General features: G+C 67.0%; 31 protein-coding genes, 2 pseudogenes and 1 riboswitch (2 of these 34 running past the window's edge). Of the genes and pseudogenes, 11 read left to right on the top strand and 22 right to left on the bottom strand.

Annotation, left to right across the window (positions count from 1 at the left end; translation table 11 throughout):
• Positions 1-221: the 5' portion of a hypothetical protein gene (locus tag K8O92_24795; GenBank protein UAK31047.1), read on the bottom strand. It extends 22 nt beyond the left edge of the window; the window shows 221 of its 243 coding nt (coding positions 1-221); the start codon lies at positions 219-221; the stop codon falls past the left edge of the window.
• Positions 222-1255: 1034 nt separating this feature from the next.
• Here K8O92_24795 and K8O92_24800 point away from each other — a divergent pair.
• Positions 1256-1687, top strand: coding sequence for a DoxX family protein (locus K8O92_24800; protein UAK31048.1), 432 nt, complete (start codon positions 1256-1258; stop codon positions 1685-1687).
• Between the two features lie 243 nt (positions 1688-1930).
• Here K8O92_24800 and K8O92_24805 read toward each other — a convergent pair whose 3' ends face one another.
• From K8O92_24805 to K8O92_24815, 3 genes are all read right to left on the bottom strand, one after another.
• On the bottom strand, positions 1931-2731 hold the full coding sequence (locus K8O92_24805; protein UAK31049.1) for an SDR family NAD(P)-dependent oxidoreductase: 801 nt from the start codon (positions 2729-2731) through the stop codon (positions 1931-1933).
• Positions 2732-2785: 54 nt separating this feature from the next.
• Positions 2786-3418 carry a TetR/AcrR family transcriptional regulator gene (locus K8O92_24810; GenBank protein ID UAK31050.1) on the bottom strand — a complete coding sequence of 211 codons (633 nt, stop codon included), beginning with the start codon at positions 3416-3418 and terminating at the stop codon, positions 2786-2788.
• A gap of 293 nt (positions 3419-3711) precedes the next feature.
• Entirely contained in the window at positions 3712-4371 is a 660-nt protein-coding gene (locus K8O92_24815) for a DUF2306 domain-containing protein (GenBank protein ID UAK31051.1), read from the bottom strand.
• 156 nt (positions 4372-4527) lie between these two features.
• Between K8O92_24815 and K8O92_24820 the strand changes: the two genes are divergently transcribed.
• A complete protein-coding gene (locus K8O92_24820; GenBank protein ID UAK31052.1) occupies positions 4528-5262 on the top strand; it encodes a TetR/AcrR family transcriptional regulator in 735 nt (244 codons plus the stop codon).
• A gap of 211 nt (positions 5263-5473) precedes the next feature.
• On the opposite strand, the gene K8O92_24825 is transcribed toward K8O92_24820, so the two are convergent.
• The 12 genes from K8O92_24825 to K8O92_24880 all read right to left on the bottom strand — a co-directional run bounded on the left by K8O92_24825 (position 5474) and on the right by K8O92_24880 (position 20383).
• The gene (locus K8O92_24825; GenBank protein ID UAK31053.1) at positions 5474-6388 is read right to left on the bottom strand and encodes a D-alanyl-D-alanine carboxypeptidase; all 915 of its coding nucleotides are present in this window, start codon (positions 6386-6388) and stop codon (positions 5474-5476) included.
• A gap of 227 nt (positions 6389-6615) precedes the next feature.
• Positions 6616-6756, bottom strand: a complete 141-nt coding sequence (locus K8O92_24830; protein ID UAK31054.1) for a hypothetical protein — start codon at positions 6754-6756, stop codon at positions 6616-6618.
• Between the two features lie 144 nt (positions 6757-6900).
• Positions 6901-7911 carry an ABC transporter substrate-binding protein gene (locus tag K8O92_24835; GenBank protein UAK31055.1) on the bottom strand — a complete coding sequence of 337 codons (1011 nt, stop codon included), beginning with the start codon at positions 7909-7911 and terminating at the stop codon, positions 6901-6903.
• A complete protein-coding gene (locus K8O92_24840; GenBank protein UAK31056.1) occupies positions 7912-8682 on the bottom strand; it encodes an ABC transporter ATP-binding protein in 771 nt (256 codons plus the stop codon).
• Positions 8682-9734 (bottom strand): iron ABC transporter permease, encoded by a 1053-nt coding sequence (locus K8O92_24845; protein ID UAK31057.1) that lies wholly within the window; start codon positions 9732-9734, stop codon positions 8682-8684. Before K8O92_24845 ends, K8O92_24840 begins: the two co-directional genes overlap by 1 nt.
• Positions 9735-9843: 109 nt before the next feature.
• Positions 9844-10063, bottom strand: a riboswitch (cobalamin riboswitch).
• A gap of 232 nt (positions 10064-10295) precedes the next feature.
• Positions 10296-10856 (bottom strand): choice-of-anchor K domain-containing protein, encoded by a 561-nt coding sequence (locus tag K8O92_24850; GenBank protein ID UAK31058.1) that lies wholly within the window; start codon positions 10854-10856, stop codon positions 10296-10298.
• 893 nt (positions 10857-11749) lie between these two features.
• Positions 11750-14887, bottom strand: a complete 3138-nt coding sequence (locus K8O92_24855) for a TIR domain-containing protein (protein UAK31059.1) — start codon at positions 14885-14887, stop codon at positions 11750-11752.
• Positions 14881-16026: a hypothetical protein gene (locus K8O92_24860; protein UAK31060.1), complete on the bottom strand. Its 1146-nt coding sequence runs from the start codon at positions 16024-16026 to the stop codon at positions 14881-14883. The genes K8O92_24855 and K8O92_24860 overlap by 7 nt, the downstream gene beginning before the upstream one ends.
• 316 nt (positions 16027-16342) lie before the next feature.
• Entirely contained in the window at positions 16343-16600 is a 258-nt protein-coding gene (locus K8O92_24865) for an HPr family phosphocarrier protein (protein ID UAK31061.1), read from the bottom strand.
• A gap of 26 nt (positions 16601-16626) precedes the next feature.
• Positions 16627-18660: a fructose-specific PTS transporter subunit EIIC gene (locus K8O92_24870; GenBank protein UAK31062.1), complete on the bottom strand. Its 2034-nt coding sequence runs from the start codon at positions 18658-18660 to the stop codon at positions 16627-16629.
• An 8-nt stretch (positions 18661-18668) separates the two neighbouring features.
• Positions 18669-19619, bottom strand: a complete 951-nt coding sequence (gene pfkB / locus K8O92_24875; protein UAK31063.1) for a 1-phosphofructokinase — start codon at positions 19617-19619, stop codon at positions 18669-18671.
• On the bottom strand, positions 19616-20383 hold the full coding sequence (locus K8O92_24880) for a DeoR/GlpR family DNA-binding transcription regulator (protein UAK31064.1): 768 nt from the start codon (positions 20381-20383) through the stop codon (positions 19616-19618). Before K8O92_24880 ends, pfkB begins: the two co-directional genes overlap by 4 nt.
• A gap of 145 nt (positions 20384-20528) precedes the next feature.
• On the opposite strand from K8O92_24880, the gene K8O92_24885 reads away from it, so the two are divergent.
• Positions 20529-22229: a phosphoenolpyruvate--protein phosphotransferase gene (locus K8O92_24885; protein UAK35930.1), complete on the top strand. Its 1701-nt coding sequence runs from the start codon at positions 20529-20531 to the stop codon at positions 22227-22229.
• Between the two features lie 20 nt (positions 22230-22249).
• Here K8O92_24885 and rfbD read toward each other — a convergent pair whose 3' ends face one another.
• The 3 genes from rfbD to K8O92_24900 form a co-directional block, all read right to left on the bottom strand.
• On the bottom strand, positions 22250-23119 hold the full coding sequence (gene rfbD / locus K8O92_24890; GenBank protein ID UAK31065.1) for a dTDP-4-dehydrorhamnose reductase: 870 nt from the start codon (positions 23117-23119) through the stop codon (positions 22250-22252).
• A complete protein-coding gene (gene rfbH, locus K8O92_24895) occupies positions 23116-24615 on the bottom strand; it encodes a lipopolysaccharide biosynthesis protein RfbH (GenBank protein ID UAK31066.1) in 1500 nt (499 codons plus the stop codon). The genes rfbD and rfbH overlap by 4 nt, the downstream gene beginning before the upstream one ends.
• 1333 nt (positions 24616-25948) lie before the next feature.
• A complete protein-coding gene (locus tag K8O92_24900) occupies positions 25949-27253 on the bottom strand; it encodes a beta-lactamase family protein (GenBank protein UAK31067.1) in 1305 nt (434 codons plus the stop codon).
• Between the two features lie 451 nt (positions 27254-27704).
• On the opposite strand from K8O92_24900, the gene K8O92_24905 reads away from it, so the two are divergent.
• Together K8O92_24905 and K8O92_24910 are read left to right on the top strand one after the other, a co-directional pair.
• Entirely contained in the window at positions 27705-28739 is a 1035-nt protein-coding gene (locus tag K8O92_24905) for a DUF6492 family protein (protein UAK31068.1), read from the top strand.
• A gap of 259 nt (positions 28740-28998) precedes the next feature.
• Positions 28999-29202: a hypothetical protein gene (locus tag K8O92_24910; GenBank protein UAK31069.1), complete on the top strand. Its 204-nt coding sequence runs from the start codon at positions 28999-29001 to the stop codon at positions 29200-29202.
• 138 nt (positions 29203-29340) lie between these two features.
• On the opposite strand, the gene K8O92_24915 is transcribed toward K8O92_24910, so the two are convergent.
• The gene (locus K8O92_24915; GenBank protein ID UAK31070.1) at positions 29341-30213 is read right to left on the bottom strand and encodes a phytanoyl-CoA dioxygenase family protein; all 873 of its coding nucleotides are present in this window, start codon (positions 30211-30213) and stop codon (positions 29341-29343) included.
• The gene (locus K8O92_24920; protein UAK31071.1) at positions 30210-30812 is read right to left on the bottom strand and encodes a TetR/AcrR family transcriptional regulator; all 603 of its coding nucleotides are present in this window, start codon (positions 30810-30812) and stop codon (positions 30210-30212) included. The genes K8O92_24915 and K8O92_24920 overlap by 4 nt, the downstream gene beginning before the upstream one ends.
• Before the next feature lie 515 nt (positions 30813-31327).
• On the opposite strand from K8O92_24920, the gene K8O92_24925 reads away from it, so the two are divergent.
• On the top strand, positions 31328-33130 hold the full coding sequence (locus K8O92_24925; GenBank protein ID UAK31072.1) for a protein kinase: 1803 nt from the start codon (positions 31328-31330) through the stop codon (positions 33128-33130).
• Here K8O92_24925 and K8O92_24930 read toward each other — a convergent pair.
• Positions 33084-33491 carry a TetR/AcrR family transcriptional regulator gene (locus tag K8O92_24930; GenBank protein UAK31073.1) on the bottom strand — a complete coding sequence of 136 codons (408 nt, stop codon included), beginning with the start codon at positions 33489-33491 and terminating at the stop codon, positions 33084-33086. The genes K8O92_24925 and K8O92_24930 overlap by 47 nt on opposite strands.
• Positions 33492-33501: 10 nt before the next feature.
• Here K8O92_24930 and K8O92_24935 point away from each other — a divergent pair.
• The 5 genes and pseudogenes from K8O92_24935 to K8O92_24955 all read left to right on the top strand — a co-directional run.
• Positions 33502-33692 (top strand): annotated as a pseudogene (locus K8O92_24935) (FAD-dependent oxidoreductase).
• A 94-nt stretch (positions 33693-33786) separates the two neighbouring features.
• Complete coding sequence (locus K8O92_24940; protein UAK31074.1) at positions 33787-35568, top strand: gamma-glutamyltransferase; 1782 nt, start codon at positions 33787-33789, stop codon at positions 35566-35568.
• A gap of 48 nt (positions 35569-35616) precedes the next feature.
• Positions 35617-36782, top strand: a pseudogene (locus tag K8O92_24945) (lipase family protein).
• Positions 36783-38501: 1719 nt separating this feature from the next.
• Complete coding sequence (locus K8O92_24950) at positions 38502-55280, top strand: SDR family NAD(P)-dependent oxidoreductase (protein ID UAK31075.1); 16779 nt, start codon at positions 38502-38504, stop codon at positions 55278-55280.
• Positions 55281-55338: 58 nt separating this feature from the next.
• On the top strand, positions 55339-57671 hold the beginning of the coding sequence (locus K8O92_24955; GenBank protein ID UAK31076.1) for an SDR family NAD(P)-dependent oxidoreductase. 14119 nt of this gene lie beyond the right edge of the window; the window shows 2333 of its 16452 coding nt (coding positions 1-2333); it begins with the start codon at positions 55339-55341; its stop codon lies off the right edge, out of view.

Below are 57671 nucleotides of genomic sequence, written 5' to 3' on the forward strand. Positions count from 1 at the left end.
TGGCGCGGCTGAAAGAGGCCGAGCTGATCATGGCGGCCGGTGATCTGGATCACCGCTGCGAACACTGTCGGGTTCACCTTCGGTGCTTGATCTCGCGCCTGCACTATTCCCGATTCGGCGCGGTTTGGCCATGCGCCGGATTCCGACGGCCGGAGCATCGCCACCGGCTCGTTTCCGCCGCAACGCGTCGAGATCGACGACATTCTCATCTGGCTCGGCACTGCCCGGATCGTCCTCGGGGACGGCGCGGTGCACCGCGCCAGGGTGGACCGGCCACCACCCGGTCTCCCGCTGCAGTTCCGATCGCAGGACAGGCTTGGTCGGTGCAGGGTCATAGACGGAGCCGCCTTCCGAACGCCAGGTCTTGTGAGGGCGCTCGCCGGCCTCTTCCGTCACACGCCGCGGGCGACGCGGCAGCCGGGTGACCTTCGACGTGCCGTCTCCTGACCCCGGGGTCTCGACAGCGTTCATGCCTTCTTCCAGCTTCCTGCGTATCCGTTTCATCGCGTCGAACTCTTCCCGCCGGGCTCTGGCAAGGATTCCCGTCCTGGCACGTCCCGCTCCGACATCAAGCTACTAGCCGATGAAGGACACCGCACCCGTCGGCACCACGAACCGCTGGCCGAGCTGATGTCTGATCCCATTGTTGATTGCGTCGCTCGCTCGCATTCTGCCTCAGTGGGTGACCAGTGAGCACCGGAGCCAGGCCCGCGCCGTCGCGAGACTCGATGCAGTGTCCTCATCCGTAGACGGGCAGGGCGGATTGAAATGACCTCACGCGGCGACGGTGAACAGGGTCAGCTCATGCGGATGCTGTGATGCGGCGGCGCGAAGTTCGGCACGTTCACCGATCGCGCAGGCCGGTCCGATCCCTTGGGCGGCCGATTGCGGCGACAGCAGTCAGCGGCGGCAGTGGGTGACCAGCCTCACCCTGGGCCGGTCATCGGTGGCGGCCATTCGTTCTCCTCCAGCCAGGCAGGCTCTCTGTCGGCCGAGTGTGGCTAGCCAGACCGGCACCGACCAGTGTGTCGACCGAGGATATGCGAATGGCCTCACCCACATCGGTAGGTAAGGTCGTGCGGCTCGTGCGCGGATCAGCGCAGCGTCTGGGTGATAGGGATCTCCCGGATCGAGCCGGGGACCGTTCAGCGGTTCCGAAAAAATCCTCGCGGACAGCGATGAGTCCTCCGACGGTGCTCCGTCCTATCTGTTGAACGTGCTACCAACCCGGCGCGACCGACCAGAAGGACCAGAAATGACCACCGCCAACTCCGCCACCTTCTCCGACGACGTCACCGACCGTCCCGGCAAGATCCGCAACCGCGTCCTGTGGACTCTGCAGATCCTGCTCGGCCTGTTCTTCATCATCGCCTCCGGCGGACCGAAGCTCGTTATACCGAACACCCTGACAGAAAACGCCCCCGAGAATCTGACCATCCCCCTCGGGCTGCTCATATTCATCGGAGTCGTGGAGGTCGCCGGCGGTATCGGGCTGATGGTGCCACGGCTGTGCGCCCTGGCCGCCGCGGGTCTGTCCGTTCTCACCGTGCTCGCCGCCGGGACGCAGGCTTTCATCGCCGACAAGCCCTCGATGGCGATCTTCCCGCTGGTGCTCGCCGCGATCTTCGCCTGGATCGCCTACCAGCGCCGCGCCACCATTACCGATCTGCGTAACTCGCTGTCGTGATGATGAATCCATGAGAACGACCGGCGATCGGTGGCACACCCACCGATCGCCGCTCGTGCGTTCTCGGATCGATCGCCCGTCGGGTTGGCGGCGATCGATCCAGCGGCCATCTGGTCCGCGGCGCCCCGGCCCGGCGCCGCACCAGGTGGCCGTCGTCGCGTCGGGCGTACTCCGCAGCCGACAGTTATCCGGTGCGTCGTATGCCATGGAAATGGAACGGGTTGGGTCCATGCAGGGTATGGATCAAGCCTTGTGATGGAATCGGCTACCGAGGTCGTTTCCGAGGCGTTCGGAATCTATGAGGCGATGGATGGGTGCTACCAGCCCAGGCGCGATGCATCCGACAGTGGCGAGTATGCGTGTTTCGATGGGAGCGACGACGATTTCGTCGATGTCCTCTTGGACGGCCCGGATAACAGCGCGGGCGACTTGCTCGGGCGTGACCGTGCGCATTCCGGGTGGGAGTCGACTGCCGCTATCGGCGAACATCCCCGCATCTCGGACGAACCCGGGCTCGATGATGGACACGCCGATCTCGGCATCGCGAAGATCGTGCCGCAGGGCGAGGGCGAAGCCGCGAAGGCCGAATTTGGTGGCGTTGTAGAGGCTGACCCGCGGTGCGGGCAGCAGGCCGGCGACCGACCCCATGAAGACGATGTGTCCCGCGCCCCGCGTGCGCATTCGCTCGGCGAGATCGCGGGCGAGCAGAATCGGCGCACGCAGATTGACATCGAGGACGCGGTCGAGATCGGCGGCGGCGAAATCCAGTATGTGGCCTCCTGCCGGTAGACCGGCATTGGCGATGAGAACATCCACCGGCCCAGCCTGGGCGAGCAGGCGTGACAGTTCGTCTGGCTCCGATAGATCCGCGGGAATCACGGTCGCGTCGAGCTCGGCGGCGAGCGCGGCCAACGCTTCGGCGCGGCGGCCGGTCAGCACGAGATCACAGCCGTGGACGGCGAGTTCACGCGCTACCGCGTGCCCGAGACCGCCGGTGGCGCCGGTCAGCAGCACCGTGGCGGAATCCAGTTGCACAGGGGACATGATCGAGTCCTTCCGTGCCGTCGACGACATCGGCGATCGGCTTGATCGAATGGTTCAGCAACTGGGACCGGGTCGATAGGCGCGAAGGAAGGCTTGGACGCCTGCGGTCACGCTGGCGTCGATGTCCCCGGGTTCGGCATCTATGGCGCCCCAGAAGGTCCGGTTGTTGGCCTCACCCGCGGCTAGTAGAACGAAGTGGACGGCTGCGCGTTCGGGGGCGTCGAGTTCGAGCAGCCCCCGTGCGGCGAGCTCGGAGAACCTCCGGGCCAGCGCGGCATGGACCGGCCGAGGGCCGGTGTCGAGCCAGGCATCGAGTATCTCGCCCGGGATATGGTCTGCCTCGGCGCGGATTTGGCGGACGAGCGCGAAATGATCCTCGTCGCCACCGACGACGAAGGCGCGGCCGAGTGCGATCAGGTCCGCCTCGACATCCCCGACGTTACCCAGATGGTGATCGATCGCAGCACATCGACTGGTACGGGCATGCGCGGCACTATCGACAATCACCGCGGTGAACAGCTGCTTCTTATCGGCGAAGTGCTTATAGATCGTGCGCGTCGACACCGCGGACTCGCCTGCGATGGCGTCGATGGAGGCGCGGGTGTAGCCGTCGCGGCAGAACACCGTACGTGCTCCCCGCAAGATGGAAGCCCGCTTATCCGGCCGCAAGGGGCGCACCACGGCCACATCGGGGCTCGTCATGACCGGCTCTGCGGGTTGCGGGCCATCGACTTCCAACCTGGCTGTCCACCGGCTGCGATCAGGTCTTCGGAGACGAACATCCCGTTCCTCCTGCTGTGTGTGGTGCCGCCGCATCGGGGGTGCTCGAGCTAGAGTACAACGATCAATTTACCCGCCCATTCGGCACAGCGCCAGAACGCCGCATTGTGAGAGCTCCTGTAGGACAGCCACTCCCGCGCATGATCGGATAACCGGCCGGAGCTCCGAAACCAGCTTGCGGACGTGTTCGTCGCGGCAATTCACATGGCTCGAGCTCTTTCGGGCGCGGGTCGGGTCTTCTGCACCCGCTGTCCGCGTTCGATCCACCATTCGGCGGTCAGCAGTGACAGCGTCCAGCCGAGCCAAGTGCCGATGCCTGCGATCGTCTGCGTGAGTAGCTCCTCGTCGCCATGAAAGGTGCTGTTCAGCTGGGGACTCAGGATGAGCAGCAGCGCTACGCCGAGTACCCGGTTGAGCATGATGGACAGGGTGAGCGCGAAGCTGCGGATCATCCAGCGGCGATGCTCGGCGAATCGGCGGCGCCGGGCCATGCGCCAGCCGGTGAGGGTGGTGATGAGCCACAACGTCGCAAGCATGACGTTGCTGACCCGGGCGACCGGACCGAAGGGGCTGGTCGCACCGATCACCAGTCCGGCGAGCCCTGCGGGTAGCACACCGGCGATGACGTACCAGCGACCCAACCGCCGATGTAAAACGGGATGCTTGCGCCGAAACCACGGCCAGACCTGGAATCCGCAAACGAGGATGGCGATCGACCCACACACTACGTGCACGACGAGCAGTGGGTAGTGCGGCGCGAACCCCGGGTCGGGGACCCGCGACCGGGTCGGATCCAGCGTCAGATATGGCGGCAGGGAGAAAGCGACGAAGGCGAACGTCAGTACCAGCAGCGGCCCCATCCAGGGGCGCTGCCACCATGACCGCCGATGTGGTTTCGGCGCAGGTGATTTCGGAGGACTAGTCGGTATTGCCATAGTGGACCACCCGTAGATCGCGAGGACGATACTATTGCGTAGTTTATACGCAATAGCGTAGTGCATACGCAATATGAAGGCGTGAGGAGCGAAGTGGCCGAGGAACTACCGCGCGTGGCGCGACTGCTGTGGTCGGGCACTGAACGTTCCGGCCGCGGCCGACGGCCGGCGTTGACCCTGGATCGCATCGTCGAGGCGGCCATCGCCATCGCGGACGCGGACGGGATCGGCGCGCTGTCGATGCAACGGGTCGCCACCGAACTCGGCTCGGCCACCATGTCGCTGTACCGGCATGTGCCGAGCAAGGACGACCTCGTCGCCCTCATGCTCGATACAGCCATGGCCGAACGGCTCGACCTGCCCATGGGTGACTGGCGGGCAGCCCTCGAACACTGGGCGCGCCGAACCCGTGAGATGTATCTACGCCACCCTTGGATATTGGCGGTCGGTGCGAGCAATCGCTGGATGGGCCCGAATGAGGCCGCATGGGGAGAGGCCGCGATGAGCGCTCTCCTCGATACCGCGCTGCCACCGGAGGCCATCGGCGATGTAGTCTTCTCCGTCAACGCTTTCGTCAGCGGTGTTGCGCGCCTGGAGATCGACCCGGCACTGGGCCGCGGGGCAGCGGGGTACGTCGGCCCCATACTCGACCCGGAGATGGTCCAGCGCTACGGGCAGCCCGAGCGGTACCCGGCACTGATGGCCATTCTGACCGCAGGAGCAGGCGGCGACCCTGGTACGCGTACCGTCGCCGGAGGCGTGTTCGAGTTCGGCCTCGGCAAGCTGCTCGACGGCATCGCCGCCTATCTGGCCTGATTCGAACACCGCGGACTCGCGCCAGGCGGTGATCATGGCCAGGCACACCCTCGGGTTGATTCGGATCGAGAATTTGGGTGACATCTGATTGCGAATTTCGATCACCCAGGTGCTCGTGGCGTGCGGGTCCCTCGTGGCGCCACCCGGTCGTATTTGTCGCGGCGAATCATTCTGGTGTGCGGTGCGGTTGGCCGGTCTGCCGCGTTCGGTGTCAATCGATCGGCAGCAGGCTCAGGATCGGGTCGTAGGCCCAGTTCAGCATGCGCTCGGCGTCGTTCTTGGCGGCGACGTCGCTGTCGGGTGAGCTGTGCAGGACTACACCGATCAGCGGTATTCCCGCCCTGACCGTTTCGAACAGCAGGCAGGTTCCCGCGGCGTCGGTGTATCCGGTTTTGATGCCGATGGTGCCGGGATAGTCGCGCAGCAGCAGATTCGTGGTCTGCCAGAGGTGTGCCCGGTTGTTCGGGCCTGCGGGCAGGTGATAGCTCTTCGACCCGACGATCTCTCGGAACACTGGCGTGCTCATCGCGCGCAGGCCGAGGGCCACCAGGTCCGCTGGTGTGGAGTAGGTGGAGTGGTCGGTGGGGGCGGGCAGCCCGCTGGGGTCGGTGAAATGTGTCCCTGCCAAGCGCATGTGACGTGCGGTGTCGTTCATTCTGGCGAGGAAGCCGTCTTGGCCGGGCCCGTAGGCCTCGGCAAGGGTATAGGCGGCGTCGCAGCCGGACGGCAGCAGCATCGCGTACAGGAGTTGTCGCGCGGTGAGCACTTCACCGGGGACCAGGCCCGCGTTGCTTCCGTCGTACTTGGTGCAGTAGGAGATGATCTCCTGCGGCACGGTAATGCCCCGGTCGAGGTCGCCGGAGTTGATCACTACCAGTGCCGTCATCACCTTGGTGATACTGGCTATCGGGACCGGGATGTTCGGCTGTCGCGACCACAGCACCGTGCCGGTGATTCCCTCTGCCAGCGCTGCTCCCGACGCCTGCACTGCCTCCGGCTCAGGGGTCGGCCAGGGTAATTGAATATGGGTCTCGCTCGCGGCAGGCGCGGGCGCGACTCCATGACCGGCTACCACGACCAGCGCTCCGGCGACAGCGGCCTGCAACAATCTAGCAAATGTGCGCATAGCCGCATTCTGCCGTGTGTCTCTGCCGATCAGCGGGATTTCACCGTCTGCATTATGGCGTTGCTCCAGTACAGCATGCAATTAGCTAATCAAGGATGCTCTGCGCCCGGCACCTCTCGCGGCGACCGCTCGCCCAGCGGCATCACCGGATCGAACGACGAGTTCGTGTCTCGGGGTGCCTCGATGTGGACCGGCCCGATCTCGGTCAGCACCGAGGTGATCAGGGCTCAGCCGAATCCAGCGGCGGTGACGGCAGGATCGGTTTCGATGACGCAAAGCCGTGGCCGATGATGGCGTCGATTGTTACTCGCGGCGATGGCGTGCTCCGTGCAGGCGTCGATCAGCGCGTCGCGGTGCTCGCCGGACACTTGTAGTGCCTTCGGACAGCGCGCCCTTCAGCTCGTTCGCGGCCTGCACGATGTTCATCGGTTGCGGCGTGATCATCACGTCCGATCGGAGAATTCCGCCCGGAAAGCTGTACGCCGCTGCCGGGTACAAGTGATCAGCGATGCTCAGTATCCTTTGGAACGGAGGAACCCGGCTACTGTGACGACGGCCTGGGGGTTGCGTGGACTTTCGACCAACGCGGCGTAGGGCAACGCGATGATGTTGTTCTCGCGGACAGCCGCTGTTCCGGCCATCAGCGGATGGGCGCGCAATTGCTCGATCTTCGCTTGCACCGAGTTCTCCGGGCCCGCGCCGTAGTCGACGATCACGATCGCCTGCGGATCCCGCTGTGCCGCGGCCTCCCACGAGGTCGTGGTCCACGAATCGTTCAAATCGTCGAAGATATTGGCGCCACCCGCTTCGCGGATGATCTGCGACGGTGCGGCGGTACGGCCCGAGGTGAACGGTTCCGGTGTCGCGCTGTCGAACAGGAAGACCCGGACCGGTTGCTGTCCGGCCGGTGCACTGTCGGCGGCTACGGCGACCTGTTCCTGGTATCGGGAGACCAGTTCGCCCGCCTTCTCGCGCACATCGAAGATCTCGCCCAGGTTGGTCAGGTCTGTGTACAGGGCGTCGAGCGGTTCCATAACCCCGCGGCGATTCGTTCCGGGCTGTCGGCATGCCTCGGTCAACTGGTACGGCACCGCCCCGATCGACCGCACCCATTCCGGGGTCATACCCGTGGACTCCTTGAATCCGTAGTTCCAGCCGGCGAAGACGAAATCGGGGGCGGCGGCCTGGACGACTTCGCGGGTGAAGGCGTCACCGAGCGGCGGCACGCGTTCGAAGTCGGCCTGCCACGGTGAAGTGGCGATATCGCGTTCCTTACCGGGGTAGCTGGTGTAGCCGACCAGCCGATCGGCCAAACCGAGGGCCAACATCATCTCGGTGATCCCCGTGTCGTTCGTGATCACCCGCTCGGGGACACCGTCGACGGTGAGCGGAGCGCCGCAGTTGGTGACCGTCACCGACTCGCCGCTCACGTTCCTCGGGGCCTGCTGCACCTCGGCGCCGCAAGCTGCCGTGACGAGTACGCACGCGACAGCAATTGCCGTGATCACCGGGGATGACCTCATCTATCGTTCCTTCTGGTCGAAGATGATCTGCGGGACGCCCAGCCGGGGGTGGCTGACGATATGGCCGCCGATCGAGAACCAACGGGTGATCACCTCGGTGGTGATCACCTCATTCGGGGGGCCCGAACACACGAGCCGGCCCGCGTGCAGGACGAAGATCCGGTCGCAGTGCTGGGCGGCCAGATTGAGGTCGTGCAGCGCCGCCACCACGGTGATGCCCAGATCTCGCGCCGCGGACAGAACGCTGTACTGGTGATGGACATCGAGGTGATTGGTCGGCTCGTCCAGGACCAGAACGCGCGGCTGCTGGGCAAGCGCCCGCGCGATCAGAACACGCTGGCGCTCACCGCCCGACAGCGACAGGAATCCGCGCGACGCGAGATGCCCGATATCGGCCGTCGCCATCGCCGCGGAACAGATCCCCCGGTCGCGTCGGTGCGTGCCCCGCAGGAGCGCGGTATGCGGTAGTCGTCCGGTGGCGACGACCTCGGCGGCGGTGAAGTCGAACGGAGTAGTCGTATCCTGGGTGAGCGCCGCTACCTGACGGGCGTTCTCGCGCATGCTGATCGCCGCGATATCCGTACTGCCGACCAGGACTCGTCCCGTCGTCGGCGACAGTGCGCGGTAGAGGCAACGCAGCAGGGTGGACTTACCGCTGCCGTTCGGGCCCACGATGCCGATGAACTCTCCTGGCGCGGCGGCCAAGGTCACCGCCTCGACGACCGTCGTGCCGTCGAACTCGACCGTGACATTCTCGTAGTCGACCCGCATCAGCCGTGCTCCACCAGTGCGCCGCGGCGTCGCATCAACAGAACGAACACGGGAACCCCCACCGCCGCGGTGATCGCGCCCAGGGGTAACTCCTGCGGTGGTAAGAGTGTCCGCGCCAACAGGTCCGCGGTCACCAGGAACACGGCGCCCAGTAGCGGTGTCACGATGGTGAGGCGCCGGTGGCCGGCGCCCACCAGCAGTCTGGCGATATGCGGAACCACCAGTCCGACGAAGCCGATCGCCCCGCAAACCGCAACGAAACATCCCGTCATCGCGGCGGAGACGACGAACAGGAGCAGCCGGAACCGGGAGGCGTTCATCCCGAGAGCGGCGCCGACCTCGTCTCCCATCGACAGTGCGTCGAGGTGTCGCGCGTACACGGCGATGACCGCCAGTCCGATCGCCGCAACCCCGGCGACCAGTGGCACCATTCGCCAGGTTGTCCCGGCCAGACTCCCGAGCAGCCAGAACATCACGGAACGGGCGGCATCCCCGTGCGGGGCAAGGAATACCAGCACCGTCGTCGCCGCGGAGAAGCCGTAGCCGATGGCGGTACCGGTGAGCACCAGGCGCAGCGGCACCAGCCCAGAGGCCGAACGCGCCATCAGATAGACGAGCACCGTGGCGCCCAGCGCCCCGGCGAAGGCGGCGGTCGACAGCGCGTAGATACCGAGCGCGCCGAAGACCCCGAAGAGTACGACTGCGGTAGCGCCCACCGACGCACCCGAGGAGATCCCGAGGACGTATGGGTCGGCGAGCGCGTTGCGGACCATGGCCTGTACGAGCAGTCCGACCCCGCCGAGACCGGCTCCGACCAGGGCCGCCAAGAGTACGCGGGGCAGCCGGGAATCGACGACGATCCGATAGTTGGCGACGTCGGCGGCGACCACCGTCCCGCCGGTGAGTTCGGCCCAGAGGAACCAGACCGTGTCACGCCAGGGGATATGAGCCGCGCCCAGCGCCAGAGCGAGCACGCAGGCCACTGCCAGCGCCGTGATCAGGCTGGGGACCAGCACGGCGACCGACAGCCGGCGCCTCTCGACACTTCTCATCGGTCCAGCTCTACCCACACCGTCTCGAAATCGGATGTGCGCGGGCAGGCGAGCACCACAGGACCCATACCTCGTCAACCGCTCCCTCGGAGTCGACAGAAGGCCGCGCCATCGGCTCGGCCACGCGGGCAGGTCTTCGGGCTCGTGGACGTGACACCGGAACCTCCGGCCTCGCCTACTGGCGGTCGCTTCCCGGGCTCGGAGCCCAGTGCTGATGACCGCGGTCGTTTCCACATACCGCTGCGGGGCAGCTCCGGATTCCCACCGGATTCCCTCTTACGAGCCGCCCGTCCGGGGGACGAGCGGCAACCAGCGCTCGGTCACAGTAGCATTCGAGCCGCCCGCGGGACGCCGTCGCCTCGATTACCGGCCCGGAGCGCGCGCCGCGGGCGCTGGGCTGTGCATCCGAACTCCGGTCGGGTGCTCGGCTACCCGTGTCCGGTCGCTGCGCGCGAGAATGGCGGGCCGGTTCACGCGGTCGTAGCCCCTGCTGAGCCGGACCGCCGTGCCTGTTTCGCCGCACGGCGGTGAGGTCCTGCGTCGGCGGGATCGGTGCTGGGGTCAGGAGCCCGGCTCATCCGTCGGCTCGAACCGGGCAACGAGCCAGACTCTTTTGTTTCTGCCCTCGGGATTCTGGAACTGCGGGATCACCTGCCCGGTCTGATCCAAGAAACCCGTGATCGACACCTTGTATTCGGTGTCGTCGATGTACACGATGTCGTTCTCGTGGACTACGGGCAGTTTGACCACGTCGGACACGTCGCCAGGCTGGTTGGCCGTCTCGTTATGGCGGAAACGCAGTGTGAAGGTGTGGTCGAACCCCTCGTCCTGGAAGTCCACCGTGACCTTCAGGTACACCCAGAACTGCGTGTGCTCGAGGTGGATTCGGCGGTTGTAGTGCGTGAAGATGCCGAGATTGAAATCCTTGCCGTCCAGGCGGGCATCGACGTCGGTGAGACCCGTGAAGTCATAACCGCTCTTCTCGCTGTCCTGCGCGCTGCCCCACCTGATGCTGGATCTGATGCCGCTGCTGGATGCGACGCCAGGTTTTCTCAGACCTTCGAACTGTGTCTCGTCGACGCTGACACGCGTCCATTCCCCTTTGGTGCTGACTTTGCCCACGACAGAAACCCTCCCTGGACCCGGCTCTCACCGAATGATCTGTCTATCCAACGAGACTCCATCATCCCTCCACGGAGGCAACTTGTCATCGAAATCGTCTGCGAGCCAACGCTACTCGTCGGCAGGCAAGGCAACCGACCCGCAACGTCCCGTTGCCCGTCCGCCGGGCAACGGTCTGGACCCACATCCTGCGCTGCGACCGGTCCGGCCCTGATCGCGGTAGTCGGCGAGTCGGTCCGTCGTAACAACCTCGTGCAGGAAACCGAAAGTCGCCGGACCACGCTTGGAGCGATCTCCACCGAGAGGGATTCGAATGAGAAGACCGATAGTCGCCACCGCACGAGTTGCGGCCGCCGCGGTGCTGGGTCTGGGCGTTGCGGCGGTAGCCGGTTCCGGGACGGCTCAGGCCGCGCCACAGGACTGCGTCATCACGCGGGACCTGACCAGTGCGACGGCGACATGTCATGATCACGACGCCCCGGCCGGCGGGGAGTACGCCCTGATCGTCGACTGCTTCGGCTTGCACGGTGTGCCGAATGCCTTTCCGTTGATGGCCTTCGGTCCTTACAGCGGCTCATGGAGCGGTTCGTTCAGTCCATCAGGTCATGGCACGGCCTCGTGTGCAGGTCCTTTCAGCATCGGAACCGCCACCGGCGCTCACGTAGCGATATACCGCGACTGACGCCCGTTGCGGTGGCGCGAACAAGACTCACGAGGTCGGCGAAAGCTGGTCAGATCGTGCGGGCGGAGGGCTCGGTACGGTCGCGGAATACCCGCGGGGCGCTGCTCCATGGTTTGGCCGGGCGTCTCCAGGCCTTGTTGCAGTGCGGGAGCGATGTCCTCATCCGCCTTGCGCGCGTAGGACAGGAAGACGTCTATGTCGGAGTTCATCCTCACCCTCCAGCACCGGAGCAAGCAGGCGCCGAGTACGCGGTACACAGCTGGTCGATCAGCAGCGGAACCGTGATCGGGATCTCGACGGCGCGCTGCGAAGTCAACTCATCCTTTCGATACAGCAGGATGGTGATGAAGCCATCCGATTCGTACAGCGCGATTCGTTGCGGATGCATGGTGGTGTCCATTGATTGGCGACTGGTCATGAGGCGGCGACCGGTCGCGATGTCGAAGATCTCGAAGGTCGAATCCTCGGCCACCACGACTGCGAGGGTGCCGTGATCGGCCAGGGCGAGGCCGACGATACGTTGCACTGTCACGGGAATAGTCGTCTGCTGTTGCCAGCCGCCGGAGGCGGACCGGTAGATGCGCAGCAGCCCCTCGCCTTCGGCGATTCCCGCGATCAGCGAGTCCGACACCGAGACGCGCGCGCCCGGCCTGCTGATCTCCACGGGTGCGGGCGTGGTGCGGACGTCGGAGGAATCGCCGTCCCATCCGGTGATCTGCAGTCGTCCTGCTTCGTCGCGCCAGAGGATGCGGCCGCGGTCGCCGTCGATGCCGTAGTCGACGACTCGGTCGGGCGGGATCGCGTCCACGAGTTTTCCGCTGTGGCAGTCGATCGTGCCACGTGGCCCCGCGGCTACCAGCAGCGCCTGTCGGGCCGACTTCTTGGATGTCTGGAAACCCGGAGCCGGAACGTACTTCGCAGGTCGCACGGCGCAGAAGTTGTCGGCGTCGCCGATATTTCCGGTCTCGGTGATCAGGATCGCACGGGTTCCCGGCCCGAGGAAATCGGCGAGAATCTCCTTGCCCGCGGGGTGCACGGCGAGCACAGTGCCCGCCTTCTCGTCGCGCCAGTTCTGTACCTTGCCGTCGGGCCGCACTATCCGCACATGGTCGTATCCTTTGATCACGCGGAGCGCGCCCAGCGCGGTCGTCGTCTCGGGCAGGGGCATCTGCCGCATTCCCCAGGGTTGGTTGGAGGCGCCCTTACTCGAGAGCACTTCGATCGGCAACTCGGCTTGAACGATCGCGATCTTCGACTCGTCGGTGCTCAGCGCGAGCCCGTCGTATGCCGAGCTTTTTCGGAGAACAGTCTTTCCGGACGCGCCATCGCCGCGGGCGGAGAACCGGAGCCCCTCGTCGACGGAGACGACACCGCAGGCCGGACCGGAGGTGGCGAAACCGTTGAACCTGCGTGCGAGGCGGTTGGCGTCCACGGCCCAGACGGCCGTGGATTGCGTGCCGCCGGTGAGGTATACCTGTTCACCGTTCGCGCAGGCGCCGAGGACGGCATCTTCCCCGGCTCGGCCCGCGCTCTGGCTCCACCCTGAGGGCAGCGCACGCCAGGTATCGCGAGGCATGTCTTTGACCAGCGGCGGGTACGACACTTCGCCGGGCGGCCAGACAACCGAGGCGCCATCGCGGAATACGACGACGAAACCGTGCTCGACAGGCCGGATCCGTGTGGAGTGGAAGAACCGCTCCTCGCGCGCCCGGCTCTCGATGCGGACCGAACCGGGGGTGCCGGGCATGGACACCGTGCCGTCCGCCGCTACTTCGGCGAGTTCACCGGTGAGTCCGGACAGGGTGAGCCTCGGTGCGGAGTCGACCGCTTCCGGGCTCGCCCTCACTTCGGTGAGTTGGTATCCGTCCTGGTCGGGGCGCCCGAGGAGCCAGCGCCGATCGTCCGCGCGAACGGCGAAACCGCCCGAGTTGTCCAGCACATCAACCGTGCGCACCGGCTGATCGCCGAGCCGATGCACGCCGTCGGCGCGCACTACGGCGATGCCGCCCGCACCGGCGACGACGGCCGCCGGATCCTCGGGCCGTACGGCGACGCTGGGCATGCCCGCCAGTTCGGTCGTTTCGCCCCCATGGTTGGCGAAATACGAAATGCCTTGCGATCCGCCCTTCTCCTGCGTGGTGACGAGGAGGCCACCGGCGAACGTGTGCAGTGTGCACGACCAGGAACGCGACCAGGCGGGGTCCAGCCTTCGGGCCTCCCGGGTGGCCAACGAGATGATCAGTGGACCCGCGTCGCAACAACCGGCGGCCCAGCGGGATCCGACCGAGGCGATCCCACTGAGGTTCGGTACACGCAGCCGCGTCGCGAACAGTTGTCGCCCGGTCTCCAGGTCCCACTGGACCAGATACGAATCGTCGTCGTCCGGAGCATGCCCCCAGGCGAAAAGGTGCGAACCGTCGTGTGAGAAGGCGACACCCGTGCCGGGATAGCCGGCGTCCGCACGCGGGAACTCGAACGCGTGCTGCAGTACGGCACTGGAATCCGCGACGGCGAGCAATGCGGCTCGGACGCTGGTGCTCGAGGAGAGTTGCGCGGCTTCGACGCCCAGCCGGATGCCGCGTGCTGCGGAGTCCCCGGCGGCGAGCAGCGCTTGCGCCGCGTTCGCTTCTGCTCTGGCCTGCACGGTCTCTCGGTCCGCGCGCGCACGATTGCTCTCGGAGCTACGCCAATTGGAGAACGCCATGGTGGCCGCGACGAGCGCCATCACCAGCAGAATACTCAGCGCCGACACGATCGCCCTCGTCTGTCGCTGGCGGCGCTGCTGGAAGTTCGCCTCGGCGAGCAGCAGGTCCTCGGGACGTATCCCCGCGATCGGTGCGTACAAGCCCACCAGCGCGGTCTCGTCGGTTCCCGTCAGAGAACTCTGCAATTCGACCCACTTCTGCTCCTCGGGGAACCGCTTCGCCAGCGCCGACGGCAGGAATCGTGGTTCGGCGAAATCGTTGCGCGCGTCATCACACTTCAGATCTACCGACGGGTCGTGCCGCACGAGGAACAGGCGGGACACGTCGCCCCCGTTGTCCAGCCAATGCCGGATCTCGAGATCCACCCACGGAGACTTGTAAGTGTCCGGACCGAGTAGGACGATCAGGCAGCGGGAATTCTTCAGCGCGTTCTTGATCTCCCCGCTGAGCTTGCCCGCGATGAGGGACTGGGTGTCCAAGAACAAAGAAATGAGATCGCCGTCGGGACGATGCCGTTTCGACAAGGCGACGAGCGCGCGCTGCAACTGGTGCGCGGCCTTGCTCGAGGTCTGCGCTCGGTAGGAGATGAACGCGTCGAACCGCGGTCGTGATTTGTCTGTCGGCGTGGGCGTTTCGTTCAGCACGACAGACTCCCGGAGGTGGCGGCCAGCACCGCGGACTTGGGGAACTCTTTACGGACGCCGCCGGAGACCACGACAACCGACCGCTTGTCGTCGGCGCCCGTGTAGCCGATCGTGTCGCCGCACGTCGGTCCGATCACCTGCGACGCGCGGTCGGATTCGGCGAGTGCGTCTGTGAACGTTTGGGTCCGGACGTCGTACGTACGGATCCAGGACTGCGGTGCCGGATCGCACGTCTCGTCGCGCGGTGGTGCGTGCACCTGGCCGGTGACCACGACCTTGCCGTCGGCCCAGCGCAGACTGTCGATGTAGAACCACGGATCGGACAACGTGCCCGAGGACGTCATGCGGGCCAATGGGCGATCGGGGTAGGTGTCCAGTTCGCGCATCTCCGCGAGATCGACCACGCGAAGATGGGCGATGGTGATACAGGCTCCGCCGGATCCGCCCGCGGTGAGCGCCAGATAGCGCTGGTCGGGCGAGACCTCGGCGTCGAAGGTTTTTCCGTCGATCATCAAGTAGCTCAGCAGCTGCCCGGCGCGGGAATATCGCGCGACGACCTGGGGTCCCCGGCGCGCACCGCCGAGCCGTGAGGCGTAGGTCAGGTAGATGTGCTCGTCCGTCGCCGCCAGCACGTCCGGCGGCCGGGAGTCCTCGTCGGTGCGTATGCCGAGCCAGCGTTCGTTCAGTCGAGTCGACGGTGTGGAACGGATCTCGCCGAGGCTGCCGTCGAATTCGACGAGGTCGAAGCCGTCCCCGGCCCGGTAGTTCGCTCGCGCGGTGATCGCGATGTCGCCCGCGAGCGCGACGCCGCGGCAGTCCATGCAGGGTGCGGTACGGCGCTCACCCGTTGCGTCGACGATGCCGATCACGTTGCCGGACACCACGAACGCAGTGCCGCGGTCGCGCCAGGCGGCAGCTGCGCCGTTCCAGTTCCCGTCTTTGGGAGCGAAAGACGTCAATGTCCGAGCGCCGATGCCATCGGTGATGGCGAGACCGGAATCGGTGCTGAGAATCGCGAAGCCTTGGCCTGCGCTGGTCGCCGTGCCGAAGTTGCGGTCGCTGCCGCAGGCGGGTAGCACCGCCACCATAACGAGTATCACGAACAGCGGCCGCAGCGAAACGCGGAGAAAAGAACGCACTCCCGCCCCCATCGGTGTCGAAGTGATCGCGGCCGACGCCGCCGCGACTCGATCACCGAATGATTGCACGAAAGACGTTGCAGCAGCGATGAGTCGCGTCATTCGGGCTGAACAAGACCCGGTACCCGTTTCGGACCCGATTCTTGTCTGTCCCGGAATACGTCACGGATGGTTCGAGAGTGGATTCACCATCACGAGGTGGCTCAAAGGGTGGGAAGCGGATTCCGAATTCTGGTTGCGAAGTTCTGTCCAAGAGCCCCGAACTGTCGACGATTTCTACCGGGCGACGAGATCACTTCGTCGATCGTGGTGCCGCTCAGGTATCGAGATCGGCGGCCACCAGTGCGGCGACCTTGTCCAGCGCGGCTTGGTCGTCGCTGGTGATCACGACCGGGGTGCCCTGTGTGGCGCCGAGGGTCATGATCATCAGCGCCGATCCCGCGTCGACCGGATCGCCGCCGGCGAGCGAGAGGGTGACGGGAACGCCCGCGGCTTGGACAGCTTCGGCGATGATGTTGGCGGGACGGGCGTGCAGGCCGATGGACGAGCCGACCTCGACGGTTGTTTGCAGCATGGCGGGGACTCCTTCTCTGGGGACGATTATCCAGCGGTAACGGTGGAGGGGGACGGAGACGGTACGGCGGTCCGCGTGCGGACCAGTTCTTTGGCGACCGTGACGCAGACCGCGCCGACGAGCGTGCCCGCGGCGAGGGCGGTGAGGAACCACAGGATGTGCCCCACCGCGAAGAAGACGAAAATGCCGCCGTGCGGTGCGCTGAGCGTGGTTCCGGTGGCCATGATCAGCGCCCCGGTGACGGCGCCTCCCGTCATCATGGAAGGTATGACCCGCAGCGGGTCGGCGGCCGCGAACGGAATAGCGCCCTCGGAGATGAACGACGCCCCCAGCAGCCACGCGGCTTTGCCGTTTTCGCGTTCGGCGGTGGTGAACAGCCGGGGTCTGATCGTGGTGGCCAGCGCCATGGCCAGCGGCGGCACCATGCCCGCGGCCATCACCACGGCCATGATGCGCAGTGACGCGATATCGGTGACGGCCAGTCCGGCGACGGCGAAGGAGTAAGCGGCCTTGTTGACCGGTCCGCCGAGATCGAAGCACATCATCAGGCCGAGCACGACTCCGAGCGTGATCGCGGACGTGCCGGACAGCCCGTTGAGCCAGTTGGTGAGTCCGCTGGTCACCGCGGCGAGCGGCTTGCCGAGCACGATGAACATGGCCGCGCCGACGATCAGTGACGCGAACAGCGGGATCACCACCACCGGCATCAGACCCCTGGCCCACTGCGGGACCGCGAAGCGCGCGATCCACAGCGCCGCGAACCCGGCGATCAGTCCGCCGACCAAACCGCCGAGGAATCCGGCCCCGACGAACACCGCGACGGCTCCCGCGGTGAATCCCGGTGCGAGGCCGGGGCGGTCGGCGATGGCGAAGGCGATGTAGCCCGACAGCGCGGGCACCAGGAAGCCGAATGCGAGAGAGCCGAGTTGGAACATCACCGCGCCGAGATAGGTGGCCAGTCCGCCATCGGGCAACGCCGTCAGCGAGTTGTCCAGCACTATGGTCTTGGCGTTGTCGGCGATCTCGTAGCCTCCGAGCAGGAAGCCGAGCGCGATGAGCAGGCCGCCCGCCGCGACGAACGGGATCATGTAGCTGACGCCGGTCAGCAGGATTTGGCGCAGGCGGGTGCCCCAGCCGAGGGTTTCGGATCTCGCTGCGGAGAAAGGCTTTTCGTCGGGTGCGCGGCCGGTGACGGTGGCTGCACCGGGATCGTCCGCGGCACGCAGCGCATCGGCGATCATCGCATCCGGCTCGTTGATCGCCCGTTTGACCCCGGAAGCCACGACGGGCTTGCCCGCGAACCGGTCGCGCCCGCGCACGCCGACGTCGGTGGCGAAGACCACCGCGGCGGCGGCCGCGATGACCTCCTCGCCGAGGGGAGTGCTGCCGCTGGACCCCTGTGTTTCCACGTGCACGGTGACACCGGCGCGTTTGCCCGCGGCGACCAGGGCATCGGCGGCCATGTAGGTGTGCGCGATTCCGGTCGGGCAGGCGGTGACCGCCACGATGGTGCGCCCGGCAGCCGGTTCCTCATGCCCGGGTGCCACGCCCGCACTCGCGTTCTCCGCGGCGGTGCTGCTGCGCGAGGTGGTAGTGGTAGCGGGAGCTTCGAGGACACCCTCGACCAGGGCCACGATGTCTGCGGGCGTCGCCGCCGCACGCAGGTCAGCGACGAACTCCGGCTTCACCAGCGCACGCGCCAGGCTGGACAGCAGTTTCATGTGCTCGGCCCCCGCGCCTTCCGGCGCGGCGATCAGGAAGACGAGGTCGGCCGGACCGTCCGGGGCGCCGAAATCGACTCGCGGGGCGAGCCGGGCGAACGCGAGAGAGGCTTCGGTGACGGTCGCGGCGCGGCAGTGCGGAATCGCGATCCCACCGGGAAGTCCGGTCGCGGACTGGGCTTCCCGGGCGAGCGCCGCGTCGCGCAGTGCCGCGGCGTCTCGCGCACGGCCGATTCCGGCCAAGCGCTCGGCGAGTGCGGCGATCACCGTCTCCTTGGCGGCGCCGAGATCGGCGTCGAGGGTGATCAGATCCTCGGAGATGATCGAGTCGGCCACCATGGCCTCCTTCAGGTGTTGTGCAGGGCGTCCAGCGCCGTGACGCAGACGGCGGCGAGGTCGATGTCGTGTGGCCCGGGTACGCCGGTGCCGGGAAGTGCGGCGGCGGCGCTGCCGTAGGCGACTGCGCGGCGCAACCGTTCGGTGGGCCCGGCGCCGTCCGAGTCGGCGAGCAGGTAGCCGGCCAAGGCCGAATCCCCCGCACCGACCGTGCTGCGCGGTGTCACGCTCGGCGCGGGCGCGTACCAGGCGCCGTCGGGGGTGACCAAGACGGCGCCCGCCTTGCCGAGCGTAGCGAGGACCGTCTCGACGCCCCGCTCGACCAGCGTCGCGGCGGCGCGTGCGGCGGCCACCGGATCCTCCAGTTCGGCGGGGTCGGCACCGGTGAGCTGACCGAGTTCCTCGGTGTTCGGTTTCAGCAACCTCGGCGGGTGGGAGCCGAAGGCGGCGGCGACCGCCCGCAGCGGCGCATCCGAGGCGTCGAGCGCCACCGGAATGCCGCGCAGCCGCCGGAGCAATGCGACGTACCAGTCGGGGGGCACTCCCGGAGGCAGCGAGCCCGACAGCACCACCCAGGACGCGGCATGGGCGAGGTCCTCGAGCGTCTCGGCAAGGGCAGCAGCGCAGGCAGTGGTCAGCGGGGGACCGGGTTCGTTGATCTTCGTCGTGGTCCCATCGGTTTCCGCGATCGTGAGATTGGTCCGCGCCGTCCCGGGCATCGGAACAGCCCGGTAGGCGATGCCCGCGTCGCTCAGCTGCCGCAGCAGCGGATCTCCGGTGTTGCCGGGCAGCACGGCCACGGTCGCGCGGCCCGCCGCGGCGACCACTCTCGACACGTTGACGCCCTTACCGCCGGGATGCGAGCTCACGGTGGCGGCGCGGTGCACCGCGCCCCGGCGCAAGGCCTCGGTGAGGGTTACGGTGCGGTCGATGCTGGGGTTGGCGGTCAGCGTGACGATCATGCCGTGACCACCTCGAGGCCGGAGGCGCTGAGCTCGCTGCGCACCGAATCCGGCACGCCGGTGTCGGTGACCAGGGCGTCGACGTCCTCGACCTCCGCGAATCGCACCAGATCCTCGCGGCCGACCTTGGTGGAGTCGGCGACCACGACGACGCGGTGCGCGCTGGCCACCATGGCTCGCTTGACCGCGGCCTCATCGATGTCCGGGGTGGACAGGCCGTGCGAGGTGGTGAGCGCGTTGGTCCCGAGAAAGCAGACGTCGACCCGCAGTTCGGCGAGCATGCGCTGGGTCTCCGGGCCGACGGCGGCCTGGGTGACGCCGCGGACGCGTCCGCCGAGCAGGTGCAACCGCACCGCGGCGTGCCCGCTGAGGCGGGCCGCGATCGGCACCGAATTGGTGACCGCTACCAGCTCGCGGTCGGTCGGCAGCAGTGCGGCGATCCGCGCGGTGGTGGTGCCCGCGTCGAACAGGACACTGCCACCGGTGGGCGGCAGGAATTCCAACGCCGCTTTGGCGATGCGGTCCTTCTCCGCCGCGCGGCTGTGCTCGCGTTCGCCGGTGCCGAGCTCGATCGCGGTCAGCGCCGCGGCAGGCACCGCGCCGCCGTGCACACGCCTGACCAAGCCCATCCGGTCCAGGACCGCGAGATCGCGCCGGACTGTCTCGGTCGTGACGCCGTATTGATCGGACAGCTCGGTGACCGACACGCGCCCTCGTTGCCCGACCAGCGTCGCGATCGCCTGCTGCCGTTCCTCGGCGTACATCCGACCTCCCGGTTCGATGTTGGTTTATGTTGTTTTATATCTGAATGTGTTGCTTTGTCAATCGTATGGCGTAGTCTGGATCACATCGAAGATCGGATGGGCAGGGAATCGGGCTCGCCGGTTCAGGTGTGGAGGTAGGCGACGGATGACGGGATCTTTGCAGGTAGAAATGGAATCGTTAGTGCTGTGCGGCACACCGGCGGTCTCCGGGGTAGCGTGTGCGCCCGCTGTCCGGCCGGGTGCCCGTCTACGCGTTGCGGAGTCGACTGATTCGATTCCCGAGCCCGGTCGGGCATCCGAGCAGGCGGCGTTCCTTGCGGCAGCGACGACGGTCGCGGACCGTTTGCGGGGACGAGCGGCCCGGGCCGGCGGCGCCGCCGCGGAAGTCCTCGCCGCGAACGCCGCGATGGCCACCGACCGTGGCTGGCTCGGTGTGGCGCAGAAGCTGATCGCGGCCGGCACACCGGCGCGTGCGGCGGCGGTCGCGGCCACCGACCAGTTCGCCGAGATGTTCATCAAGCTCGGCGGGCTGATGGCCGAACGCGTGACAGATCTCCGGGACGTCTGCGATCGGGTCGTCGCCGAACTGGCCGGCGCGCCCGAACCAGGCATCCCGGTGCCGCCAGAGCCCTCGATCCTGCTCGCCGACGACCTCGCGCCCGCGGATGCGGCGGGCCTCGACCCCTCGCTCATCATCGGCTTGGCGACGTCATTCGGCGGGCCTACCAGCCACACGGCGATCATCGCGCGGCAACTCGGCATTCCTTGTGTCGTCGCGGTGGCCGGTCTCGACGCAATCGCGGCGGGTACGCCCGTCCTGCTGGACGGCTCGTCCGGGCGCGTAGTCCTCGATCCCGATCCCGAGGTTGCGGCACGCGCGGTCGAGCGGTTCCGTGCCCGGACGGCCCGAGACGCCGCCTGGACCGGGCCGGGCGCAACCGCGGACGGTCACCGGGTGGAAGTACTGGTCAACGTCCAAGATGGCCCAGGCGCGCAGGCCGCGCGCCGAACACCGGCCGAAGGCGTCGGCCTGTTCCGCACCGAATTGTGCTTCCTGGACCGCGAAACCGAGCCCGCGGTAGCAGAGCAAGAGCGCATCTACCGCGAGGTGTTCGACGCGTACGCCGGCGCCAAGGTGGTGATCCGGACCCTGGACGCCGGATCGGACAAGCCGCTACGATTCGCCGACCATGCCGACGAGGCCAATCCCGCGCTCGGGGTGCGGGGTATCCGCATTGCCGCGCGCGACGCCGGAATCCTCGACCGGCAACTCGACGCGATCTCGCAAGCCGCCGCCGGCCGTTCGCCGGTGCCCTGGGTGATGGCGCCGATGATCTCGACCGCGGCCGAAGCGGAATCCTTCGCCGAGAAGGTGCGCGGCCGGGGGCTGATCCCCGGCGCGATGATCGAGGTGCCCGCCGCCGCGCTCACGGCGGAAGCGATTCTGCGCCACGTCGATTTCCTCTCCGTCGGCACCAATGACCTCGCGCAATACACAATGGCGGCCGACCGGATGTCTCCCGCACTGGCCGCCCTCACCGATCCGTGGCAGCCGGCGGTGCTGGCTCTCGTCGCGCGCACGGCGGTTGCGGGTCAGCGCCTCGGCAAGCCCGTAGGGGTGTGCGGTGAAGCCGCGGCGGATCCGGCCTTGGCCTGCGTGCTGGTCGGCTTCGGCGTCGGATCGCTGTCCATGGCAGCGGGCGCGGTCGCCGCGGTGGGCGCGGGCCTGGCCGAGGTGACCCGTGAGCAGTGCGAGCGCGCCGCGACCGCCGCGCTGGCGGCTTCCGACCCGGCCGCTGCTCGTGCGGCCGTGCGAGCGGTCCTCGGCTGGGCGCCCGGCGCCTGACGATCGAAGATTCCGACCGTTCACGACCGGACGTCACGAACTGCAGCTCTGATAGCGCGACGGAGTCCGTCACGCCAGTGGGGTAGGGGCGTAAGGCCGCTTCCGATCCACGATGCGTTCGACAGAACGGCATTCCGCGGCCGGGTTGCGGCATCTCGGAATTCCGATGTCCGGCAAGGCCGCAACAGATCCGCATCGAGTCCCGCCGCTTCGACGACCGCACGAGCGAATCGGTATTTGGATGCGGCACCGCCTCCGGTCGCGTGGAGCAGGTGCGGTGGATTCGGGTGCGCGACGAGGTCGAACAGTGCGGACACGAGATCGTCGACGTAGGTGGGGGACGCGATCTGGTCGGTGACGACCGCGACGCGCTCGCCTCGGGAGCATCTCCGCACGAGTGCGGCCGGGAAATCCCGATCGGTCCCCGAGTACAGCCACATGGTGCGGACGATCCGCACATCGGGCAACGCTGCTCGGGCGGCCTCCTCACCTGCCAACTTGGATCTTCCGTACACGCTCGACGGGACGGTCGGCGACCAGGTTTCCCATGGACTCGACGCCGCCCCGTCGAAGACGTAGGCGGTCGAGATGTGCAGTAGTCGCGCTCCACTCTTCGCGCAGGCTCGGGCCAGCAGTCCCGGGCCGACCGCGTTGACCGCGAACGCTTTATCGGCTTCGATCTCGGCGGCGTCTACGCCGGTGTAGGCCGCGCAGTTGATGACGACATCGCCGGGGCCGACGGTGTCGTTCACCGCTGTTGCATCGGTGATGTCGAGTTCTTTCGATCCGAACCCGAGCACCTGTCGATCAGCGCGACGAAACGGGCTCGTCGCCCTTGTTATCCCACTGCCGAGCAGTCCGTCGGCACCGGTGACCACCAACCTGTTCACCGCTTGTCCTCGCGGGAGATCGGCACGAGCCGGACCGGGGAGTCTCGGTAGCCCGAAACGTACTCTCGGATCGAGGCGACCATGTAGTCGGTCATCTCGTCGGTTATTCCGGGGTACACGCCTATCCAGAAGGTGTTGTCGGCGACGTAGTCGCTGGCCGCCAAGCTGCCGGATATTCGGCACTCGATGTTCGAGTACGCCGGATGGCGGAGGAGATTTCCGGCGAAGAGGCCACGGGTCGCGATTTTGCGGTGTTCGAGGAAGTTGACGATGTCGATGCGGCCGAAAGGCGCGTCCGGCAGCACCGTGAGGGCGAATCCGAACCAGCTCGGATCGCTACCGAGGGTCGGTTCCGGCAGGCGGAGATGGTCGATCCCATCCAGGCCTTCGCGAAGCCGACGCCAGTTGTGACGCCGACGGGAGCAGAAATCGTCCAGTCTGGCCAGCTGGGAGAGCCCGAGCGCAGCCTGGATATCTGTTGTCTTCAGGTTGTAGCCGATATGCGAATAGATGTACTTGTGGTCGTATCCGTAGGGAAGGCAGCCCAGCTGCTGGGTGAACCTCTTCCCGCATCTGTTGCTTTCGCCCGGCTCACACCAGCAGTCGCGTCCCCAATCGCGCAGAGACTTCACGACGCGTGCTGTGGTCAGGTCGTTGGTCAGCACACATCCGCCCTCACCTGTGGTCAAATGATGTGCCGGGTAGAAGCTGACGGTGGCCAGATCGCCGAAGGTGCCGGTAACTCGTGACCGGTATGTCGAGCCGACTGCATCGCAATTGTCTTCGATCAGGAACATGCCGTGCTCCGCGCACAACGCGGAGATCTCCGCCACCGCAAACGGGTTACCGAGTGTGTGTGCCAGTACCACGGCACGGGTCCTCGGGCCGATTGCCTCCTCCACGGCTTCAGGTGTCGTGTTGTATGTGGCGGGATCGATATCCACGAATACCGGTTTCAACCCGTTTTGCAGGATCGGGTTCACTGTCGTCGGGAAGCCGGCGGCAGCCGTGATCACCTCATCCCCGGGGCACAGCCGGGAGTCGCCCAGTTCCGGGGCGGTCAATGCGGTGACTGCGAGCAGGTTCGCCGAAGAGCCGGAGTTGGTGAGTCGCGCCTTGCGGAGACCCATTTTTCTGGCGAATTCTCTTTCGAATCGATGTGCCAGGATTCCCGCCGCGATACGCATATCCAGCGCGGCCTCGAGGACGGCGACCCTGTCGTCGTCGTCGAGGCAGGCGCCGGATGATTGGATCTCGGTGACGCCTGCGACGAAGTGATTCTCGGTCTGCGAATTGTGGAACCGTCGGATAATCGTGATCAGATCGTCTCTATCGTTCACTCTATTTCTCCCGGTGCGAGAAGCCTGGAACGAAATCTCTGAGGTCTTCGGTAAATGCGGATTGTGGCGGCAGTGCCCACATATGCCGCTTGAGCTCTCGCGCGGCCTGCTGGTAGGTGGGGTCGTCGAGGATTCGCCGGCAGGCGGTGAGAACATCGGAGGCGGTGACGGTCATGGGATCGAGGTGGATGCCGGTGCCGAGGATTTCGCAGCGTCGTGCATTTCCGGGATGATCGGCGAAGAAGGGAAGTACCAGCTGCGGGACTCCGTAGGTTATCGTGTCGCGCATCGAATTCAATCCACCGTGTGTGATGAACAGGTCCACGTTCGCCAATACGAGGGACTGCGGGACGTACGGCAGGACATGGATGTGTGCTGGTAGCGATCGGAATCTGTCCTGATACAGCGACGGCAGCGAGACGACCGCGGTACACCGGAGCACGGCCAAAGCCGCGAAGACCTCCCCGTAGATCTCGGTCATTCGATCCCTGAACCGCGGTGAGAAGGGGCCGATCGATCCTAGCGAGAGGTAAACGATCGGCCTATCGCCAGGCATCGAGGTGAACACCTCCGGGAGCAGTTGATCATTGTGCCGTACCGGTGGTTCGTGCCGGTAACGGACCAATGGGGTGTCGAGATCGGCGTTATTGAATTCTCTCGGCGTCAGGGAGACCGTGAGATGTCGCAGGATTCCTGGCGTCGGCGGTTCTTCCGGAAGCCCGAGTTTGGCCCGTTGCGTGGTCAAAGCGGGTCGGATCAGGTCTTCGTGGAGGTTTCGCACAAGCTGCAGCGGGCCGATGTCCACCGTGACGTGGGGTATTTCGAGCACCTCCGCGGCCAGGTAACCGCCGAACTCCGAGCACTCGTGCAAGACGACATCAGGTCGCCACCGTTGGGACAGGTCCAGTACGTCTTCCGCGACACGCAAGGCGATACGGTCACCGAGGAACTCCGTCATGTACATCCGGTCGAACGCGTCTATGTCCCGGTCGAGCAGACACCCGAAAATCGCTGCATCGAACTCGCGGTCGGCCCACCGTATTCCCACGTCTACGGTCTCGACGCCGTAGTTGCTGTGCAGCCAGGCCCCCCACTTCTGGGGTGCCGCAACGCGGACATCGTGGCCGTGCCTGCTCAGCGCGTCGGCCAGTGTGACCAGCCCCCGAAAGTGGGATTCGAACTGGTTGACGGTCACCAGCACGCGCATGCGATCTGCCCGCGAGAAAGCCATGCCCGCAGCGTGACACATTGGGGCTCAACGACGTACGCGTTTCCACGGAACTGGATCAGCGACGGTTTCCGCTCGGATGGTGCCTCTTCCCACTGCGGCGGCTCCACGTCAGCATCAGCACCAAGACAGCCGGGGCAGGGAAGCGGCGGGGTCCATCTCGGTGTCGTCGGTGCGCAACTCACGCAACACGACGCCGACCGGCTCGGCTGCATCATCAATCCCTCGGTCTCGGCGGCCCAGTGTGAACATGTGGCGCCGCTACCGAATTCCAGGGGTTGCCGGGTGCGGGCCGACGCAGGCGAGGATGAAGCAGCCCGGTGGCCAATTCGCGAGCGGCGTGGACATGGGCTTGCCCAGGCAGGACAGCGGGTTGCAGCCCGGGTAGGCCATCGGGCCGATACCGAGTGCGGCGAGGGTCGCGTCCGGATTCGACATCATCGGATCCGACAGTTGGGTATTCGCCTGCTGTTCGTAGGGTGCCGCGGCGGGTATGCGGGGTTGCCGGAAGGCGGAGCCGACGGCACGCAGGACGTCGTGCGGGAAACTCAACGCGCTGCCCGGAACCGTGACGCCGGTCCAGCTGACCATCAATCCGAGGCTCGGCACGACGAAGTTGTCCTGGCGCATCATCCCCGACATCTGCATCGCATCCGGCGGCAGACCAGGAAAGTAATTGGCGCAGTCCGGCCCGTTCACGACGAACAGGAAGCCGTAGCAGGGGTTCGTCGGGGTGGGCCGGCCGGCCTGCGCGAGATAGTCTCCCGAAATGATTTGGTGACCGCCCCACTGGCCGCGATTGGTGAGCAGGAGGCCGAGCTTGGCGAAATCGTCCGGTGGCAGCAGGAGATGCGCGTAGCCATAGGTGTTTCCGCTTCGGTCACGCCCCCAGAAGTAGTCGGTCGGCGGAATGCCCAACGGATCGAACAGCTTTCGCTGAGCGTAGGTCTGGAAGTCCTCGCCGACCGCACGTTGGATGACGTATACGAGCAGATCGACAGCGCGCTGACTGTAGCGCCACTCGGTGCCCTGCTGTTGATCGATCGGCATCGCCAACGCCTGCGCGACCACATTCGGGTCGATTTGCGCCAGCCCGGTGATGCCCTCGGAGGCCACCGCCACCCGCATGCCGCTGGATTCGATGAGCAGATTCCGCACCGTGATCGCGCGATGTCCGGCATCACCGAGCTCGGGCGGCAGATAGGCGCCGATCGGGTCATCGAGCCGCAGCCGCTGCTCGTCCACCGCGATCCCGGCCACCATCGAAACCACACTCTTGGTGCTGCTCCATAGATTCCACGGCACACCGGCGGCCCGTGCGTTGTCGGGACCGGTCGCGATCAAGCAATTGTTCCGGAAGATCTGCAGCGTCGTGCGCGTCGAATCCGCCGCGAGGGCCACCGCCTGGCGCAGCGCCGCCGAATCGAGTCCGACCTCCTCCGGTGTCGCCGTTTCGGGGACCCGTCCACTGCTGACCGCGCAATGCCTCAGCCCGTCCGGCTCGGCCTGTGCCATCACCGGTGCACCGACCCCGAGCATCGACGTGGCCACCGTAATGGCGGCCATCGCAATGCTTCTCATACCTCGACCCACGCCGGCCTCCGCTCTCGACGAACTCCACCTGGCTCATCGCCCCCACCTCACACCGGTTACCACCTTGGGTGCCCCTACTTGCAGGGGGGCGGACCCGCGCCGTCACCGCAGCCGCCCGTGCTGGACGACGTGGAAGTATCCGTTGCGACCCCGGCCGTATCGGCCACTGCTATGTGGTGGACGCCTACTGCGGTCCCGACCGCGAGCACGCGAGGTGTCCGTGCTCGCGAACCTGCTCCGATGGCGCTTGTTCACGCCAACCCCTCGGCTGTACGCGATCTGGAGGCGATCCGCTTCCATGGCATGATCGGCGAGAACGAGCGGCGAGCACTCTGACCATCACCAACATCTTCATCGACCAGACCGCCAACCCACGAATCCTGGCTATAGTTACCGGCGACGATCAGCCAGGGAGAGCCTGAACGTGACCACCGAAACTGTGTACCTGCCGGCGATCGACGTCATGATCCCGGTAGCGGCCAAGGATTTGACCAGCCTCGATGCCTGTCTCACGGGACTGAGAACACACTGCCGTAATCCGATCCGATCGGTGAATGTCGTCGGGTCCGCGCGACTCCGCGTCCAGGTGCGGACCGACCACGTGCTGCAGTGGATCGATGAGGAAGGGGTCTCGCCGACACCGGCCTCGATCGGGGCGACCCTGCGCGCGGCAGGCGGTGATCACGACAATTCGTCCTGGTACTGCCAGCAGTTGATCAAACTGAACTGCTTCCGCATCCTGCCGAGTACGGTCCAGCACCTCCTGGTCCTCGACGCGGACTACACGCTCGTCGACGATGTCGTGTTCGTCGAAGGCGATGGCACATCCTGTCTGGCACTTGGTTATCCACTGCATTGGCGCCTCGGCACGCGTCAACATGCGATCCCCGCCCGCCACTCCGCGATCACCGCAGCGACCCGGCTGCTTGCCGAGTGGCGGCCGGTCGACCCATACAGCGGAATGCAACATCACATGGTGTTCGACAGGAAAATCCTGACGGATCTGACTCGGCGAGTCGAGAATCAGCATGAGCGACCGTTCTGGAAGGCATTCCCGGCGACGATTGAACACACCAAATGGACCGGTGCTTCGGAATATGTTCTCTACCGCCACTTCGCAGCGAAGTTCTTCCCTGAACAGATCCGGTCACGACACCTCGACGCCATCGACATCATCCAGCCCGCCGAAAACGCATCGTGGACATTGGCCGACGCTGTCGCCAGCGCCCGCCGGGCGGGAATCAAGGCGATCGGATGCCACAGTTTCCTCAACTACCGCAAACGGATTGCCACCATGGACTGCATACCCGACCAGTTGCGCGTCCGGCTGCAAACAACCCTCGGGGCGCTGATGCTCGACCTGAACCAAGGCGACCTTCACATCGCCGCTGCAACCCTGCCTCTGGGGCGCGCCGAAGTACTGGACACCGATGCTGTGACGGTGCTTGATTCGGCCTGATTCTCGGCAACTTCGAACGCGAGGACGCGAACCGGGCCTCAACGCGCGCGAGCCCGTCGCGGTCGAGGGTGGTGTGCGCCCGAGTGGGATCGGCCTGCGTGGCACCGTGGCTTCTGGCACGGATAGCTCAGGTCGTAGCAGGTTGTGTCGGCCGATCGCGTCAAAACTGTGTGTTGACGCGGTTTGCGGGTATGCGCATCAGAGGAACTCGATGACTTGCTCTGGTGTCATCGTTTCCGACGGACATCAGGAGGTTCTCATGCTCGCCATCGCCGCAGCCGTAGCATTCGGTCTCGCGCTCATTTTCGATCTGGCGGATGCCACCTTCGGTGAGGCCATTACCGGCGGTACCTTCGTCACCCTCGGACTGTTGTTGATCACCCTGCACCTCGCGGGATTCGGTACCAGCGCGCGCGCCGGTACCGGGGGCCGCTCCCGGAGCTGGCGGCGCGTCCGTCGCTGAGCGCTGTCGTCCGGCTCGACCGGTTCGGTGGCGACGTCATCGTCGTCATCGGAGCCACAGGTGACCGCGACCCGAGCAAGCGCCGCCTTCTCGGGGGGAGTACCCCTGTGCCCGGACGGGACAGTGGTGGCAACCCCGTCATCGAGTTCGAGATGTTTCGAGTAGGCGTTTGGGGTGCATGCCGTTGACTTGGCCGATGAAGGGTGGGTGGATGCTGTAGCCGAGCATGCGGCGGATGTCTTCGGAGACGGTGCGGGCGCAGTCACGGCTGGTGGACAGGGTGAAGGCTTCCTGGGGTCGCAGCCAGGGTTCGCAGTACTGGGCGGTCACGGCCAGTCGTGGATGTGCGGAGCGGTTGGCGCCGCCGCCGTGCCAGAGAGTGCCGAGGAAGAACACGCACGACCCTGGTGCAATCTCTACGCTGACGATCGAGTCGGAGGCTGTGGGCCGCCGGTCGGCCCACAGGTGGCTGCCGGGGATGACGACAGTGGCGCCGTTGGTTCGGGTGAAGGGGTCGATAGCCCACACGGTGGCCGCCCCGACCGGCGGGCGGGGCCGAGGCAGCGGATAGAACCCATCGTCGTGGTGCAGCAGCTGCGCGTTCTCGCCGGGCAGGATGTTGATGACTTGTAGCTGGGACAGCAGGTAATTCGGTAGGAACAGTCTGTCGAGCAGGGCCAGCACCCGCGGATGGTCGACGAGGCGGTCGCAGTCGCGGGTTTTCTCCAGCACGCTGTAGAGGCGTTGGGTGCGTTGCCCTTCGAAGATGTTGCGGCCGGTGTGATCGAGCAGTTCTGCGGCGGACTCGCGGATACGTGCACAGTCCTCGGTGCTGATCAGGTCTTCGAGGATGACGTAGCCGTCGCGTTCGAGGGCGGCCATGTCGGCATCGACCACCGCCGGATCGACCGTGGCGCCGCCGCTTTCGGTGGCCTTGTGCTGCCCCGCCAGGTCGGTGCCGAGGTCCTCGAGTTCGGTGACAGTGCCGGTAGGGGCGGGTTCGTAATTCATGGTGTGTGTCCTCTCTTGTCGGTGAGTCCGACTGCTCCGGAGACGAAGGCCCAGAGCTGAGCTATGACGGACTCCGGAGTAGGACGGGGGGTGCGCGTGAGCGCGACCGACACCACGGCGTTGGTGCCGCCGAGGGTGGCGGCGGCCAGATACTCCGGATCACGATCGGCGGGGATCTCGCCGTGGTGCTGGGCGCGCGCCATGTTGCGGGCGCCGAGTTCGATGAGCATGCTCAGCCGCGCGGTGTGCGCGGCCGCGACCTCGCCGTCGCCGACCAGACCGCCGAGCACGATCGGGGCCAGCGGCTCGCCGTAGAGAAAAGCCACCCAGTCCCGGATGCGGTGCTGTTCCCGTGCCGCCCAATTGGATTCGGGGTACTCACGCAGCGCCGCGGCATCGCAGAGCCGGTCGTAGAACGACTCGAGCACCGCGATCAGCAGTCCGGTGCGGGTCCCGAAATACCGGTACGGGAGCCCGGTGCTGACACCGGCGCGGCGTGCCACCGCCGCGACTTCCAACTCCCCGGTCTCGCTCAGCTCATCCGCGGCTGCCTGAAGCAGGTTCTGGCGAGCGGCGCTTCCGCGTGCGGTCTTGCCCATGATCGGATGGTAAGTTGAGTTCAACTCAAGTTGCAACCCTCGATGGTCCATCGAGGCCGTTCCCCTTCCCAGGACGCGGAACCACAGCGCAGGGGGAGGGCCCCGCCGAGCGTGACCATCCCGGATCAAGCCCCGAATTCGTTCCGGAAGCAGTACCGCGAAAGCTGTTTGGAAATCGGTTGGCTGCCGGAAAGGCTTTTATGGAAGATGACCCGGCTCCGAGTGGTGCCGGCCGGTCGGCATCACGAATTCGGTCGTATGCGTCCGGGGTACACTGAATTTGCGACAGGTTGTCGGCGGATTTCTGGGCACGATCCGCATCTCGCACCGGTGGCGGGCAGTGCCCAGCCGCGTACTCGCCGGCATGAGCATGGCTGGGAATTCGCCCGCCGCCGATAGCGCCGACTCTCGACTGTCCGGCCTGGCTACAACAACCAGTGTGAGGCACCCGCTCGGGCGGGAGTTGGAACAAATCGAGTACACGTTTGCCAGTCGGGCGGCCATGGGACGGCACAATGAATGACACGATATTGGGTGGTGGGGACGCCACTCGGCCAGCGGAGGCGTTCGGACGCTATCGGCTTCTGTCGTTGCTGGGTCAGGGCGGCATGGGCCAGGTGTGGCGGGCGCACGATTCGCTGACCAACCGGGTGGTGGCGCTCAAGGTGCTGCCTGAACGCTTCGCCGAGGACGAGGAGCTTCGCGAGCGGTTCCGCCGGGAGTGCCGGGCGGTGGCGCAGTTGACCGAGCCGCATGTGATCCCCATCCATGACTTCGGCGACATCGACGGTCGGCTCTATCTGAATATGCGCTTGATCGAGGGCACCGACCTGCGCACGGTGATCAGGCGAGAAGGGGCCTTGCCGCCGCGTCGGGCAGTGGCGATCATCGCACAGGTGGCCGGCGCGCTGCAGGCGGCCCACGACGCCGGGCTGGTCCACCGCGACGTCAAACCCTCCAACATCCTGCTGGGAGGCGATGAGTTCGCCTCGCTGATCGATTTCGGGATCGCCCGTGCCGCCGACGACCGCACCCTCACCACGGTCGGCCAGACCATCGGCACCGTCGCCTACATGGCGCCGGAAGAGATCAGCGCGGAGGTCAAGGCCGATGCCCGGGTGGACGTGTACGCCTTGACGTGCGTACTGCACGAGTGCCTGACCGGCCGACCGCCGTTCGCGAGCGCATTGGGGATGCAGGGTGTGATCGCCCAGCACCTGCACAGCCCGCCGCCGCGTCCCAGCGCCACTGCACCCGATGTACCGACTGCGTTCGATGCGGTTATTGCCAAGGGTATGGCCAAAAATCCCGATGATCGCTACCAGACCGTGCGCGAGCTGGCCGCGGCGGCCTGCGCCGCGGTGGGTGATCCCCCGGCCAGCAGCACAGGGGGCGTGGCCGCCCGAGATGAGCGGCGGATCAGATTGTCTCGCAAGACAGCCATGCTGCTGGCCGCCGCGGTCGCGGTTACGGTGTTGACCGCCGTAGCTGTCATCGTCGGTGTCCAGCGGGAATCGGCTGGCGGCGACTCGCCCACACCCACAGCTTTCGCCCCCGCCTACTCGTCACCGACTCCGCTGCCGTTCACCGGCGTCACCCTGCCCACCGGTGTGGCGGTCGATAATGCGGGCAACGTTTACGTCACCGATATGGGTAACGATCGGGTGGCGAAATTGGCGGCGGGTGCGTCGGAGCCGACGCCGCTGCCGTTCACCGGCCTGAGGAACCCGCAGGATGTGGCAGTCGATGATGCGGGCAACGTTTACGTCACCGACACAAGTAACAATCGGGTGGTGAAATTGGCGGCGGGTGCGTCGGAGCCGACCTCGCTGCCGTTCACCGGCCTGAAGAATCCCCAGGGTGTGGCGGTCCACCCGGCGGGAGACGTATACGTCGCCGACCGGGGTAACAATCGGGTGTTGAAGTTGGCGGTGGGTGCGTCGGAGCCAGCCACGTTGCCATTCACCGAGCTCAAAGATCCCCAGGGTGTGGCGGTCGACAATGCGGGCAACCTGTACGTCACAGAATTGGGCACCGAACGGGTGTTGAGGTTGGCGCCGGGCGCGTCGGAGCCGACCATGTTGCCATTCACCGGACTCAAAGATCCCCAGGGTGTGGCGGTCGACACGACAGGAGACGTGTACGTCGTCGACTGGGGTAACGAATGGGTGGTGAGGTTGGCGGCGGGTGCGTCGACGCCGACTCAGCTGCCATTCACCGGACTCAAAGATCCCCAGGGTGTGGCGGTCGACAATGCGGACAACGTTTACGTCACCGACCTGGGCCCCCATCCGGTGATGAAACTCCCGGTCGGCTGAACCCCCGTTTCCGCGCCATCTTCCGGCTGGCTGCTCGGTCGATCGCAGATCCTACTCGGCTGTACGGCGTAGGGAACTGGCACGTACAGAACACGGCTTGGAACAGTCCTTGCTTGCCGCCGAAGTGGTGGTTCACCGCGCCTCGCGTCAGGCGGGCAGCGCGAGCGATCTCGTCGGCGGAGAGTTCGGAGTACCGCTGTTCTATGAACAGCCGACGGCCCGTCTCCATGAGGGCGGCCTGGGTGGCTTCGGTGTATTTAGCCCGTCGTCCCTTGACAGTCACGCAGACAAGACTACATTCGCATACATCATGTATCTGAGATGTTGGATGTATGCGAATGTCGAACCTCGCAGACGTCATCGTGGTGGGGACTCGCGGCTGCGACGGAGATTTCACTACCCCGTCGACATTGACGCGCTTCGGATCGCAGCTGTCTCGGCCGACCGGCCCGCTGCACTGGGCCGGCACCGGAACGGCGACCCGCTGGGCCGGAACATCGACGGCGCGGTCGACTCCGGGCAACGCGCTGCTCGCGAAATCCTCGCGATCAGCACCTCATGAGCGCCGCCCAACCGATCGAGCGGACGCAGCGTATCCACCCATCAGTTCTCGATTCCCCAGGACCTCGTACGACCAACTCCTCTGAAGGATCACAATGGGCAGATTCACCACGCGCCCCACACTGCAGGGCACCTTCGGCATGGTCTCGTCCACTCACTGGATCGCCTCGGCGGCCGCGATGGCGATACTCGAGGACGGCGGTAACGCCTTCGACGCCGCGGTAGCCGCGGCGTTCGTACTGCACGTGGTCGAGCCGCACCTCAACGGGCCGGCGGGGGAAGTTCCGATCATCCTCGCGCCGGCGGGACGGGCACCGCAGGTACTGTGCGGCCAAGGGCCCGCACCGATGGGCGCGACGATCGAGCACTACACCGATCTGGGCCTGGATCTCGTACCCGGAACCGGACCGCTGGCCGCGGCGGTGCCGGGTGCCTTCGATGCCTGGATGCTGCTGCTTCGCGACTACGGCACGAAGCGGCTGTCGGACGTACTGGCCCATGCCATCTGGTACGCCGAGCGTGGGCATCCGGTGCTCGAGGATGTCTGGTGCACCTTGTCTGCGATGCAGAGCCTCTTCGAGTCCGAGTGGACCACCTCGGCGGCGGTGTACCTGCGAGGAGGAAAGCCGCCCGCACCGGGACAGTTGCTGAAGAACCCGGCCCTGGCACGAACCTGGCGGCGTTTGATCGCCGAAGCCGAGGCCGCACATGCGGACCGCGAGGCCCAGATAGAAACCGCACGACGTACATGGCGGGAGGGATTCATCGCCGAAGCGCTGACCGCCGCCGCCGCACAGCCCACCATGGACACTTCGGGTGAGCGGCACACCGGCACCTTGAACGGCAGCGACCTTGTGCACTACGTTGCAACCTACGAAGATCCGGCCACCTACACCTGGAACGGCTGGACGATCGCCAAGCCCGGTCTCTGGAGCCAGGGCCCGGTGTTCCTGCAACAGCTGGCCCTGCTGCCAGAACAGATGGACCACGGCACGGCCGATTACTACCACACCCTGATCGAGGGCTCGAAGCTCGCGATGGCGGACCGAGAGGCTTGGTACGGCGACTGCACGGATATGTCCCTGGAGGCGTTGTTGTCGCCCGCATACAACGCGGAGCGCCGAGCGACGATCAGTCCGGACGCGTCCCACCAGCTGCGGCCCGGAAGCCCGGACGGCCGGCCGCCGAGGGTGAGCGAGTATGCCGTTTCCGCTGTGCCGGACCGTTTTCCTGCAGGGACGGGGGAGCCGACGGTAGCCGCGACAGGCACCGTCCGTGGCGACACCTGCCACCTCGACGTCGTGGACCGCTGGGGCAACATGATCGCCGCTACTCCCAGCGGCGGCTGGTTGCAGTCGAATCCGATCGTGCAGGAACTCGGATTCCCACTCGGTACTCGGTTGCAAATGGCTTGGCTGGAACCTGGCCTACCGAACTCTCTCGCGCCAGGCCGCCGCCCTCGGACCACGCTCAGCCCGTCCATGGCGTTACGCGACGGAGAGCCCATCTTGGCGTTCGGCACCCCCGGCGGCGATCAGCAGGACCAATGGAGCCTGCATTTCTTCCTGGAGGTCGTCATGCGCGACAACGTCCGTGGCCGTTTGGACCTGCAGGGTGCTGTCGACGCACCGAATTGGCATCAGGACAGTTTCCCTGGCTCGTTCTATCCGCGTTCGATGAGTCCGGGAGCGGTGACGATGGAATCGCGGATCAGCGCCGAAATCCGCACCGAGCTGCGCCGGCGTGGCCACCGGATCACCGTGGGCGACGCCTGGTCGGAGGGACGTCTCTGCGCTGTCGCTCGTGACCCCGAGACGAACGTGCTCTCGGCGGCCGCCAATCCTCGCGGGATGCAGGGCTACGCGGCCGGCCGCTGAAACACCATCCGAACTTTTCTCTCGCGACCCACTCACTCAGGAGACTCCATGTCTAGAAGGACGTTGCCCGTGCGGCGCGTGATCGTGACGGTACTTGCAGCCGTATCGCTGGTACCGGTGACCGGATTGTCAGCAGCCGATGCGCTGCCCGCTGCCGGGCCGGGAACGATAACGTCGTTCCGACCGCTGATGGAAGCCGAGCTGATTCCGTCGGCCGGCAAAGGGTATCGGCTCGTCTACCGAACCACCGGTCAGAACGGTGAACCCCAGATCAGTGCCGGAAACATCTACCTGCCCGCGGGGAATCCCCCTCCAGGCGGTTGGCGAGTGGTGTCATGGGGACATTCCACCAGCGGTATCGCGCAAGGCTGCGCACCTAATCTCATGGGCGGGATCGCGGATACTTTCGACGAAACGCCGCAGCTGTCTGCCTACCTGGCACAGGGTTACGCGGTGACGGCCACGGATTACATCGGGCTCGGCGCACCAGGACACTACGAATACCTAGCCGGGCGCGCTGCCGGGCACGCGGTGCTCGACATCGTCCGGGCCGGGCGCGCCCACGACCTCGGGCTATCGAACTCGTACGTGCTGGCCGGGCATTCCATCGGGGGGCATTCGGCACTACTCGCGGCGCGATTGTCACCGATCTACGCTCCCGAACTCGACCTACGCGGCACGGTGGCCTACGCCCCGACGAGCAACTACGAGGACCTGATCGCCACGCTCTCCGGCCCCGGCCTGCGGGTGCCGCTTCCCGAGGGGCTGCAGATCAGGGTCTTGATGATCATGGCCGGCCTCGATCACGTGCCCCCGGATCTACGCGTCACCGACTACCTGAGCGACCGGGGAAACAGGTGCTCGCCCTCGCCGAGGCCGGTGAAGGATGCTTGCGGTCAGCGGGGGACGCTGTCGCGGGCCGCCCCTTCGGCGATCTGTTTTCCAAGCCGTTGTCCGATCCGGCGTTGATTACAGCGCTACGCGACTACATGGCGGTACCTACGACCGGATACCGTCAGCCGCTGCTGCTCCTGCAAGGCGGCGTGGACACCGTGCAGCCGATGCCGACCACAATGCTGCTACAGCAGCAACTCGAGCAAGGCGGCGCCGATAGCCGACTGCTGTTCTATCCACCGGCCACCCATTTCACACTCTTGCAGCACGCTCGTTCCGACGCGAATGCATTCCTTGCCGACGTTCTGCCGCCCCATTGAGGCAAGGCGTCCAACGGCTGTTTCGTGTGACAAGCCTGGATGAGTAGAGAGCTGCCCGCGCCTCGGCCGGACAGCCGCTCGGCCAGTTCGGACGCGACCGTCGCGCGCCCCGCCGCGGATGCTGCCGCCGCGTCTCACAGATCGCGGCCTCCCACCTACGCTGCCACGCGGGTCGGTGATTCCGCGGTGATGGCGACGAATAGGGCTATTCGAGATCCTTCTGCACAGAGAAGCGGTTGAACGAGCCGCGCACCCATCGCCGGGTTCGCCCCCCGGCTCGTATACGCCGCGGCACAGCCATGGACATTGGCGACCATATCGACGGCGGGAGCGGTCTGTGTGCTGCCACACCGCCGCCGCGGCAACGATCCGCCGTACGGCCCGGCGAAGACAGGAACGATTGCCTGCGGGCAGGCAGGAGCAGCGTCACGCGCGCTGACCTGACCGCTGTCGCTCGGTCGCCGGAACGCCCTCCGTCAGTTGCCGAATCCCACCGTGGCCACCGTTCGCCCTTCGGGCGACATCCACCGAGGGCGACTGAGACTTTTGTTCACGCAACGCTGAACGATATCTCTATGCCAGGCAGGCGTGCCGACGAAGCGCAAGTAGTGCGCACAACCTGGGACTTCTTCCATTGTGGCCGCGAAAGAATCTTCGCCGCACTTAAACGATTCGGGCCTCGACCGCACATTTTGTTCATCAATAGTTTCCGGTAACGGGCGTACGTGCTTGCCATGCCGTCGGGGTGTTCTGCGGGGATTCGATTGGAGATTATGCAGCGGGGACCGAGCATGAAGCCTTTCGCCGGAAGCGGGGGCCGCGTCGATTGTCAGCAACGTCGTTGTTACGGCCCTGAGCGGCGCGGTTCCAGAGTCGTTCCCGTGTGCTTCGGGCGGTTGCGGTGCGGGGTCTGTGCGGGATCCGCAGCGGCAGTGTAGGTCTCGGGTGGGGTTTGCTGATGAGGCTCATAAGCATACTTAAGCATGCGTTCTCGCATGACAATGCGTAAAGATGTTCGGCGCCGAGTGTTCGCGCCGTCCGTTCCGCACTGTGAGACCGGGTCCGATTCGCCGTTCGGCGGCTCGGTGGAGTCGCACCGAAACTGTCGAGCAAAGAGCGGTACGCGTATCACTTGCGGGAAGCCGGAGCGGCTGGCAGGCTAATCGTCAGCACGCGACTGGACGATCGTCCTGTCACTTTGCTCGCGGAAGAAAGATTGCGCATGAGCTTTGGTTTCGTCTTCTCAGCAATGGGAAACTGCACGCTCGCCACTGATAAAAGGTCGTGGTACATAGAGCGCTCTATAGTGTCGGCTTTCCCGTCAGTGCAGGTAGCGTCGAGATGTCCGTCTCGATAACCGCCGCGAAACATTCTCCTGCGGAATCGCCCGGTCGGATCGCTATCCACCGGGCGCGGCCGGCGTCCGAAGTCACCGCGTTCGGAGCGGCCTCGTACCCCCCGCCTCCGGTGGCGCCGAGCCGCTGCGCGATCCGGCGCCGCCGGATCCCGGGTCGCGTCGGCCGATGCGGGCTTCTTCTTCCGAGCCGGTCCCAGGGCCACGGCCCTGGCGTGTGCGGTATCGGGCTGCTCGCCTGCGCCTCGACCGGCCACTTCGTCACCGATACCTGACCGAACGACGCGGTAGTTCTCACCAACCCGCGCCGCGCTGTTCGCGCGCCGGGTTTCTTTGTCGACCCTGCGATACCCGGGATGTGAAACGTGGACTCAAGCGCTGGTGACTCGTCCGACCGCATGTTGGAGTACTTGAAGAAGGTCACCGTCGAGCTCATGACGACTCGCGACGACCTGACCCGGTTGCGGGAGAAGATCGACGAGCCGATCGCGATCGTCGGGATGAGCTGCCGTTATCCGGGCGGTGTCGGGTCGCCGGAGCAGTTGTGGGATCTGGTCGCGGCGGAGGTGGACGCCGTCGGCGAGTTCCCGCCGGACCGGGGCTGGGACCTCGAGGGGCTGTTCGACCCGGACCCGGACCGGTTCGGAAAGGTGTACACGCGAGAGGGCGGCTTCCTGCGTAATGCCGGTGATTTCGATGCGGGTTTCTTCGGCATCGGACCTCGGGAAGCGGCGGCGACGGACCCGCAACAGCGGCTGCTGCTGGAGGCTTCCTGGGAGGCCTTGGAGAACGCCGGTATCGCCCCGACCTCCCTGCATGGCACCGATACCGGCGTGTTCGCCGGTGTGATGTACGAGGACTACGAGCACACCGCCAGGGCAGCCGGACCGACCGCGGAGGGCTATGCGGGTATCGGTTCGACGGGCAGCGTGGTGTCCGGCCGGGTGGCCTACACGCTGGGGCTGGAAGGCCCCGCCGTGTCGGTGGACACAGCATGCTCGTCGTCGCTGGTGGCCATCCACCTGGCCTGCCAGGCGTTGCGTCGTGGTGAGACGTCGCTCGTGCTGGCCGGCGGTGTCACGGTGATGTCGACGCCGTTCCTGTTCATCGAGTTCTCCCGGCAGCGGGGGTTGTCGCGAGACGGTCGCTGTAAGGCGTTCGCGGCCTCGGCCGACGGGGTGGGCTGGGCCGAGGGCGTGGGTGTGCTGGTGCTGGAGCGTTTGTCGGATGCCCGGCGGTCGGGTCACGAGGTGCTGGCGGTGATCCGGGGTTCGGCGCTGAATCAGGATGGGGCGAGCAATGGTTTGACCGCTCCCAATGGTCCGTCGCAGGAACGTGTGATCGCGGCGGCACTGGCGGCCGCGGGGTTGGCCGCGGCGGATGTGGACGTTGTGGAGGCGCACGGGACGGGGACGTCACTGGGTGATCCGATCGAGGCGCAGGCGCTCATCGCCGCTTACGGACAGCAGCGGGACGAACCTTTGCGGATCGGTTCCCTGAAATCGAATATCGGCCATTCGCAGGCAGCGGCCGGTGTGGGCGGTGTGATCAAGATGGTGCAGGCGCTGCGGCACGGGATGTTGCCGAAGACGCTGCATGTGGACGCTCCGTCGCCGCATGTGGATTGGTCGGCGGGTTCGGTGCGGTTGTTGACCGAGGCGGAGCCCTGGCCCGCGGGGGAGCGGGTGCGTCGGGCGGGTGTGTCGTCGTTCGGGATCAGTGGGACGAACGCGCACGTCATCGTGGAGGAAGCACCTGGCCCAGCGGTCTCCGACGACGGCACGGCGGACAGCGACGGCGGCCCAGCCTGCGCCGCAAACGTCGTTCCGTTACTGGTGTCGGCGAAAACCGACGAGGCGCTTCGTGCCCAGGCGCAGCGATTGCACGGGTGGCTGCTCGAGCATCCGGAGGCCGACTCGTGGAGCGTGGCGGCCGCGCTGATAGAGACGAGGGCGCACTGGAACCGGCGCGCCGTCGTCGTCGGCCGCGATCGGGAGCACTTGCTGGCCGGGTTGGCGGACCTGGCGACCGGTGCCTCCGGCGGCGTGCTCGAAGGTGTGGCGGGACCGGGGAAGACGGCGTTCATGTTCACCGGTCAGGGTGCGCAGCGTGTCGGTATGGGGGCGGAGTTGTACGCAGCGTTCCCGGTGTTCGCGGCGGCGTTCGACGAATTGTGTGCCGAGTTCGATCGCGCGCTGGGGTCCGGGATTTCGTTGAAGGACGTTGTTCTGGGGGCGGCGGGCGAGGATCTGTTACACCGCACCGAGTACACCCAGCTTGCGCTGTTCGCCTACGAAGCGGCGTTGTTCCGGCTCATGGAGTCGTTCGGAGTCGTCCCGGATGTGCTGATCGGCCATTCGATCGGTGAGTTGGTCGCGGCGTATGTCGCGGGTGTGTGGTCGACGGCTGACGCGTGTGCGTTGGTGGCGGCGCGGGGGCGGCTGATGGGGGCGCTGCCCGAAGGCGGCGCCATGCTCGCCGCGGCGGTGACCGAACAGCGAGCCGTCGAGATCACGGCTGACTTAGGGGACCGGTTGTCGGTGGCGGCCGTGAACGGGCCGTTGTCGGTGGTGTTCTCCGGCGACGAGGGCGCCGTCGGGCAGGTCGAGCGCCAGCTGTCCGACGAAGGGGTCAAGACCTCGCGGCTGCGCGTCAGCCATGCGTTCCATTCCGCGCGGATGGATCCGATGCTGGCCGAATTCCGCGCCATCGCGCAGCGATTGACGTACCGGAAGGCCACGGTCGCTGTGGTGTCCAATGTCTCTGGCGTGTTCGCGGAAGACACGCTAATCGATCCGGACTACTGGGTCGAGCAACTGCGCGGTTGCGTACGGTTCGCGGCGGGGGTGGACGCTCTGGTGGCCGCCGGGGTCCGCCGCTTCGTCGAGGTCGGCCCCGACGCGGTGCTGGCGGCGACGGCGCGGCGATGCCTGGCCGGACACCCCGAGGCCGAGGCCGAATCGATCGTGGCCGCAGCGTCCCGTCGTTCGGCCGACGAGGTGACGCAATACGTCACTATGCTCGCGCAAGCCCACATCGCCGGTGTCGAGGTCGACTGGCGCCCGCTGTTCGCGGGCCGGACACCGGCCCGCGTGTCGTTGCCTACGTACGCGTTCCAACGCCAGCGGTACTGGTTGGAACCACTCGGGATCGAGGCGTCGCTCAACTCATCGGACCATCCGATGCTCACCGGCGCCGTGCCGTTGGCGGGGCGGGACGAATGGCTGTTCACCGGCCGACTGTCGTTGCGGACGCACCCGTGGCTGGCCGACCACGTCGCCTTCGGGTCGGTGCTGCTACCGGGCACCGCCTTCGTGGAAATGGCGCTGACCGCTGGTGCCCGGCTCGGCACCGAGTTCGTCGACGAACTGTTGCTGGCAGCGCCGCTGCCGCTCACCGACGACGCCGCGATCGATATCCAGTTGACCGCCGGACCCGCCGACGAGGCGGGTGCGCGCCGGTTTGTTATCCATTCACGCGCGGTCGGGAACGGAGATGCGGATGCGGGGGAGTGGGTGCCGCATGCCAACGGAGTCCTCGCCCCCGTAGCGGAGCGTGTGCCTGCGTGGGTCGAATCGGCATGGCCGATCTCGGCGGAGGGTGCGCAATGGCCGCCGACGGAGGCCGAACCGGTGCCGGTCGACAGCCTGTACGACCAGTTGGCGCACCTGGGGTTCGATTACGGTCCGATGTTCCAGGGCGTGACGTCGGCTTGGCGCGACGGCGACGACGTGTTCGCCGAAGTGGCGGTCCCGACCGGATCCGGCGAGCCCGCACCGGCTTTCGGGATCCATCCCGCCCTGCTGGACGCCTCATTCCATGCCGCGATCACCGAGCTCGCGCAGGAAATGCCCGCAGGCAGGCTGCCGCTGCCGTTCTCGTTCGCCGGGGTGCGGCTGTACCGCGGCGGGGCGACCGCCGTCCGAGTGCGTCTGGAACGGTCCGGAGCCGGACGAATCCGGGTGGCCGCCCTCGACGACACCGGTGCGCCCGTGCTGAGCATCGAAGCGCTCACCGCGCGCCCCGTGGATGCCAAGGCGCTCGACCGTGGAACCCGTCGCCGTGCATCCCTGTCGGATCTCGAATGGGTGCAGGTGCCCGCGGTCGCGGGCGGGATGGCCGCGACGGTCGCGCTGCTCGGTGACGCGCGTGTCGCGGAAACCGCTCGCCGAGTTGCGGAACCGGCCGATCTTCTCGGCGACCACACGCCGCCCGAGATCGCCGTCTGGTCGCCGGGCGGGGACGGTCGGGTCGTCGGCGATACGCCTTCACGGACACATCTCTGGGTGCGGTCGGCGCTGGAGTTGTTGCAGGCGTGGCAAGCCGAGGAACGCCTGCGCGATACCCGGCTGGTGATCCTGACCAGAGACTCCCTCGAGTTGCCGGGTGAAACTTCGGACGTGGCGGGTGCCGCGGTGGGCGGGCTGGTCCGCAGTGCCCAGGCCGAATATCCGGGCCGGTTCGTGCTGCTCGACGCTGCCACGGGGCAGGATCCGACAATCGAGGCCATCACAGCGGCGGCGCGCTCGGACGAGCCGCGGCTGGCCTGGCGCGGCGGTGCGCTGCGGGTCCCGCGGCTGCGCAGACAGCACGCGGCGGTGACGGTCGAGGCCGAGGTGTTCGGAGCAGGCGCGGTTCTGCTCACCGGTGGCACAAGCGGTCTGGGGGCCGAGGTCGCCCGCCACGTCGTCGCGGCGCACGGTGTGCGACGCCTGGTGCTGGTGTCACGCCGGGGTGACCGCGCAGACGGGGTGGCCGCGCTGGTCAGCGAACTCACTGATGCGGGCGCGCAGGTGCGGGTGGCGGCCTGCGATGTCAGCGACCGTGCCGCGCTGGAGGCGCTGCTCGCCGAACTGCCCGGCGACTTCGCGCCGAGTGCGGTGATCCATTCCGCGGGCGTTCTGGACGACGCCACCATCGAGAACATGTCCGCCGACCGGCTCGACCGGGTGCTGGCGTCGAAGGCGGACGCCGCATGGCATCTACACGAGCTGACCTGTGATCGGGAACTCTCCGCCTTCGTCCTGTTCTCGTCCGTCGCCGGTGTGGTTGGCGCGCCCGGCCAAGGCAACTACGCCGCGGCGAACGCGTTTCTGGACGCGCTTGCGTCCGAGCGCCGGGCGTCGGGCCTGCCCGCGGTATCGATCGCGTGGGGATCGTGGAACCAGAGCAGCGGCATGACCAGCGGCCTGGAGGACGCTGCGCTGGCACGGATGGGCCGGCTGGGCGTGCGGCCGCTGGAGACGGCCGATGGTTTGGAGTTGTTCGATCGCGCGGTTGCCGCGCCGGTGCCCGTCGTCGTCGCGACCGAGTTCGACACCGAGGCCCTGGCAGTCCAAGCGCGCGAAGGCGCCCTGCCGCGAATACTGCACTCGATCGTCCCGGTGCCGGTGCGGCGGGCCGCCGACACGGGCGCGACGTTGGCGCGCCGGCTGGCCGCGGCCCCGGCGCCGGAGCGCGCGGCAATTGTGCTGGACGTCGTACGCGAGCAGGTCGCAGGCGTGCTCGGGCACATCTCCGGCGATGCCATCGACCCCACCGCGCCGTTCAGCGAGATCGGGTTCGACTCTCTGGCGGGGGTCGAGTTCCGCAACCGGCTGGCCGCGGCCACCGGCCTACAACTGCCGTCGACGCTGGTCTTCGATCACCCGACCGCCGCGGCGGTGGCGGCATTCGTGCACTCGCGGGTGGGCGAGGCGACGGAGACCGAGGCGGGGCGGCCCGCGCGGATGGCGCGCCGGATCCGGACCGATGAGCCGATCGCGATCGTCGGGATGAGCTGCCGGTATCCGGGCGGTATCGCCTCGCCGGATGGCCTGTGGGAGCTGGTGGCTTCCGGCGCGGACGCGATCGGCGAGTTCCCCGCCGATCGCGGCTGGGATCTCGAGCGGCTGTTCGATCCCGACCCCGACCACCCGGGAACCTCCTATCTGGACCGAGGTGGGTTCCTCTCCGGCATGGCGGATTTCGACGCGGGCTTCTTCGGGATCGGTCCGCGCGAGGCGGCCGCGATGGATCCACAGCAACGGTTGCTGCTGGAGGTTTCGTGGGAAGCCCTGGAGCACGCCGGTATCGATCCGTCGTCACTGCGGGGCAGTGACACCGGCGTGTTCACCGGGGTCTCGTATCAGGACTATGAGGAGATCGCCAAGGCCGCGGGTCCGGTGACCGAAGGCTATATCGGTACCGGGTCGACGAGTAGCGTGCTGTCCGGTCGCGTGGCCTACACATTCGGATTCGAGGGCCCAGCCGTCACGGTCGACACCGCCTGCTCCTCCTCGCTGGTGGCTATCCATCTGGCTTGTCAGGCGCTGCGCCAAGGGGAGAGTTCGCTGGTGCTGGCCAGTGGCGCCCAGGTGATGTCGACACCGTTCATGTTCGTCGAGTTCTCGCGGCAGCGTGGGCTTTCGCGGGACGGACGGTGCAAAGCCTTCTCGGCTTCCGCCGATGGTGTCGGCTGGGCCGAAGGCGTGGGTGTGCTGGTGCTGGAGCGGCTGTCGGACGCGCGCCGGCTGGGTCACGACGTGCTCGCGGTCATCCGGGGTTCGGCGGTGAATCAAGACGGGGCGTCGAACGGTCTCACCGCCCCGAACGGTCCGTCGCAGGAACGGGTGATCGCGGCGGCGCTGGCCGGCGCCGGGCTGGCTCCCGAGGACGTGGACGCGGTGGAGGCCCACGGCACGGGCACACCGCTGGGTGACCCGATCGAAGCGCAGGCGCTGATGGCCGCCTACGGGCAGGGCCGTACCGAGCCGCTGTGGGTGGGGTCGTTGAAGTCGAATATCGGGCATGCCCAGGCCGCCGCCGGCATCGGTGGCGTGATCAAGATGGTGCAGGCGTTGCGGCACGAGATGCTGCCGAAGACGTTGCATGTGGACGCTCCATCGCCGCACGTGGACTGGTCGGCGGGGGCAGTGCGGTTGCTGACCGAACAGCGGCCCTGGTCGGGCTCGGTCGAGCGAGTGCGCCGGGCCGGTGTGTCCGCGTTCGGGATCAGTGGCACGAATGCCCATGTCATCGTGGAGGAAGCGCCTTCGGCCCCGCAGAGCGCGTCGGCGCGGAAATCGGTCGGCACGCCGCCCGCCGCGCCGGGGATTCCACTGCTGATTTCGGCGAAAACCGAGACGGGGCTGCGAGCACAGGCGGCTCGATTGCACGAGTGGATCGAGGCCCGGCCCGACGCCGACCCAGTGGACGTGGCCCATTCGCTACTGACGACGCGGGCCCGATTCGATCGGCGCGCGGTGGTGGTCGCGGGTGACCGCGAGGCGATGCTGGCCGGGCTGGCGGATCTGGCGATCGGTGCGGCGTCGCCGGGAGCGGCCGAGGGCCGCCCCGTCGGCGGGAGGATCGCGTTCTTGTTCACCGGGCAGGGGGCGCAGCGGGTCGGTATGGGCGCCGGGCTGTACGCGGCGTTCCCGGTCTTCGCGTCGGCGTTCGACGAACTGTGCGCCGAGTTCGACGGCCTGCTGGAATTCCCGGCGCCCGGAATATCGCTGAAGGACATCGTCTTCGGTGCCGCGGGCGTGGATCTCCTGCACCGCACGGAGTACACCCAGCCCGCGTTGTTCGCCTACGAGGCGGCGATGGTGCGGCTGATCGAGTCCTTCGGGATCACCCCGGATGTGCTCATCGGGCACTCGATCGGGGAACTGGTCGCCGCGTATGTGGCGGGGATGTGGTCGGCCGCCCACGCGTGCGCTGTGGTGGCCGCGCGCGGCAGGCTGATGGGCGCGTTGCCGGCCAGGGGCGCCATGCTGGCCGCCGCGATCTCCGAGGAGCGGGCCGCCGCCGCCATCGCCGGACATCGCGGCCGACTGTCTATCGCGGCGGTGAACGGGCCCGCGGCGATCGTGATCTCCGGTACCGAAGCGGCCGTCGCCGAGCTGGAAACAGCGCTGGCCGGGGAGGGGATCAAGACGTCGCGGCTGCGGGTCAGCCACGCGTTCCACTCGGCATTGATGGAACCGATGCTGCCGGAATTCGAGGCGATGGCCGCCGGCCTGGAGTACGGGAGCCCGCTGTTGCCGGTGGTGTCGAACGTGTTCGGTGTCGTCGGAGGCGAGGCGCTCGCCGACTCCCTGTACTGGGCCGGTCACGTCCGCGACACCGTCCGCTACGCGCCGGGGGTCGACACGCTGGTGGACCTGGGTGTCCGAAAGTTCTTCGAGGTCGGCCCCGATGCGGTGCTGACAGCGATGACCCGGCAGTGCCTGCCCGAAGAGGTCGGGTCCCGGTCCGTCGTGGCGGCGGCGAGCCGGCGCGGTGTCGATGAGGTGACGCACTTCCTGGCGTTCCTCGCGCACGCACACAACGCGGGGATAGACGTGGACTGGGCGCCGTTGTTCGCGGGCCGGGATCCGATGCGGGTCTCGTTGCCAACCTATGCCTTTCAGCGTCAACGTTTTTGGCTGGATGCCGTAGGCGCGGGAGATGTCCGGGCCTCGGGCCTGGACGTCGTGGAGCATCCGCTGTTGAGTGCGGCCGTCTGGCTGCCGGACTCCGCGGGGGTCGTGCTGACGGGCCGGTTGTCGTTGTCGAGTCAGCCGTGGGTTGCCGATCACGTGATCGGCGGGACGGTGCTGCTGCCCGGCACGGCGTTCGTCGAGTTGGCGCTGCACGTCGGGGCGATGACCGATAGTCCGCGACTGGCCGATCTGGTGGTGACTGCGCCACTGGCCGTGCCGCCGGACGGCGCGGTCGAGCTGCGGGTGATGGCGACCGGGCACGATGATGCGGGCGCACGGGTTGTGTCGGTGTATTCGCGCCCGCAACGTGACAGCGGGCCGGGGCATGCGGAGTGGGTTCGCCATGCGACGGGAACTCTTGTCGCGCAATCACCGTCGTCCGAGATCGGACAGGCGGTGATGACGGAGAGTTGGCCACCGGTCGGAGCCCTGCCGGTGGATATCGGCGATATCTACACGGATCTGGCCGCACGCGGCTACGCGCACGGGCCGTGGTTCCAAGGATTGACCGCGCTGTGGCGGCGTGGCGACGAGGTGTTCGCGGAGGCGAATCTACCGGAGCTGGAGCACTCGTCGGACCGGTTCGGGATACACCCGGCGTTGTTGGATGCGGCACTGCATGCGGTAGCCGTATCCGGATTGATCGAGCCGCCCGGTGCGGGCGAGATCCGTGTGCCCTATTCGTGGGAGAACGTGGATATGCACGCCGTCGGAGCCAGGTCGGTGCGGGTCCGGTTGGCCGCGGCCGAGTCGAGCTCTCCCGGAGACGACAATCAGCGGATCACGGCGACGCTCACCGACTCCGGCGGGGTGCCGGTCTGTCACGTCTCGGCATTGACCATGCGTCCGATCCCGATCGGGACGCTGGGCGCTTCCGGTGCTGCCGTCGCGGGCCGCGAGATCTACCAACTCCGCTGGGTCTCGTTGCCCGTGCCGAAGCGCGGTGATTTCGGCACGGGCGATCGAACAGCGGATGAGCAATGGGTGAGCACCGACGAGTGCGAGACAGTGACGGTCGGCGATAGGTCGCTTGCCGTCATTCGACTCGAGGGCATTCCTGCGGATGCGGACGTGCCGGGTTCGGTTCACGACCGGCTTGTCGATGCGGCGGCGCGGGTGACCGAACTCCTGGCACGGCACGAATCGGTCGTCGTGGTGACCAGGCATGCGGTCGCTGTCAACGCCGGTGAACCGGTGGATCTTGCCGGCGCGGCAGTGTGGGGTCTGCTGCGGAGCGGCCAGAACGAGAACCCTGGCCGGATCACGATCGTCGACGTCGACCGCTGGGACGACTACCGCGACGGCGTCGTCGCGGCTTTGGGCATCACGGACGAATCTCAGGTGGCACTGCGCGGTGGCGTGCCGTATGCGCCGCGGTTGAGCCGTCGCGGTCGAGACACCGGCAAAAACGAACCCACCATCGCGTCGTGGGTCCGGTCCGATGGCACGGTGTTGATCACCGGCGGCACCGGCGGGCTTGGGGCGGTGGCGGCTCGGCATCTTGTCGTCGAGCACGGCGTGCGGAGGCTGCTGCTGGCAGGTAGGCGCGGCCTGACCGCGCCAGGTATCGCCGATCTCGCGGCCGAACTGACCGCGCTCGGCGCACAGGTGGACGTAGTCGTCTGCGACGTGGCCGACCGGGTGGCGCTCGACGGGCTGCTGGCGGCGATCCCGGCGGAGTATCCGCTGACCGGCGTTGTCCACGCAGCGGGCGTACTGGCCGACGGTCTGCTCGCCGACCTGACCCCGCGGCAGTTGGCGACAGTGTTGCGGCCCAAGGTCGACGCGGCATGGAATCTGCACGAGGCCACGAAGGATCTCGATCTGTCGATGTTCGTGCTCTACTCCTCGATCGCGGGCACGATCGGGAGCCCGGGCCAGGCCAACTACGCGGCGGCGAACACATTCCTCGACGCCCTGGCCCAGCATCGGCACCGCATCGGTCTGCCCGCGACCTCCGTTGCGTGGGGGCCCTGGCGCGGTACCAGCGGTATGACGAGCACCCTCACGGAGGCGGACTTCGCGCGAATTCGACGGGAAGGTCTGATCCCCCTCGACGACTCCTACGGGATGTCGCTGCTCGAAACCGCCGTGTCCGCCGGTCTCTCGACGATTGTGGGCGTGCGTTTCGACACGGCGGCACTCACCGTACAGGCGGCCTCCGGAGCACTGCCCAGAACGCTCAGCTCCCTGGTCACCGTGCCGCAACGGTCCGCAAGCGTGACGTCGTTGGCGCAGCGGCTGGCTGTCACACCCGACTCCGACCGCGCGGACGTCGTGCTCGGCGTTGTTCGGAATCACGTCGCCGCCAGCCTCGGACACGAGTCGGGGGACATGATCAGTGCGGAGATTCCGTTCACGGAACTGGGTTTCGACTCGTTGGCCGGTGTCGAGTTCCGTAATCGGCTCGCGAAGGCCACGGGATTGCAACTGCCGTCCACCCTGGTCTTCGACTATCCAACTGCCAAGGCCGTGGCGACGTTCATTGTCTCCAAGCTCGGGGACTCGCCCGGCGCCGAACGACGCACGACGAAGATCGTGCGCCGAGTACGGACCGACGAGCCGATCGCCATCGTCGGGATGAGCTGTCGTTATCCCGGCGGCGTCGGATCCGCGGACCAGCTGTGGGATTTGGTGGCGTCCGGCAGGGATGCGATCACACCATTCCCCTCGGATCGGGGCTGGGACCTCGAGCGGCTGTTCCACCCGGACCCGGACAAGCCCGGAACCACGTACGTCCGGGAAGGCGGATTCTTGACCGACGCGGGCGCTTTCGACGCCGGTTTCTTCGGCATCAGCCCCCGCGAGGCGAGGGCAATGGATCCGCAGCAGCGGCTGATGCTGGAGGCCGCGTGGGAGGCCTTGGAAGACGCGGGTATCGATCCGGTATCGCTGCGCGGCGGCGATACCGGTGTGTTCGTCGGTGCGACTCCGTCCGGGTATGTCGAGCGGGTGGTCGGCGAACACGAAGGTTTTCGGATGACCGGCAATTCGGACAGCGTGATCTCCGGCCGTGTCGCCTACGTGTTCGGCTTGCAGGGACCGGCGATGACGGTGGACACCGCATGCTCGTCCTCACTGGTGGCGCTGCATCTGGCGGCCCAGGCGCTACGCCAGGGCGAGACGTCGCTTGCGCTGGCAGCCGGTGTCTCGATCTCGGGTAGCCCGGAGCTGTACGTGGACTTTGCGCGCCAGAGGGGTTTGTCGCCCGATGGGCGGTGCAAAGCGTTCGCGGCCTCGGCGGACGGTGTGGGGTGGGCCGAGGGTGTGGGTGTGCTGGTGTTGGAGCGGTTGTCGGATGCGCGGCGGTTGAATCACGATGTGCTGGCTGTTGTTCGAGGTTCGGCGGTGAATCAGGACGGTGCCAGCAACGGTTTGACCGCGCCGAACGGTCCGTCGCAGGAGCGCGTGATCGCGGCGGCACTGGCGGCGGCTGGGCTGGATCCGACTGATGTGGACGCGGTGGAGGCGCACGGCACAGGCACGCCGCTGGGTGATCCGATCGAGGCGCAGGCATTGATCTCCGCGTACGGGCAAGGGCGTGCGGAGCCACTGAGGATCGGGTCGTTGAAGTCGAACATCGGGCACACGGTCGCGGCTTCGGGTGTCGGGGGCGTGATCAAGGTCGTGCAGGCGTTGCGGCATGAGATGTTGCCGAAGACGTTGCATGTGGATGCGCTCTCGCCACATGTGGATTGGTCGGCGGGGTCGGTGCGGGTGCTGACCGCGGCGGAACCCTGGCCTGCGGGGAAGCGGGTGCGCCGGGCCGGGGTGTCGTCGTTCGGGATCAGTGGCACCAATGCGCACGTGATCTTGGAGGAAGCGCCGACGCTCGCGCGGCAGGAAGAGTCGTCGCCAGAGGCCCCCGCGCCCGCGTCCGCGGCTGATGATCCGGTGGCCTGGCTGGTGTCGGCGAAATCCGAGGCAGCCTTGCGGGCCCAGGCGGCTCGGTTGCGGACATGGCTGATCGAGCGTACTGATGCTGATGCGCGCGCCGTCGCGCGTTCGTTGGTCGGCACACGTGCGCAGTTGGACTGGCGTGGCGCGGTGGTCGGCCGCGATCGGGAGCAGTTGCTGGCTGGGTTGGCGGATCTGGCGTCAGGGTCGGTGTCGTCGTCGGTGGTGTCCGGTGTGCCGGTCAAAGGTCGAACAGCGTTTCTGTTCACGGGTCAGGGTGCACAGCGGATGGGGATGGGGGCGGGACTCTATCGGGCATTTCCGGTTTTCGCGGCGGCATTGGATGAGGTGTGTGCGGAGTTCGATCCGCTGTTGGGCAGGTCGCTGCGGGAAGTGATGTTCGCTGATCCGGTGGGGGTGTTGGATCGGACGGAGTTCACGCAGCCGGCGTTGTTCGCGTTCGAGGTGGCGTTGTTCCGGTTGGTGGAGTCGTTCGGGATCGCTCCGGATGTGTTGGTTGGGCATTCGATCGGTGAGCTGGTGGCGGCGTATGTGGCGGGGGTGTGGTCACTTGCGGATGCGTGTGTGTTGGTGGCGGCGCGGGGTCGGTTGATGGGGGCGTTGCCGGAGGGCGGCGCAATGCTCGCAGCAGCCGTAACCGAGCAGCGCGCCGTCGAGATCGCGGCGGCATACGGGGATCGGTTGTCGGTGGCGGCCGTGAACGGTCTGTCCTCGGTGGTGTTGTCCGGTGACGCGGACGCCGTAGCGGAGGCACAGCGGCGGTTGTCCGACGAGGGAGTCAAGACGTCGCGGTTGCGGACGAGCCATGCGTTTCATTCCGCGCGCATGGACCCGATGCTGGCCGAGTTCAGCGCGGTCGCCGGCAAGATGACCTACCGGGAGCCGCTGCTGCCGATCGTGTCGAATACGACCGGCGCCGTGGGCGACGCGTACACCGATTCCGCGTACTGGGTCGGACAGGTTCGTGCCGCGGTGCGGTTCGCACCCGCAATCCGGTCGCTCGCCGACCTGGGTGTTCGCCGAATCCTCGAAGTAGGACCCGATGCTGTGCTGACGGCCATGACCCACCAATGCCTGAGCGACGACGGCGATGACACGGCCGGATGGCTGGTGTCACCGGCGGGTCGGCGCGGGTTCGACGAGGCGGCCTGGTTCGTGACGTTTCTGGCTCAGCTTCACATGGCCGGGATGGACGTGGACTGGGGGTCGTTCTTCGCGGGCAGCTCTGTTGCTCGAGTTCCGTTGCCGTCCTACGCCTTCCAGCGTCAGCGTTATTGGCTGGACACGCCCCGTTCGATTGCGGTGGGCAATGTCGAGCATCCGATCCTGATCGATGCGGTGCCGGTGGCAGGCAAGGACGAGTGGCTGTTCACCGGAAAGCTGTCGGACGCCCGTCATCGGTGGATCGCCGATCATGTCGTGTTCGGGACCGTGGTGGTGCCAGCGACGACATATCTGGAGTTGGCATCGGTGATTGGTGCGCGGCTGGGTGTGGAAATCGTCGAGGAACTGCTGCTGGACATTCCGCTGGGCATCGGGGACCGCGCTGTCGATCTGCAGGTCGGCGTCGGGGGGGCCGAACCGGATGGGCGACGACGCTTCACGATCTATTCCAGGGCCGAGCGAATCGAGGGTGCCGACGCGTGGGTACCGCACGCTCGTGGTGTGCTGGCTCCCCTCTCGACAGCGGGCACCGCGTCGAAATGGGATGAGCCGGTATGGCCGCCCGCGGGTGCGGAGGAACTCGATGTGCAGGCTCTGTATCGACGGATCGCCAGTTTGGGAATGGAATACGGTCCGGCGTTCCGTGGTGTGCGCACGGTGTGGCGGCGAGGGGAGGAGATGTTCGCCGAGGTGTCGTTGGACGAGGCGACGGCTGGGCAGGCGACAGGGTTCGGGATCCATCCGGCGTTGTTCGACGCGTGCCTGCATCCTGGGGTCGACTTCATCATGGAGGACGTCCCCGCGGGCCGGGTTCCGTTGCCGGTGTCCTTCAGCGGTGTGCGGTTGTCGCGGACAGGTTCTCGGCCGGTCCGACTTCGCGCCGCGCTGCTCGGCAGCCATCGGATTCGGATGGATGTGGTAGATGAGTTCGGCGAACTGGTGGTGAGCGCGGACTCCGTGGTGGTGCATCCCGTCGAGCGGCGCACAGTGGACCGCATTCGTCCGGGTGGTGATTCGTCGTCGCTGTATGGCATCGAGTGGGTGCCGGTGACCCCAGGGCCTGCCGGGCCGGTGGAATCGATGGCGGTGCTCGGCGCCGGGAGCGTGACGGGGATCGATCATCGGTTCGCCGGCGTGCGCGAACTGGCGGCTGCCGATGACCGTGCTGGATCAGTCGTCTGGGTGATCGACGGCGACGAATCGGGCGTCGGGAATCTCGCACAGGCAAGTCGGCGGATCGTGCAAGAGACCCTGGAGCTGCTGCGGTCGTGGCTGTCGGAATCGCGGCTCGCCGAGACACGGCTGATCGTGGTGACGCGGAACGCGTCAGGCCTGTCAGGGGAGTCGCCCGATCTGGTCTCCGCGGCGGCGGCGGGGTTGCTGCGCAGCGCGCAAGCGGAGCACCCTGGCCGAATCGTGCTCCTCGATCACGACAGCGAGATCGACGCCGGGATGGTGTCGGCGGTCATGGCCACCAGAGAGCCCCAAGTGGCGGTACGAAATGGTCGCTTGCTGGCGCCGCGGTTGCGCCGGCGGTCAGCACTCAGCGATACGAGCGGTCGCGCCTCGACACAGCCGGTTCCGGCCGGCATGTCGTTCGGGGCGGGGACGGTGATGGTGACCGGGGGCACCGGCGGGTTGGGTGCGCTCGTGGCGCGGCATTTGGTGACAGAACACGGAGTGCGCCGGATGTTGCTGGTATCGCGGCGGGGCCGCGACGCCGAGGGCGTAGCAGAGTTGGTCGCGGAGCTGTCGGCGCTTGACGCCGTGATCGACGTGGCGGCGTGCGATGTGGCGGATCGGGATGGCCTCGAGGCGGTACTGGCGGAAATCCCGTCGGAATTCCCGTTGTCCGGAATCGTCCATGCGGCGGGCGTAGTGGATGACGGCACCGTCGAGACCTTGACCGCTGGGCAAGTGGATCGGGTGTTCCGTCCGAAAGCGGACGGGGCGTGGTTGTTGCACGAATTGACCGGCGATTCAGATCTCTCCGCGTTCGTAGTGTTCACGTCGGTCGCCGGGGTGACCGGTTCGCCGGGACAAGGCAATTACGCTGCGGCGAATGCGTTCGCCGACGCACTGGTTGAACTCCGGCGGGCGGCGGGCATGCCGGGTGTGTCGGTGGCCTGGGGCCCGTGGAACGCGAGCAGCGGGATGACCGGAGACCTGGGTGCGGCCGGATTGATGCGATTGCGGCGGTTGGGCGTTCGCCCGCTCGGCAAGGCGACCGGGCTGTCGATGTTCGACGCGGCAATGGTCGCGGACTCAGCCCTGGTGGTCGGTGCCGAATTCGATGCGGCGGGATTGGCGGAGCAAGCGGAGATGGGTGTGCTGCCTACGGTGCTCAGTTCGCTGGTGTCGGTGCCGGAGCCCGCGCGTGGGGACAGCGGGTCGCTGGTGAGGCGGCTGGCGTCGGCGTCGGTCGGCGAGCGCGATGAGGTCGCGCTGGCGGTGGTGCGTGAGCAGGCAGCCGCGGTATTGGGGCACGCCTCCGCCGAGGCGATCGATCCAGGGGCTCCGTTCACCGAGTTGGGTTTCGATTCGCTGGCGGGAGTCGAGTTCCGAAACCGGCTCGCCAAGTCCACCGGTTTGTCGCTGCCTTCCGCCGTTGTCTTCGATCACCCCACCGCTCGGGCACTGGCCGACTATCTTTCCGCCCGGATAGCCGAAACCATGCACACCACGGTGGGCACACACACCGTGCCGCGTATGGATTCCGGGATCCGGGGTGGGCTCACCGATCTGGTTCTGGCAGCGCACCGGCGCGGTCGAGTCGGCGCCGCGATACCGCTGCTACTGGAGAGCGCCAAGCTCGCCGACACGTTCGCGACCGCCGATGAGGTGCTCGTGCGGCCGACTCTCATCCCATTGAGCAGGGGCACATCCCGGCCCACGCTGATCTGCGTGCCGTCGTTCGTGGTCGGTACCGGACCGCATCAGTTCGGTCGGCTGGCGCGCGAGCTCGGTGCCGACCGCACGATTGCCGCGCTGCGCCTTCCCGGGACCCAGCCTGGGGAACCGCTGCCCGGCTCATGGGATGCGTTGCTGGACTGTCTGGCGATGGCCGTGGCAGAGGTCGGCGACCGGCAGCCGATCGTTCTCGTCGGCTATTCGGCGGGCGGTGTGATCGCGCAGGCGCTGGCACATCGCCTCGAGCGGAGCGGGCGCGGGCCTGCGGGGGTGATCTTGCTCGACTCCTATTCGCCCGACGATGCTGAGCACAACCATCGGGTCCTCGCGAGTGCGGTCGGCTCCGTGCTCGACCTGGACCACGAGGTCACCGAGATCGGTGATCATGGCTTGGTCGCCATGGCGAAGTACGCGCAGATATTCGACGAACGGCAACCCGTGTCGATCACCGCGCCGACGTTCGATCTGCGGGCATCGACACCGCTGCCCGGGCTGGATGATATCGCCGAACTGGTGCCCGCGTGGCTGCACGCCGGCAAGACGGTCGAAATCGAGGCGGACCATTTCTCGATCATCGGAGCGGCGTCGTCCGCGGCGGCGGACGAGATACGGCACTGGCTCGCCGAACTCGGCGACGCCGAGTCGAGCACGATCGTGACGCCTGGCATCGAAGAAGCGAGATAGAGGAATTCCCATGGTTGAACCAGCGAGTGATATCGCCATTGTCGGAATGTCGTGCAGGATGCCAGGAGCTTCCGACCTCGAGCACTTCTGGCGATTGCTGCGCGAGGGCCGCGATGCCGTCGGATCGGCTCCCGCCGACCGCCCCGGAATCGATGAGACGGCGGGATTCCTCGATTCGGCAACAGAATTCGACGCCGACTTCTTCGGCGTGCCGCCGAACGAAGCGCATTCGCTCGATCCCCAACAGCTACTCGGCCTCGAACTGAGCTGGGAAGCGTTGGAAGACGCCGGATTCGGCGACCGCGCGGGGACGCGAGCAGGCGTGTTCTTGGGTTGCACCGGCACCGATTTCGCCGAAATTGTCGCGTCACGAGGAAAATCCAGCATCGGTCGGCATTCGCTGTGGGCGGTCGGTCGAGGAGTTGCCGCTAACCGAATCTCGAATTACTACGGGTTCACCGGACCGAGCTTGGTCGTCGACAGCGGGCAGTCCTCGTCCTTGGTCGCGGTGCACCTGGCCTGCGAGTCGATCCGCGCCGGTGATTGCGATGTGGCCGTGGCAGGCGGGTTGAATCTCATCCTGTCTCCGTTGAGTGGTGAACGGTACGAACAGTTCGGCGCGCATTCGGCGACGGGGAAATGCCACACCTTCGATGACCGGGCCGACGGCACCGTACGCGGCGAAGGCGGCGGCATGATCGTGCTCGAGCCGGTGGCGCGTGCGATCGCGGCGGGACACCGGATCTACGCCGTGATCCGCGGCAGCGCCGTCAACAACGGCAACGAGCGGCAGGTGTTGAGCGCACCCAGCGCCGCTACCCAGTCCGCCGTCATCCGGGCCGCTCTGACGGCGGCCCGGATCGACGGCTCATCGGTGCAGTACGTGGAGCTGCACGGCACCGGTACGCCCGCGGGCGACCCGGTGGAGGCGGCAGCTCTGGGCGAAACATACGGGGCGGGCCGTCCGGCGGGTGAGCCGCTCGCCGTGGGGTCGGTCAAAACCAATATCGGGCATCTGGAAGGCGCCGCGGGAATCGCGGGTTTGATCAAGACCGCACTGTGCCTGCGGCACGGACAGCTGGCGCCCAGCTTGAACTTCCGCAATCCCAATCCCCGGATCCCGCTGGAAGACCTGAGGCTCCGGGTGCAGACCAGCACGCAGCCATGGGCAGACGAGGTGCCTCGCCGGGCCGGTGTCTCGTCGTTCGGCATGGGCGGAACGAACGCGCACGTAATCCTCGAGCAGGCGCCTGCCACGGCTGCCGTCGAGGTGGCCGGCACCAGCGGCGAGCCACGGCCCGCAGTGTGGGTTCTGTCGGCTCGGAGCCGAGAAGCCTTGCGGGAGCAGGCTGTTCGTTTGCGCGATTGGCTGGCGGACGGCCCGCAAGCCGGTGTCGCCGAGGTGGCGTACTCGCTCGCCCATACCCGGACTCCGTTGGAGTGGCGGGCAGCGGTCGTGGGGTCCGGCGCCGATCGGATGAGCGCAGGGCTCGCCGCCCTGGCAGAACCGGTGCCGGCGACGGCCGTCGGCGATGCCACCGTGGTGTCCGGCCGGGCCGCCGCGCGCCGGGTGGTGTTCGTGTTCCCGGGCCAGGGCAGCCAATGGGTGGGAATGGGCGCGGAACTGCTGGTGTCGGACGAGGTCTTCGCGGCATCGATCGCGGACTGCGAGGCGGCGCTGGCGCCGTTCGTGGACTGGTCGTTGACCGAGGTGCTGCGGGGGACACCGGGCGCCGCCTCGTTGGATCGCGTGGATGTGGTGCAGCCGGTCCTGTTCGCGATGCTGGTATCGCTGGCACGGCGGTGGCAGGCCGCCGGGGTGCGACCGTCCGCCGTGGTGGGGCATTCCCAGGGCGAGATCGCCGCCGCGGTGGTGGCCGGTGGATTGTCGCTCGAGGACGGGGCGCGCGTGGTGGCCTTGCGGTCACGCGCGGTCGCGGAACTGCTGGCGGGATCGGGCGGTATGGCGTCGGTCGGCTTGCCTGGCGACGCGGTCGCGGACCGGCTGGCGGCCTTCGGTGGCCGGTTGTCGGTGGCGGCGGTGAATGCCCCCGGCCAGACCGTGGTGTCCGGGGCGGCCGACGCGATCGAGCAATTCCTCGCCGATTGCGCGGCCGAGGGGATCTGGGCGAAACGTATTCCGGTGGACTATGCGTCGCACTCGGCGGCGGTGGAACGGATTCGCGGCCGGGTGCTGGCCGATCTGGCTCCGATCCGGCCGAAAACCGGCGATATTCCGTTTCTCTCGACGGTGACGGCCGAGTTCGTGGACACGGCCGGGCTGGACGCGGCGTACTGGTACCGCGGGTTGCGCGAGCAGGTGCGCTTCGCCGAGGCGATCGAGGCGTTGCTGAGCGCGGAGATGACCGCGTTCGTGGAGACGAGTCCGCA

Source organism: Nocardia asteroides, from assembly GCA_019930625.1.
GTDB classification, from domain to species: Bacteria; Actinomycetota; Actinomycetes; order Mycobacteriales; family Mycobacteriaceae; genus Nocardia; species Nocardia sputi.

What these genes read in the sequence shown, in the direction of transcription:
- K8O92_24910 (UAK31069.1), top strand. Translation starts at nt 28,999, where the DNA reads ATGCTCGCCATCGCCGCAGCCGTAGCATTCGGTCTCGCGCTCATTTTC.
- K8O92_24885 (UAK35930.1), top strand. Translation starts at nt 20,529, where the DNA reads ATGACGGGATCTTTGCAGGTAGAAATGGAATCGTTAGTGCTGTGCGGC.
- K8O92_24865 (UAK31061.1), bottom strand. Translation starts at nt 16,600, where the DNA reads ATGCTGCAAACAACCGTCGAGGTCGGCTCGTCCATCGGCCTGCACGCC.
- K8O92_24825 (UAK31053.1), bottom strand. Translation starts at nt 6,388, where the DNA reads ATGCGCACATTTGCTAGATTGTTGCAGGCCGCTGTCGCCGGAGCGCTG.
- pfkB (UAK31063.1), bottom strand. Translation starts at nt 19,619, where the DNA reads ATGATCGTCACGCTGACCGCCAACCCCAGCATCGACCGCACCGTAACC.
- K8O92_24920 (UAK31071.1), bottom strand. Translation starts at nt 30,812, where the DNA reads ATGGGCAAGACCGCACGCGGAAGCGCCGCTCGCCAGAACCTGCTTCAG.
- K8O92_24845 (UAK31057.1), bottom strand. Translation starts at nt 9,734, where the DNA reads ATGAGAAGTGTCGAGAGGCGCCGGCTGTCGGTCGCCGTGCTGGTCCCC.
- K8O92_24840 (UAK31056.1), bottom strand. Translation starts at nt 8,682, where the DNA reads ATGCGGGTCGACTACGAGAATGTCACGGTCGAGTTCGACGGCACGACG.
- K8O92_24835 (UAK31055.1), bottom strand. Translation starts at nt 7,911, where the DNA reads ATGAGGTCATCCCCGGTGATCACGGCAATTGCTGTCGCGTGCGTACTC.
- K8O92_24900 (UAK31067.1), bottom strand. Translation starts at nt 27,253, where the DNA reads ATGGCCGCCATTACGGTGGCCACGTCGATGCTCGGGGTCGGTGCACCG.
- K8O92_24925 (UAK31072.1), top strand. Translation starts at nt 31,328, where the DNA reads ATGAATGACACGATATTGGGTGGTGGGGACGCCACTCGGCCAGCGGAG.
- rfbH (UAK31066.1), bottom strand. Translation starts at nt 24,615, where the DNA reads ATGTTCTCACCGCCTGCCGGCGAATCCTCGACGACCCCACCTACCAGC.
- K8O92_24930 (UAK31073.1), bottom strand. Translation starts at nt 33,491, where the DNA reads ATGACGTCTGCGAGGTTCGACATTCGCATACATCCAACATCTCAGATA.
- K8O92_24815 (UAK31051.1), bottom strand. Translation starts at nt 4,371, where the DNA reads ATGGGGCCGCTGCTGGTACTGACGTTCGCCTTCGTCGCTTTCTCCCTG.
- K8O92_24800 (UAK31048.1), top strand. Translation starts at nt 1,256, where the DNA reads ATGACCACCGCCAACTCCGCCACCTTCTCCGACGACGTCACCGACCGT.
- K8O92_24870 (UAK31062.1), bottom strand. Translation starts at nt 18,660, where the DNA reads ATGGTGGCCGACTCGATCATCTCCGAGGATCTGATCACCCTCGACGCC.
- K8O92_24880 (UAK31064.1), bottom strand. Translation starts at nt 20,383, where the DNA reads ATGTACGCCGAGGAACGGCAGCAGGCGATCGCGACGCTGGTCGGGCAA.
- K8O92_24805 (UAK31049.1), bottom strand. Translation starts at nt 2,731, where the DNA reads ATGTCCCCTGTGCAACTGGATTCCGCCACGGTGCTGCTGACCGGCGCC.
- K8O92_24915 (UAK31070.1), bottom strand. Translation starts at nt 30,213, where the DNA reads ATGAATTACGAACCCGCCCCTACCGGCACTGTCACCGAACTCGAGGAC.
- K8O92_24940 (UAK31074.1), top strand. Translation starts at nt 33,787, where the DNA reads ATGGGCAGATTCACCACGCGCCCCACACTGCAGGGCACCTTCGGCATG.